The 53,512-nt window shown below is 65.4% G+C and carries 57 protein-coding genes, 2 tRNA genes and 1 pseudogene (2 of these 60 running past the window's edge); 27 read left to right on the forward strand and 33 right to left on the reverse strand.

Translation table 11 applies throughout. The annotated features are described in order from the left end of the window. Positions 1–1,660 carry the 5' portion of an ATP-binding protein gene (locus AC27GT_RS05995; protein WP_487223706.1) on the reverse strand. It extends 503 nt beyond the left edge of the window, so only the first 1,660 of its 2,163 coding nucleotides appear in the window; its start codon is at positions 1,658–1,660; its stop codon lies beyond the left edge, outside the window. A gap of 42 nt (positions 1,661–1,702) precedes the next feature. Then, a complete protein-coding gene (locus tag AC27GT_RS06000) occupies positions 1,703–2,020 on the reverse strand; it encodes a cupin domain-containing protein (RefSeq protein WP_487223707.1) in 318 nt (105 codons plus the stop codon). Between the two features lie 56 nt (positions 2,021–2,076). On the opposite strand from AC27GT_RS06000, the gene AC27GT_RS06005 reads away from it, so the two are divergent. Beyond that, positions 2,077–2,153: transfer RNA gene (locus tag AC27GT_RS06005), tRNA-Pro, on the forward strand. An 87-nt stretch (positions 2,154–2,240) separates the two neighbouring features. Here AC27GT_RS06005 and fba read toward each other — a convergent pair. From fba to glpX, 7 genes are read right to left on the reverse strand one after another with little or no spacing between them, the layout of a single operon-like run. After that, a complete protein-coding gene (gene fba, locus AC27GT_RS06010) occupies positions 2,241–3,164 on the reverse strand; it encodes a class II fructose-1,6-bisphosphate aldolase (RefSeq protein WP_243029894.1) in 924 nt (307 codons plus the stop codon). Beyond that, on the reverse strand, positions 3,145–3,813 hold the full coding sequence (rpe, locus tag AC27GT_RS06015; RefSeq protein ID WP_460361872.1) for a ribulose-phosphate 3-epimerase: 669 nt from the start codon (positions 3,811–3,813) through the stop codon (positions 3,145–3,147). Before rpe ends, fba begins: the two co-directional genes overlap by 20 nt. Positions 3,814–3,822: 9 nt before the next feature. Then, complete coding sequence (locus tag AC27GT_RS06020; RefSeq protein ID WP_487223708.1) at positions 3,823–4,770, reverse strand: phosphoribulokinase; 948 nt, start codon at positions 4,768–4,770, stop codon at positions 3,823–3,825. Between the two features lie 7 nt (positions 4,771–4,777). Then, positions 4,778–5,674 carry a CbbX protein gene (gene cbbX, locus AC27GT_RS06025; protein ID WP_219759062.1) on the reverse strand — a complete coding sequence of 299 codons (897 nt, stop codon included), beginning with the start codon at positions 5,672–5,674 and terminating at the stop codon, positions 4,778–4,780. A 60-nt stretch (positions 5,675–5,734) separates the two neighbouring features. Continuing rightward, on the reverse strand, positions 5,735–6,160 hold the full coding sequence (locus AC27GT_RS06030; RefSeq protein ID WP_038032481.1) for a ribulose bisphosphate carboxylase small subunit: 426 nt from the start codon (positions 6,158–6,160) through the stop codon (positions 5,735–5,737). 21 nt (positions 6,161–6,181) lie between these two features. Further along, complete coding sequence (locus AC27GT_RS06035; RefSeq protein WP_487223709.1) at positions 6,182–7,630, reverse strand: form I ribulose bisphosphate carboxylase large subunit; 1,449 nt, start codon at positions 7,628–7,630, stop codon at positions 6,182–6,184. A 12-nt stretch (positions 7,631–7,642) separates the two neighbouring features. Beyond that, positions 7,643–8,617, reverse strand: a complete 975-nt coding sequence (gene glpX, locus AC27GT_RS06040; RefSeq protein ID WP_038032483.1) for a class II fructose-bisphosphatase — start codon at positions 8,615–8,617, stop codon at positions 7,643–7,645. A 70-nt stretch (positions 8,618–8,687) separates the two neighbouring features. On the opposite strand from glpX, the gene AC27GT_RS06045 reads away from it, so the two are divergent. Then, positions 8,688–9,593, forward strand: a complete 906-nt coding sequence (locus tag AC27GT_RS06045; protein ID WP_487223710.1) for a LysR family transcriptional regulator — start codon at positions 8,688–8,690, stop codon at positions 9,591–9,593. Here AC27GT_RS06045 and AC27GT_RS06050 read toward each other — a convergent pair. From AC27GT_RS06050 to tkt, 8 genes are read right to left on the reverse strand one after another with little or no spacing between them, the layout of a single operon-like run. Next, a complete protein-coding gene (locus AC27GT_RS06050) occupies positions 9,571–10,011 on the reverse strand; it encodes a phosphate-starvation-inducible PsiE family protein (RefSeq protein WP_487223711.1) in 441 nt (146 codons plus the stop codon). The two genes, AC27GT_RS06045 and AC27GT_RS06050, sit on opposite strands and share 23 nt — an antisense overlap. 4 nt (positions 10,012–10,015) lie before the next feature. Then, positions 10,016–10,285, reverse strand: coding sequence for a hypothetical protein (locus AC27GT_RS06055; protein ID WP_054391935.1), 270 nt, complete (start codon positions 10,283–10,285; stop codon positions 10,016–10,018). Between the two features lie 9 nt (positions 10,286–10,294). Further along, a complete protein-coding gene (locus AC27GT_RS06060; protein ID WP_054391934.1) occupies positions 10,295–10,567 on the reverse strand; it encodes a hypothetical protein in 273 nt (90 codons plus the stop codon). Then, entirely contained in the window at positions 10,555–10,863 is a 309-nt protein-coding gene (locus AC27GT_RS06065; RefSeq protein WP_038032493.1) for a Dabb family protein, read from the reverse strand. Before AC27GT_RS06065 ends, AC27GT_RS06060 begins: the two co-directional genes overlap by 13 nt. Then, positions 10,848–11,603, reverse strand: a complete 756-nt coding sequence (locus AC27GT_RS06070) for an HAD-IA family hydrolase (protein WP_038032495.1) — start codon at positions 11,601–11,603, stop codon at positions 10,848–10,850. The genes AC27GT_RS06065 and AC27GT_RS06070 overlap by 16 nt, the downstream gene beginning before the upstream one ends. Further along, positions 11,588–12,397 (reverse strand): class II fructose-bisphosphate aldolase, encoded by an 810-nt coding sequence (locus AC27GT_RS06075; protein WP_038032497.1) that lies wholly within the window; start codon positions 12,395–12,397, stop codon positions 11,588–11,590. Before AC27GT_RS06075 ends, AC27GT_RS06070 begins: the two co-directional genes overlap by 16 nt. 8 nt (positions 12,398–12,405) lie before the next feature. Further along, positions 12,406–13,095: a 2-phosphosulfolactate phosphatase gene (locus AC27GT_RS06080; protein WP_038032498.1), complete on the reverse strand. Its 690-nt coding sequence runs from the start codon at positions 13,093–13,095 to the stop codon at positions 12,406–12,408. Beyond that, the gene (tkt, locus tag AC27GT_RS06085; protein ID WP_487223712.1) at positions 13,092–15,047 is read right to left on the reverse strand and encodes a transketolase; all 1,956 of its coding nucleotides are present in this window, start codon (positions 15,045–15,047) and stop codon (positions 13,092–13,094) included. The genes AC27GT_RS06080 and tkt overlap by 4 nt, the downstream gene beginning before the upstream one ends. Before the next feature lie 194 nt (positions 15,048–15,241). Between tkt and AC27GT_RS06090 the strand changes: the two genes are divergently transcribed. After that, a tRNA-Arg gene (locus tag AC27GT_RS06090) sits at positions 15,242–15,318 on the forward strand. A 78-nt stretch (positions 15,319–15,396) separates the two neighbouring features. Here the strand turns inward: AC27GT_RS06090 and AC27GT_RS06095 are convergent. From AC27GT_RS06095 to nth, 4 genes are all read right to left on the reverse strand, one after another. Further along, entirely contained in the window at positions 15,397–16,962 is a 1,566-nt protein-coding gene (locus AC27GT_RS06095) for a DEAD/DEAH box helicase (RefSeq protein WP_487223713.1), read from the reverse strand. Between the two features lie 75 nt (positions 16,963–17,037). After that, the gene (locus AC27GT_RS06100; RefSeq protein ID WP_038032507.1) at positions 17,038–18,252 is read right to left on the reverse strand and encodes a molybdopterin molybdotransferase MoeA; all 1,215 of its coding nucleotides are present in this window, start codon (positions 18,250–18,252) and stop codon (positions 17,038–17,040) included. A 29-nt stretch (positions 18,253–18,281) separates the two neighbouring features. Next, positions 18,282–19,436 carry an MFS transporter gene (locus AC27GT_RS06105; RefSeq protein ID WP_052037996.1) on the reverse strand — a complete coding sequence of 385 codons (1,155 nt, stop codon included), beginning with the start codon at positions 19,434–19,436 and terminating at the stop codon, positions 18,282–18,284. A gap of 40 nt (positions 19,437–19,476) precedes the next feature. Then, complete coding sequence (gene nth, locus AC27GT_RS06110) at positions 19,477–20,130, reverse strand: endonuclease III (protein WP_038032508.1); 654 nt, start codon at positions 20,128–20,130, stop codon at positions 19,477–19,479. A 23-nt stretch (positions 20,131–20,153) separates the two neighbouring features. Between nth and AC27GT_RS06115 the strand changes: the two genes are divergently transcribed. Next, a complete protein-coding gene (locus tag AC27GT_RS06115) occupies positions 20,154–20,519 on the forward strand; it encodes an ASCH domain-containing protein (RefSeq protein ID WP_028493351.1) in 366 nt (121 codons plus the stop codon). Here the strand turns inward: AC27GT_RS06115 and AC27GT_RS06120 are convergent. Both AC27GT_RS06120 and proS read right to left on the reverse strand, forming a co-directional pair. Continuing rightward, entirely contained in the window at positions 20,485–22,221 is a 1,737-nt protein-coding gene (locus tag AC27GT_RS06120; RefSeq protein ID WP_487223714.1) for a GNAT family N-acetyltransferase, read from the reverse strand. The genes AC27GT_RS06115 and AC27GT_RS06120 overlap by 35 nt on opposite strands. Before the next feature lie 5 nt (positions 22,222–22,226). Further along, positions 22,227–23,660 carry a proline--tRNA ligase gene (proS, locus tag AC27GT_RS06125; protein WP_219759077.1) on the reverse strand — a complete coding sequence of 478 codons (1,434 nt, stop codon included), beginning with the start codon at positions 23,658–23,660 and terminating at the stop codon, positions 22,227–22,229. A gap of 69 nt (positions 23,661–23,729) precedes the next feature. On the opposite strand from proS, the gene AC27GT_RS06130 reads away from it, so the two are divergent. The 3 genes from AC27GT_RS06130 to AC27GT_RS06140 are packed head-to-tail and all read left to right on the forward strand — an operon-like array spanning position 23,730 to position 27,085. Then, positions 23,730–25,244 (forward strand): S8 family serine peptidase, encoded by a 1,515-nt coding sequence (locus tag AC27GT_RS06130; RefSeq protein WP_487223715.1) that lies wholly within the window; start codon positions 23,730–23,732, stop codon positions 25,242–25,244. A gap of 59 nt (positions 25,245–25,303) precedes the next feature. Next, on the forward strand, positions 25,304–26,524 hold the full coding sequence (locus AC27GT_RS06135) for a 2,3-bisphosphoglycerate-independent phosphoglycerate mutase (RefSeq protein ID WP_487223716.1): 1,221 nt from the start codon (positions 25,304–25,306) through the stop codon (positions 26,522–26,524). A 21-nt stretch (positions 26,525–26,545) separates the two neighbouring features. Continuing rightward, entirely contained in the window at positions 26,546–27,085 is a 540-nt protein-coding gene (locus tag AC27GT_RS06140) for a Uma2 family endonuclease (protein WP_487223717.1), read from the forward strand. On the opposite strand, the gene AC27GT_RS06145 is transcribed toward AC27GT_RS06140, so the two are convergent. The 8 genes and pseudogenes from AC27GT_RS06145 to aroA form a co-directional block, all read right to left on the reverse strand. Then, on the reverse strand, positions 27,082–28,059 hold the full coding sequence (locus AC27GT_RS06145) for a DHH family phosphoesterase (protein WP_487223718.1): 978 nt from the start codon (positions 28,057–28,059) through the stop codon (positions 27,082–27,084). The two genes, AC27GT_RS06140 and AC27GT_RS06145, sit on opposite strands and share 4 nt — an antisense overlap. Before the next feature lie 13 nt (positions 28,060–28,072). Further along, entirely contained in the window at positions 28,073–28,492 is a 420-nt protein-coding gene (locus AC27GT_RS06150; protein ID WP_487223719.1) for a PIN domain-containing protein, read from the reverse strand. Next, positions 28,476–28,697: pseudogene (locus AC27GT_RS06155) on the reverse strand (toxin-antitoxin system HicB family antitoxin); the annotation flags it as partial. The gene AC27GT_RS06150 and the pseudogene AC27GT_RS06155, both read right to left, overlap by 17 nt. 123 nt (positions 28,698–28,820) lie before the next feature. Then, a complete protein-coding gene (gene tmpR / locus AC27GT_RS06160; RefSeq protein WP_487223720.1) occupies positions 28,821–29,525 on the reverse strand; it encodes a bifunctional dihydropteridine reductase/dihydrofolate reductase TmpR in 705 nt (234 codons plus the stop codon). Continuing rightward, positions 29,522–29,941 carry an NUDIX domain-containing protein gene (locus tag AC27GT_RS06165; RefSeq protein ID WP_015717886.1) on the reverse strand — a complete coding sequence of 140 codons (420 nt, stop codon included), beginning with the start codon at positions 29,939–29,941 and terminating at the stop codon, positions 29,522–29,524. Before AC27GT_RS06165 ends, tmpR begins: the two co-directional genes overlap by 4 nt. Continuing rightward, the gene (locus tag AC27GT_RS06170) at positions 29,905–30,678 is read right to left on the reverse strand and encodes a CDP-alcohol phosphatidyltransferase family protein (protein ID WP_487223721.1); all 774 of its coding nucleotides are present in this window, start codon (positions 30,676–30,678) and stop codon (positions 29,905–29,907) included. Before AC27GT_RS06170 ends, AC27GT_RS06165 begins: the two co-directional genes overlap by 37 nt. A gap of 2 nt (positions 30,679–30,680) precedes the next feature. Continuing rightward, positions 30,681–31,319: a (d)CMP kinase gene (cmk, locus tag AC27GT_RS06175; protein ID WP_487223722.1), complete on the reverse strand. Its 639-nt coding sequence runs from the start codon at positions 31,317–31,319 to the stop codon at positions 30,681–30,683. Further along, on the reverse strand, positions 31,304–32,629 hold the full coding sequence (aroA, locus tag AC27GT_RS06180) for a 3-phosphoshikimate 1-carboxyvinyltransferase (protein ID WP_487223723.1): 1,326 nt from the start codon (positions 32,627–32,629) through the stop codon (positions 31,304–31,306). The genes cmk and aroA overlap by 16 nt, the downstream gene beginning before the upstream one ends. A 68-nt stretch (positions 32,630–32,697) precedes the next feature. On the opposite strand from aroA, the gene AC27GT_RS06185 reads away from it, so the two are divergent. Continuing rightward, a complete protein-coding gene (locus tag AC27GT_RS06185; RefSeq protein ID WP_487223724.1) occupies positions 32,698–35,316 on the forward strand; it encodes an AfsR/SARP family transcriptional regulator in 2,619 nt (872 codons plus the stop codon). On the opposite strand, the gene AC27GT_RS06190 is transcribed toward AC27GT_RS06185, so the two are convergent. Next, the gene (locus AC27GT_RS06190) at positions 35,303–36,076 is read right to left on the reverse strand and encodes a class I mannose-6-phosphate isomerase (RefSeq protein ID WP_487223725.1); all 774 of its coding nucleotides are present in this window, start codon (positions 36,074–36,076) and stop codon (positions 35,303–35,305) included. The two genes, AC27GT_RS06185 and AC27GT_RS06190, sit on opposite strands and share 14 nt — an antisense overlap. 7 nt (positions 36,077–36,083) lie before the next feature. Between AC27GT_RS06190 and AC27GT_RS06195 the strand changes: the two genes are divergently transcribed. The 4 genes from AC27GT_RS06195 (at position 36,084) to AC27GT_RS06210 (ending at position 38,711) form a co-directional block, all read left to right on the forward strand. Beyond that, positions 36,084–36,956, forward strand: coding sequence for an SIS domain-containing protein (locus tag AC27GT_RS06195; RefSeq protein WP_487223726.1), 873 nt, complete (start codon positions 36,084–36,086; stop codon positions 36,954–36,956). Between the two features lie 15 nt (positions 36,957–36,971). Next, positions 36,972–37,649 carry an endonuclease V gene (locus tag AC27GT_RS06200; protein WP_487223727.1) on the forward strand — a complete coding sequence of 226 codons (678 nt, stop codon included), beginning with the start codon at positions 36,972–36,974 and terminating at the stop codon, positions 37,647–37,649. A gap of 10 nt (positions 37,650–37,659) precedes the next feature. Next, positions 37,660–38,295 carry a lysophospholipid acyltransferase family protein gene (locus AC27GT_RS06205; RefSeq protein WP_038070322.1) on the forward strand — a complete coding sequence of 212 codons (636 nt, stop codon included), beginning with the start codon at positions 37,660–37,662 and terminating at the stop codon, positions 38,293–38,295. Positions 38,296–38,417: 122 nt separating this feature from the next. Continuing rightward, entirely contained in the window at positions 38,418–38,711 is a 294-nt protein-coding gene (locus AC27GT_RS06210; protein WP_038031078.1) for an HU family DNA-binding protein, read from the forward strand. Between the two features lie 150 nt (positions 38,712–38,861). Here the strand turns inward: AC27GT_RS06210 and ftsH are convergent, their stop codons facing one another. Then, entirely contained in the window at positions 38,862–40,745 is a 1,884-nt protein-coding gene (gene ftsH, locus AC27GT_RS06215; RefSeq protein ID WP_487223728.1) for an ATP-dependent zinc metalloprotease FtsH, read from the reverse strand. 125 nt (positions 40,746–40,870) lie between these two features. On the opposite strand from ftsH, the gene dnaK reads away from it, so the two are divergent. The 15 genes from dnaK to AC27GT_RS06290 form a co-directional block, all read left to right on the forward strand. Next, the gene (dnaK, locus tag AC27GT_RS06220; protein WP_487223729.1) at positions 40,871–42,730 is read left to right on the forward strand and encodes a molecular chaperone DnaK; all 1,860 of its coding nucleotides are present in this window, start codon (positions 40,871–40,873) and stop codon (positions 42,728–42,730) included. A gap of 62 nt (positions 42,731–42,792) precedes the next feature. Further along, positions 42,793–43,347 (forward strand): nucleotide exchange factor GrpE, encoded by a 555-nt coding sequence (gene gprE / locus AC27GT_RS06225; RefSeq protein WP_015717898.1) that lies wholly within the window; start codon positions 42,793–42,795, stop codon positions 43,345–43,347. 3 nt (positions 43,348–43,350) lie between these two features. After that, positions 43,351–44,187, forward strand: a complete 837-nt coding sequence (locus AC27GT_RS06230; protein ID WP_015717899.1) for a DnaJ C-terminal domain-containing protein — start codon at positions 43,351–43,353, stop codon at positions 44,185–44,187. Further along, on the forward strand, positions 44,174–44,410 hold the full coding sequence (locus AC27GT_RS06235; protein WP_015717900.1) for a chaperone modulator CbpM: 237 nt from the start codon (positions 44,174–44,176) through the stop codon (positions 44,408–44,410). The genes AC27GT_RS06230 and AC27GT_RS06235 overlap by 14 nt, the downstream gene beginning before the upstream one ends. A 227-nt stretch (positions 44,411–44,637) precedes the next feature. Next, positions 44,638–47,223, forward strand: coding sequence for an ATP-dependent chaperone ClpB (gene clpB / locus AC27GT_RS06240; RefSeq protein WP_487223730.1), 2,586 nt, complete (start codon positions 44,638–44,640; stop codon positions 47,221–47,223). A gap of 13 nt (positions 47,224–47,236) precedes the next feature. Further along, positions 47,237–47,626, forward strand: coding sequence for a ferritin-like domain-containing protein (locus AC27GT_RS06245; RefSeq protein WP_015717902.1), 390 nt, complete (start codon positions 47,237–47,239; stop codon positions 47,624–47,626). Further along, positions 47,623–48,807 (forward strand): VLRF1 family aeRF1-type release factor, encoded by a 1,185-nt coding sequence (locus tag AC27GT_RS06250; protein WP_487223731.1) that lies wholly within the window; start codon positions 47,623–47,625, stop codon positions 48,805–48,807. Before AC27GT_RS06245 ends, AC27GT_RS06250 begins: the two co-directional genes overlap by 4 nt. A 15-nt stretch (positions 48,808–48,822) precedes the next feature. Next, positions 48,823–49,239, forward strand: a complete 417-nt coding sequence (locus AC27GT_RS06255) for an Hsp20/alpha crystallin family protein (RefSeq protein WP_038031100.1) — start codon at positions 48,823–48,825, stop codon at positions 49,237–49,239. 10 nt (positions 49,240–49,249) lie between these two features. Beyond that, positions 49,250–49,936: a metallophosphoesterase family protein gene (locus AC27GT_RS06260; protein WP_015717905.1), complete on the forward strand. Its 687-nt coding sequence runs from the start codon at positions 49,250–49,252 to the stop codon at positions 49,934–49,936. A gap of 55 nt (positions 49,937–49,991) precedes the next feature. Next, complete coding sequence (locus AC27GT_RS06265; protein WP_487223732.1) at positions 49,992–50,405, forward strand: Hsp20/alpha crystallin family protein; 414 nt, start codon at positions 49,992–49,994, stop codon at positions 50,403–50,405. Between the two features lie 106 nt (positions 50,406–50,511). Further along, on the forward strand, positions 50,512–50,958 hold the full coding sequence (locus tag AC27GT_RS06270) for a DUF1931 family protein (protein WP_487223733.1): 447 nt from the start codon (positions 50,512–50,514) through the stop codon (positions 50,956–50,958). A gap of 2 nt (positions 50,959–50,960) precedes the next feature. After that, entirely contained in the window at positions 50,961–51,380 is a 420-nt protein-coding gene (locus AC27GT_RS06275; protein WP_487223734.1) for a phosphate-starvation-inducible PsiE family protein, read from the forward strand. Further along, on the forward strand, positions 51,377–51,850 hold the full coding sequence (locus tag AC27GT_RS06280) for a cation:proton antiporter regulatory subunit (protein ID WP_487223735.1): 474 nt from the start codon (positions 51,377–51,379) through the stop codon (positions 51,848–51,850). Before AC27GT_RS06275 ends, AC27GT_RS06280 begins: the two co-directional genes overlap by 4 nt. Continuing rightward, the gene (locus tag AC27GT_RS06285) at positions 51,850–52,983 is read left to right on the forward strand and encodes a cation:proton antiporter (RefSeq protein WP_487223736.1); all 1,134 of its coding nucleotides are present in this window, start codon (positions 51,850–51,852) and stop codon (positions 52,981–52,983) included. The genes AC27GT_RS06280 and AC27GT_RS06285 overlap by 1 nt, the downstream gene beginning before the upstream one ends. Positions 52,984–53,000: 17 nt before the next feature. Next, positions 53,001–53,512: the 5' portion of an SDH family Clp fold serine proteinase gene (locus AC27GT_RS06290; protein WP_219759103.1), read on the forward strand. Its footprint extends 322 nt past the window's final position; 512 of the gene's 834 nt are visible here — the first part of the coding sequence; it begins with the start codon at positions 53,001–53,003; its stop codon lies off the right edge, out of view.

The raw sequence follows: 53,512 nt of genomic DNA on the forward strand, positions 1-53,512 counted from the left end.
GCCGCTTCCTGCCCTCGTAGAAGCTTTTCCGCTCCCGGAAGGGCACCGGGTCCGAGGGGTAGCCCTCGAGGCCCACTTCATCCAAGGCCATGGCCCGCACCTGGCTCAGGCGGTCCGCCTGGGGCAGGTAGCGGAACAGGTTGCCCTCCACCTTGGCGGAAAGGACCACCTTTTCCCCGCTCCGCACCTCCACCCGGAAAGCCCGGGTCCCCTCAGGGCCCAGGAGGCGGAAGACCACCTCCCCCTCAGGACCCGGCACCGGGCGCACCAAGGGGGCAGCAAGAAGCTTCCGCCTCACCCCCTTGCCCAAGACCGCCCCTTCCCCAGCAGGAAGGGTCTCCTGCCCCAAGGCCACCTTCCCCCGGTACAGGGAAAGCCGGGCCCCGCCTTCCCGGGAAAGACGGAGGTGGGTCCCGGTGGGCCGCACCTGGCCCTCCGGGGTGGAAAGGGTCAGGGGCAGGGGTTTTTCCCGCACGGCCTCCACCCCTCCTCCTTCCAGGCTCACCTGCACCCTATTCCCCCCACCCCAAAGGCTCCGCCAGCGCCGGGCTTCCCCTTTAGCCTCGGGGCTAAAGGCCAGCTCCAGCCCGGGAAGCCGCACCACCTCCCCCGCCGGCACCTCCCCGAAGGCCTTGGAACCCAAGGGAGCAGGGAAGATGGGCAGCCGGGCCAAGGCGATCAGGGCCACCATGAGGAGAAGAAGCCTTCCCACCGGGGCCCTCTGGCCCGGGCGGGGCCTGGGCAAGAGGAGAAGGAAGGTGCTTCCCTGGCCGAGACGGCTTCTCAGGCGCACCTCGCCCCCGTGGGCCTCGAGGACCCGCTTCACCAGGGCAAGCCCAAGCCCCGTCCCCTCCACCTCCCCCCGGGTGGAGGCCCGGTAGAAGGGTTCAAAGACCCTTTCCTGCTCCTCCTTGGGGATGCCGGGGCCCGTGTCGGAAACCGCAATGCCGTACTGCTCCGGGCCCACCAGAAGGCGCACCGCCACCCGCCCCCCTTCCGGGGTGTACTTGACGGCGTTGTTGACCACGTTGAGCACCGCCTGGTACAGCCACTCCCGGTCCCCGTAGACCCAGGCCTCCCGCTTGGGCAGGATCAGGCGCAGGGCGATGCCCTTCCTTCGGGCCAGGGGACGCATCTCCTCCGCCACCTGGAGAAGGAGGGCCTTCAGGTCCACCCGCTCGCTTTTCAGCCGAACCCCCTGGCCCAGGCGCAGGTACTCCCGGGCCTTGTTGAGGAGATCCTGGATGCGCCGGGCACTCTTCTCGGCGATGGAAAGAAGCTCCTTGGCCTCCTCCGGCAGGCCCTCCACCTCCAGGGTGAGCTCGAGGGCCCCGAGAACGCTCATGAGGGGGTTTTTGATCTCGTGGAGGAGAAGGCCGAGGAGCCTCGAGGTTTCCTCCTGGCTTTTCAGGAGGGCCAGTTCCCTCTCCCTAAGCTCCAAAACCTCCCGGAAGACCTTAAGGAGAAGCCGAAGCGCCTCCCTGACCTCTTGCGAGGGGGGTGGCCCCTCCCAGTAGAGGGCGATCTCGCCCTCCTCCCAAAGCTTCTCCCCCCTCAAGGGGCCTTCGGGAAGGATCTCCCCCCGGAATAGGACCCGCACCGGGTAGCGGCGGAGGACCTCCGCCAAAAACCCCAGGTCCGCGGGCAGGGCTTTGAGCATCTGGATAAGCCTACTCCAGGGCCTTGAAAACCCTGTGAAAGGTTAGGGCCTTGGGGCCATCACCACCAGGAGAAGGGCGGGGTTCGCCGACTCGTTCCGCACCCCGTGGGCCTCCCCCGAACGGGCCAAAGCCGCCATCCCCGGGACCAAAAGGGCCTCCTCATCCCCGATGCGCACCACCACCTCGCCCTCCAGAACGTAGTACACCTTATCGGAGCCCTCGTGGGCGTGCACCTTCTGGGCCTGGCCCGGAAGAAGGGCGTAGAGGTCAAAAAACATCTTGTCCGAGGAAAAGACGGGGATTTTCGCCATCTTTTCCGGGTTGTACTCAACCAGACTCTTCAGGTCCTTGATCTCCATGCCCTCAAGTCTACTTGACGGGAACGAGGCGGCGCACTAGACTAACCTTTGCGCGCCGGGGAGTAGCGCAGCCTGGTAGCGCACACGCTTGGGGTGCGTGTGGTCGTCGGTTCAAATCCGGCCTCCCCGACCAAAACCCCCGCCCACACGGGCGGGGTTTTGCCTTTGACGTCCCTGGCGGTCCGGGGTCCCCACCCTGGCACAGCCAGGGTGGGGTGGCTTAGGCCCGGCCCACGGTCCCCATCAGCTCAAACTTCTCCCGGATCACCTGCTTGAGGTAGTCCCGGCCCTTCCCGATGATCTTGCGGGGGTCGAACTCCTTGGGGTTCCCCACCACCACCTCGCGGATCCCCAGGGTCATGGCCAGGCGCAGGTCGGTGTCGATGTTGATCTTGGCGATGCCGTTGGGAATGGCCTTTTTGATGTCCTCGTCGTGGATGCCCGTGGCCTCCTTGAGCTCGGCCCCCGTGGCCAAGAGCTTCTCCTTAAGCCAGGTGGGAACCCCGCTCGCCCCGTGGAGCACCAGGGGGATGGAAACCCGTTTGCTGATCTCCTCGAGGCGCTTGTGGTCGATGTAGGGCCGGCCCTTCCCCTTGTAGGCCCCGTGGCTGGTGCCGATGGCGATGGCCAGGTAGTCGATCCCCGTTTCCGCCACGAAGCGCTCCGCCTCCTCGGGGTCGGTGAGGAAGGCCTCCGCCTCCGACACCTGGATGTTGTCCTCTATGCCCTGAAGCCGGCCTAGCTCCGCCTCCACGCTCACCCCCACCGCATGGGCCGCCTCCACCACCTTCTTGGTCTCGGCCACGTTCTCCTCAAAGGGATGGTGGCTGGCATCGATCATCACGCTGGTAAAGCCCGCCCTCAGGGCCTGCATCACCATCTTGAAGTCGGCCCCGTGGTCCAGGTGGAGGACCACGGGCACCTTGGTGCGGCTGGCCATGTCCTTCACCAGGTTGGCCAGGTTCTCCATCCCAGCGTACTTCCTGGCCCCGTCGGAAACCTGGATGAAGACCGGGGCCCTTAGCTCGTCGGCCACCTCGAGGATGGCCTGGGTGATCTCCAGGTTGTTGGTGTTGAAGCTGGGAACCGCATAGCCTTCGCGCCGCGCCTTGTCCAAAACCTCCTTACCTATCGCCAAGGGCATAAAGCACCTCCTTTAGCTCCTTAAGGTTATCAGCCACAGGCCGCCCATTGAAAAGAGCGCTTCCCGCCACGGCCACGTCCGCACCCGCCCGGTACACCTCGGCCACGGTATCCCGGTTCACGCCCCCATCCACCTCAATGAGGCAGGAGGGGTTCAGCCTATCCCGCATCTCTTTAAGGCGGCGAAGCCTTCCCGTGGAGGTGGGAATGTATTTCTGCCCTCCAAACCCCGGGTTCACGCTCATGAGGAGGGCCAGGTCCAGCTCGGGCAACAGGGGCTCAAAGGCCTCGAGGGGCGTGGCGGGGTTGATGGCAAGCCCCGCCTTCTTCCCCAGCTCCTTCACCTTCTGCACCGCCCGGTGGGCGTGCGGGGTGGCCTCGAAGTGGACGGTGATCACATCAGCCCCGGCACGGGCGAAGTCCTCCAGGTACCTCTCCGGCTGCACGATCATCAGGTGCACGTCCAGGGGCAGGGAGGTCACCCGCCGCACCGCCTCCACCAAAAGGGGCCCGAAGGTAAGGTTGGGAACGAACACCCCATCCATCACGTCCAGGTGGATCCAGTCCACCCCTGCCGCCTCGGCTTCCTCGATCTGGTCCTTCAGCCTCGCCAGGTCCGCCGTGAGGATGGAGGGCGCAAACTTGAGCATCCTTTCCCCCTAGGCCACCCGCAGGTGCCCCCGCTCGATGGCCAGCTCCCGCATCTTAACCAGATAGTAGGCGATGATGAGCTGGGTCAGGGCCAGGGGATAGCTCTGCCCCGCCTTATCCCAGAAGGTACCCACCAGGCTGGGGTCGAAGTGCTGGGCGTGGTGGCCCAGATGGTCCCAGATGATGCGCTCAAAGGCCTGGGCCTGCTCGGGGGTCACGTTGCCCGTGATGTCCAGGATGTCCGCCTCCTTCCGGGTTTCCAGGCGGATCAGGGCCTCGTCCTCGTAGGCGGAGTGGAGCACCTCGGAAAGATCCAGGCGGGGCAGGGTGTGCTTGAGGGTGATCCTCACGTTCAGGGTGCTGGGGTTTTCCGGATCGTAGCCAGCGGGCCGGTAGAAGCGCACGATGATGTCCGCATGCTCCTTCTGCGGCCAGATAAAGGCCCGGGAGTCGGGCATGCGCCTTTCGATGTCGGCGATGACCTCCTCCGGGGTGTAGCCCCGCTTGGCCACATCCCGCTTCACCTTCCACTCCCGCCTGAGTTCCTCCTCGGGGTCCAGGTAAACGGTGAGGTGGTAGCGGCTCCTCAAGGCCGGGGAAAAAAGGGTAAGGAGCCCTTCCAGGACCACCACCCGGGGGATGAGCCGGCCCTCCTCCTCCACCGCCCGGGGGGCAGGGATGTATACCGGCGGGTCAAAGGTACCCGTGGAGTGGTTGTACACCGGCTTCAGGATGGGTTCCCCCTCGGCAAGAAGCCTCACGTGCTGCTCCATGATGTCCATGTAGTTGCACTCCGGGTTCAAGGGGGTGATGCCCAGCTCCTTGCGCTGCTTGCGGTCGTACTTGTGGTAGTCGTCCACGCAGATGTTCGTGGTGCGCTCCACCCCCAAGAGCCGGGCGATCCCCGCAGAGATGGTGGTCTTCCCCGCCCCGGAGTCTCCGGCAATCCCTAACATGAAAGGCCTATGGGGCATCTTCCTCCTCCTTTTCCTCCTCCCTAAAAACCGAGCTGGCGTAGATGTCGTCGGCGGTGATGGTCATGAGTTCCTCTGGGGTCACCGGCCCCGCCTTCTGGTAAAGCCGGTAAGCCTGCCTGAGCTTGAAGCGGTCCAGGGCGTTGCGCACGCTCCGGGCGTAGGCGAAGTTGGGAAGGCGCATGCGGCGTTCCAGATACTCCAAAAAGGCCTTTTCCGCCTCCTCGGTGAAGCGGTAACCCTGCTTTTCCAGCATGAGCTTGCCGATCTGGAAGAGCTCCTCGGCGCTATAGGGGGGAAACTCAATGTGGTGGGCGATGCGGGAGCGCATCCCCGGGTTCAAGGCGAAGAACTCCTCCATGCGGTCCTTGTAGCCCGCCAGGATCACCACCAGGTCTTCCCGCTGGTTCTCCATGACCTGGAGGAGGATCTCAATGGTTTCCTGGCCGTAGTCCCGCTCGTTTTCCGCCCGGTAGAGGCTGTAGGCCTCGTCGATGAAGAGAACGCCCCCCATGGCCCGCTTCAGGACCTCCTTGGTCTTGGGGGCGGTGTGGCCGATGTACTGGCCCACTAGGTCATCACGGCTCGCCACCACCAGGTGGTCGCGGCGGATGTAGCCCAGCTTGTGCAGGATGGTGGCCATCCTCAAGGCCACCGTGGTCTTGCCCGTGCCCGGGGGGCCCACAAAGGCCATGTGCAGGGTGGGGCGATCGGCGGTAAGCCCCAGCTCCCGGCGGAGCTTGTCCACGGAGAGGTAAGCGGCGATCTCCCGGATCCTCTGCTTAACCGGCCTAAGACCCACCAGCTCCCGCTCCAGGGTTTCCAGCACCGCCTCGATCTCGGGATTCTTGACCACCGCCAGGTTTTGGCCTTGGGTTTCCTGCATAACCCTCCTTGATTTAGCTAAGGGGCCCCGGGCACGGCCGGGACCCCCAGACCCTTGGGACTACTCCTGGTAACGCTCGCCTTCCGGCCTCATGGTGGCGTAGGCCTCGAGGGTGTACTTGAGCCTGCGCCCATCGCTCCAAAGCTGCCGGTGCAGGCGGAAGCCAGGCTCCTTCTTGGGCCGGTGGGCGATGAAGGAGACCCTTTGCGCCTGCCACATGGGGGAGGGGTCGTAGCCGTTGATCTTGATGTAGTGGTTGGGGAAGGCCTCGCGGCACTTCTGGAACTCGTACATGGCCGCCGCCGCATCCTCCAGGTCAAACATGGGGAGGCCCCACATGTTCCAGTACACGTTGTAGGGGCTGGGGTCGTCGGTGTACTCGATGGAAACCGCCCAACCGTTTCGGATGATGTACTCGATCTGGGCCCGGATCTCCTCGTCCGTCAGGTCCGGCAGATAGGAGAAGGTACCTTGGGTAATCCGCATCCTCACACGCTCCTTTCCTCGTTAGTTGCTGGGGGTGGGCAGGACATCCGGGGTGTCGGTGGAGGCGAAGTCAAAGGTCACGCTGCCCCAGGTGTCCAGGGCCGCCGCCAAGGCCGGGGAGTGCTGGGCCGCCTTCTTGAGGATCTCGGGGCCTTCCGCCAGGATGTCCCGGCCCTCGTTGCGAGCCTTCACCATGGCCTCGAGGGCCACACGGTTGGCGGTGGCACCCGCCTGGATGCCCATGGGGTGGCCGATGGTGCCCCCGCCGAACTGAAGCACCACATCGTCCCCGAAGAGGGAGAGGAGGAGGTGCATCTGGCCGGCGTGGATCCCCCCGGAGGCCACGGGCATCACCGCGGGCAGGTAAGCCCAGTCCTGGTCAAAGTAGATGCCCTTCACGGGATCCGCCTTCACGTACTGCTCCCGGAGGATGTCGTAGTAGCCCCGCACCAGGTTGGGGTCGCCTTCCAGCTTGCCCACGGCGGTGCCGGCATGGATGTGGTCCACCCCCAGCATCCGCATCCACTTGGCCAGGACCCGGAAGTTGATGCCGTGGTTCTTCTGGCGGGTGAAGGTGGCGTGGCTGGCCCGGTGGAGGTGGAGGATCATGCCGTTTCTGTGGCACCAGTTGGAAACGGACTGCAAGGCGGTGTAGCCCATGGTGAGGTCCACCATGACGATGATGGAGCCGATTTCCTTGGCGAACTCCAGGCGCTCGTAGACATCCTCCATGGTGGCGGCGGTCACGTTCATGTAGTGGCCCTTGCGCTCCCCCGTGACCTGCTCCGCCTTCATCACCGCCTCCTGGGCGTAGAGGAAGCGGTCCCGCCAGCGCATGAAGGGCTGGGAGTTGATGTTCTCGTCGTCCTTGGTGAAGTCAAGGCCTCCCGCCAACGCCTCGTAGACCACCCGGCCGTAGTTCTTCCCGGAAAGCCCCAGCTTGGGCTTCACTGTGGCCCCGAGGAGCGGGCGGCCGTACTTGTTCAGCATGTCCCGCTCCACGGGAATCCCATGGGGGGCACCCTTGAAGGTCTTGAGGTAGGCCACGGGGATGCGGAGGTCCTCGAGGCGGAGGGCCCTCAATGCCTTGAAGCCGAACACGTTCCCGATGATGGAGGAGGTCATGTTGGCGATGGATCCCTCCTCAAAAAGCGCCAGGTCGTAAGCAATCCAAGCAAAGTACTGCTCGGGGTTCCCCGGCACCGGCTCCACCCGAAAGGCCTTGGCCCGGTAGCGGTCCAGGTAGGTGAGACGGTCCGTCCAGACCACCGTCCAGGTGGCGGTGGAGGACTCCCCGGCCACCGCCGCCGCCGCCTCCTCGGGCTCCACCCCGGGCTGCGGCGTCACCCGAAAAAGGGCGATGGTATCCGTATCCTTGGGCTCGTAGTCAGGGTCCCAGTAACCCATCTGCTTGTACTCCAGGACCCCGGCTTTGCTGTACTTGCCTTTTCCCGCGTATCCCTGTGCCATCGTCGTACCTCCCTAATAGGCCACGGGGCTGATGCCCCGAAGCTTTTCAAGCTGGTGCCAGGCTTCCACCTTCCTCAGGGTGCGGGTGGCCCCGCGGATCACCAGGCTTTCCGTCCAGGCCCGGCTTTCCCCGTAGCGCACGCCCCTCAGGAAGGGGCCGTCAGTGATGCCGGTGGCGGCGAAGTGGGTGTCCTCGGCCGAGCAAAGTTCGTCCAAGGTGTACACCCGGTCCAGGTCATACCCGGCATGCACCACGTTCCAGCGCTCCTCCTCGCTTTGCGGGTCCAGGCGCATCTGCATCCCACCCCCCAAAGCCCGCACCGCCACCGCGGCGATCACCCCTTCCGGGGTGCCCCCGGTGCCCATGAGGACATCAATGCCCGTGTCGGGCAAAACGGCGGCCAAGGCCCCGCCCACATCCCCATCCGTCTGCAGGCTGATGCGAGCCCCCGCCAGGCGGATCTCCTCAATCAGGCGCTGGTGCCGGGGTTTGTCCAGGACGAACACCGTGAGCTCCCGCACCTCCTTCTTCAGGGCGCGGGCGATCTCCTTCAGGTTGTCGGCCACAGAGGCCTTTAGATCTATGGCCTCCTTGGCCTCGGGTCCCACCACCAGCTTGGCGGCATAGAAGGCTGGACCCGGGTTGAAGAGGGTGCCTTCCGGGGCAGCGGCGATCACGCTGATGGCCCCAGGGCGGCCTAGGGCGAGAAGCCTCGTGCCCTCCACTGGGTCCACGGCTAAGTCCCAGAGGGGACCTTCCCCCTGGCCCAGAACCTCCCCGTTATAGAGCATGGGGGCTTTGTCCTTCTCCCCTTCCCCGATCACCACCCGGCCGCGGAAGTCCAGGCTGTTGAGGAGAAGGCGCATGGCCTCCACCGCCGCCCGGTCGCCCCCTTCCTTATCCCCCCGGCCCACATAGCGGGCGGAGGCCAAAGCAGCCGCCTCCGTGGCCCGCATCAGGTCCAGGCCCAGGTTGCGCGTGGGCATAGCCATGCGCTTACCTTAGAGGGGGGGTTTTATTATTGCAATCATATGTTTTCGGGCATACCATAAGCCCATGCTCATATCTAGAAACGCTAAACTGCCCAACCCCGCCGCATTACGGGTCTTCGTCACGGTGGTAGAGGAAGGAGGAGTGGGCCGGGCAGCCCTGGCCCTGGGCATTACCCAGCCGGCGGTGAGCCAGTACCTGAGGGCTTTGGAGGAGCAGGTGGGACATCCCCTCTTTGAACGCCAGGGGCGGCACCTGGTGCTTTCCCGGGTAGGGCAGGCCCTTCTGCCCGAGGCAAGGCGGGTGGTGCAGGCCCTGGAGGAGTTCCAGCGGGTTTCCCAGGCCATGGGCCGGCTGGAACTGGGGGAGGTTACCCTGGGAGCCGCCACCACCATGGCCACCTACGTGCTTCCCCTTTTCCTGAAGAACTTCCACGACGCCCATCCCGGGGTAAGGGTGCACGTGGAAAGCGGCTCTTCCGAGCGCCTGGCGGAGCGCCTGCTCATAGGGGAAGTGGAGTTCGCTGTGCTGGAGGGTGTGGAGCACTGGGAAGGCTACGAGCGCCACCTCTTTTACGAGGACGAGCTGGTCCTCATCGTGCCCCCCGACCACCCCTGGGCCGGGCGGGAAACCATCCCCCCCGAGTGGTTAAAGGAGGAAACCCTCATCGTGCGCAAGCCCGGCTCCATGACCTGGCGGGCCCTGGAAAGGGCTTTTGAGCAGGCGGGCTTGGAGCTTAACCCCATCTTCTACACCGACAACAACGAGGTCACCAAGCGCCTGGTGCTGGCGGGAGCTGGGGTCGGGATCGTAAGCCGGGTGGTGGTCCAGCCCAACCTGAAGGTGGGGAACCTCCGGGCCTTAAGGCTGGCTGCGCCCGTGGGGGAGATCCGCCGCTACTTCTGGCTGGTGCACCCCAAGAACGTGGCCAATCCGGCAGCCCGGACGCTCATCTCCCTGCTTCGCTCCTAGTGAGGCGCATGGCTAGGGCCAGGGCCACCACCATGAGGGAAAGGAGCCCAAGCTCCGCCAGAACCGCCATGAAGGCGGGGTCTGCCAGGTCAAACTTCTCCACCGCCTCTGCGGTCAGGACCAGGATACGGCGGATGGCGGCGATGAGCCCGATGACCAGAAAGGGAGTGGCCTCGAGGGTCCCTTCCTTGGCGAAGCGCAGCAGGGTGTAGAGGATTTCCGCCAACATCAAGGCGAGAAGCACGCGGTCCAAAAGGCCCAGGGCCACCTCCCCGTAATCCCCCCTCATCAAGTGGTGCATCCCCTCCACCAGGGTGGAAAGAAGCAACACCGCCGCCCCGCCGGCGATGAGAAAGCCAGCGAAGAGGTAGATTACCGTTTCCGTTACCTGGAGAATCCGGTAAGCGTCCCGCTTCACCGCTTTAGTCTACATCGTTGAGGTAGGTGAAATCCCCCTGCTCCTCCAAAAACTTCTGCATCTCGTAGGGGGAGCGGATCCCCTCCTCCCCTGGGAAAGGACCTTCCATCCAGTGAGGCGGGGCCTCCGGCGGTGGAACCTGGAAGCCGTAGAGGTAGTAAAGGGCCCAGTACCCATGGGCATCCTTCAGGATCACCGCATCCCCATACCCGTCCTCCAGCACCTTCACCGCCTGCTTCCTGGCCTCCTGGTAGGGCATTTCTGAGTAGTCCATGCGCACCTCCTACTTGGACTCGTTGATGAAGAGGGTATAACCATTGTCCTCCAGCCAACGGGCCTGGTCGTAAGGATCCAGGAACTCCTCAGGGGAAGCCTTGGGTCCTTCCACCCAGTCCGGGGTTTCGTCCGGGTCTGGGGCCTTGCGCCCGTACCAGCTGTAGAAGTAGTAGAGGGCGTAGTATCCTCCCTCCCCCTCGAGGACCAAACCCTCCCCCAGCCCATCCACCAGAATCTTCAGCGCCTTGGCCTCCGCCTCCCGGTGGGTCAGCTGCCGCATAACACCTCCGTCATCACCAGGTAGTCGGTGGTGATCCGGTCCTTGGCCATGGGGCGGAACACCCGGTTGGCGAACTCCACGTGCAGGGGATGGTCCCGGTAGAAGGAAACCACCTCCGGCCCCTCAAAGAGGACGGAAAGCCAGTAGCGGTAGCGGGCCTCTTCGGAAAGGGCCTCCCCGTATCGGAGACCACAGACCCCGGGAATCTGTAGCAGAACCTCCTCGGCCTTCCTGACCATCTCCCGCACCTCCTCGGGGCTTACCTCGGCGTTGAACACGATCAGGTGCTCCACCATCCTCTCACCTCCTCCAGGTAGGAAAGGTCCACCACCACCCTCTCCCCGGCCCTTGGCCCCTGGAGCACAGGGGCAGGGTTCCCGGGCTCCCCCAGGTGGGGAAGAAGGGCGCGGGCTTCTTGGTAGTCCTGGTCCAGGGTGTAAAGGCTTGGGGTGATGAGCACGGGGAAACCCGCCCCCAGGGCGCTCAGGAGGCCATTGCGGGAATCCTCCACCACCACCCCCTCCTCCGGGGCCAGGCCCAGGCGCTCCTGGGCCAGGAGGTAGATGCCGGGATCCGGCTTCTTCCTGGCCACCACATCCCCGGCCAAAACCAGGGAAAACCAGCCCAATAGACCCGTGCCTTCCAGAAAGGCCTCGGCGTTTTCCGGGCTGGTGGTGGTGCAAAGGGCGAGGGCCACCCCCGCCTCCCGGGCTTCCGCAAGAACCCGGCGAACCCCTGGCCGCAAGGCAACCCCTTCCTCCCGCAGAAGCCTCAGGTAAAGGTCCGTCTTGTACCGGTGGACCTCGGCGATCTCCTCCCAGGAAAGCCCGGGCGCCCCGGGGGTTTCCTCCAGGGCCCGCTTCAGGCGCTCCTTCCCCCCGGTGGTCCAAAGCAGGCGGGCGTAGGTTTCCTGGTCCCAGTAAAGGGGAAGGCCAAAGTGGGCGAAGGCCCGGTTGAAGGCCTCCCGGTGGAGTTCCTCGGTTTCCGCCAGGGTGCCGTCCAAATCCCAAAGAAGGGCCTTCAGCTTCCCCACCATAGGCGCATCCGGGCCATGGCCAAGTCCTTGAGGCCTTCCGTCATGGCCGCCATCAAGCTGAGGTAGTCTTCCGCCTCCACCTTCTTCAGAACCGAGGCCGCCTCGAGGGCCAGATCCGCATACAGGTTGATCTTGCGAATCCCCCTCGCCACCAAGGCCCGGTACTCCTCCGGGCTCAACCCCGAGGCCCCGTGGAGGACCAGGGGCACGGGAAGCTGGCCCAGCTCCTCCAAAAGGGGCAGGTTCAAGCGCACCGGCCCCTTGTGCAGGCCGTGGCGGGTGCCGATGCTTACCGCCAAAGCATCCACCCCGGTTTCCTCCAGGTAGCGCCTGGCCTCCACGGGATCCGTGTAGGCCACCGGTTCCTGGGAAACCTCCCCCCCGTAGCCTCCCGGCACCGCCCCCACCTCCCCTTCCACCGTGGCCCCGTAGGCCCGGGCCACCTCCACCGCCAGGCGGGTCAGGTGGATGTTCTCCTCGAGGGGCAGGTGGCTTCCATCCAGCATCACGCTGGTAAACCCGAACCTTAAGGCTTCCACCACCTCCCTCAGGTTTTCCCCGTGGTCCAGGTGCAGGGCCACGGGGACCCTGGCCTCTTCCGCCAAAACCCTAAGCCCAGGTGCCAGGGCCCTTAAAGGCGGCCCCCCCAAATGGGGAGCCACACTGAGGATGACGGGAAGGCCCAGGGTTTCCGCTCCCTCCAGGATGGCCTCCGCCCACTCCAGGCCCACCACGTCAAAGGCCCCCACCGCCCGGCCCTTCTCCGGCAGAACCTCCCGCAAGGTGGCCAGCATCCCTCCCCCTAAGCTCCAAAGACCATGCCCTCACCCCGCATCCCCAAGAAGCGCGGGACAACCCCATGGACGTCCACCCGGGCGCACTCGGCCACATCCTCCCCCAAACCCACCCCCACCAGGGCCTTGGCGGCCTCGCTGCTGGAAAGGACAGGGAACGAAGGATTCTCCGCCAGGAAAAGGGCCAGATGGGCCATCTCCCCTTCCGGGGAAAACCCCAGGGCCTTCAGGCGCTTTCCGATGACCCCGGCAGTATAGAGATCGTCCAAGGCCATCTGGCCCTCCTTCCCCGCGCAGACCAGGTGCACCTCCTCCCCTGTTTCCCTGGCTTTCTCCGCCACCGCCCGGGCATTTTGCAAGGAACCGAGAAGGATGTGCCTGGCTCCCAGGGCGGCATGGGCGGCCCGGGTGCCGTTGGTGGTGGCCATGGCCACGGCCTTCCCCGCCACCCTTTCCACCTCCCGGGGGGAGTTGCCCAGGTCAAACCCCTCCGGGGGAAGCCCTCCCACCTCCCCGGCCAGGATTTCCCCCTCCTGGCGCAAGGCCCGGGCCGCCTCCACCCCTGGGGCCAGGATCAAAGCCTTGGCCCCCGCCCTTAAGTACAAGCCCGCGGTGGTGGTGGCCCGGATCACATCCACCACGATGGCCGTGCCCCGGTAGGTGCCGGGAAGGGGCAAGGGATCCACCCTAAACCTCATAGGAGTTCTTCCAAGGTCCCCGCCACCCTTTCCGGGGTGAAGCCCAGCTTCTCGTAGACCTCAGGGTAAGGGGCGCTGGCTCCGAAGCGGTCCAGACCCACCACCTTGTGGGCGTACCGCTCCCAGCCCAGGGTAGCCCCCGCCTCCACCGCCACGGTGGGGAGGCCTGGAGGAAGCACCTCCCGCCTATACTCCTCCGGCTGGGCGGCAAAGAGTTCAAAGGAAGGCAGGCTCACCACCCGCACCCGGCGGCCCTTCTCCGCCAAAAGGGCCCTGGCCTTCAAGGCCAGGTGCACCTCGCTTCCCGTGGCCACCAGGATCCCCTCAGGATTCTCCGCATCCTCGAGGATGTAGCCTCCCTTTAGGGCTCCCTTGGCCTTTTCCGGGGAAAGGAGGGGAACTGCCTGCCGGGTGAGGATGAGGGCCGTGGGACCCTCCTTGCGCTTTAAGGCCACCTGCCAGGCGTAGAAGGTCTCGTAGGCGTCGGCGGGACGGATGACCCAGAGGTTGGGCATGGCCCTCAGGCTCATGAGGTGCTCCACGGGCTGGTGGGTGGGGCCATCCTCCCCCAGGGCGATGGTGTCGTGGGTGAAGACGAAGACCGTGGGGGTGCCCATGAGGGCCGCCAGGCGGATGGCCGGGCGCATGTAATCGGAGAAGACCAGGAAGGTGCCTCCGTAGGCCCGGTAGCCCCCGTGCAGGTTCAAGCCGTTCAGAATGGCCCCCATCCCATGCTCCCGCACCCCGTAGTGGATATAGCGCCCGGTGGGGTTTTGGGGGGAGAAGTCCGCCATGCCCTGGGCCTGGGTGTTGTTGGAGGGAGTGAGGTCGGCGCTCCCACCAAGAAGCTCGGGCATCCTGGGGGCGATGGCATCCAGGGCCTTACCGCTGGCTGCCCGGGTGGCCACGGGCTTGTCAAAGGCTGGGGGCTCCTCGGGAAGGGAGGGAAGGTCGCCCTTTAAGCGGCGCAGAAGCTCCTGGTGCAGGTCGGGATAGGCCCGGGCATAGGCCTCCATGAGTTGTTCCCAGGCTTCCTGCCAAGCCCTTCCCTTCTCCCGCATGTCCATGTGCCGGTAGACTTCCTCGGGCACCTCAAAGGGAGGATAGGGCCAGCCCAGGTTTTGGCGGGTGGCCTCCACCGCCTCCGGACCCAAGGGCTCCCCGTGGGCCTTGTGGGAGTCCTGCTTGGGGGAGCCGTAGCCAATGTGGCTCCGCACGGCGATGAGGGAAGGCCTTTCGTCCAGCTGGGCCAGGTGGATGGCGTGGCGGAGGGCCTCGAGGTCATTGGCATCCTCCACCCTGAGGGTGTGCCATCCATAGGCCCGGTAGCGCGCCAGGACATCCTCGGTGAAGGCCAGGTCGGTGGAGCCGTCAATGGAGATGTGGTTGTTATCCCAAAACACGATGAGCTTGGAAAGCTTCCAGTGGCCCGCCAAGGAGCTGGCCTCCCCGGAAACCCCCTCCATCAGGTCCCCATCCGAGGCCAGCACGTAGGTGTAATGGTTCACCACCTCGTAGCCCGGGCGGTTGAACTCCGCGGCGAGCTTCCTCTCCGCCAGGGCCATGCCCACGGCGGTGGATATACCCTGGCCCAGGGGGCCGGTGGTCACCTCCACCCCTGGGGTGTGGCCGTACTCGGGGTGGCCCGGGGTCTTGGAGCCCCACTGGCGAAAGCGCTTGAGCTCCTCGAGGGGAAGGTTATAGCCCGTGAGATGGAGGATGGCGTAGAGAAGCATGGACCCATGCCCTGCAGAAAGGACAAAGCGGTCGCGATCCGGCCAGTTCGGGTCCAGGGGATTGTGGCGCATGACCTCCCGATACAGAAGATAGGCCAGGGGAGCCATGGCCATGGGCATGCCGGGGTGGCCGCTTTTGGCCTTTTCCACGGCATCTATGGCCAAAAACCGTATGGCGTTCACCGAAAGGCGGGTGAGGTCCTTGGTCTCGGTCATGTTGCCTCCAGGGTACGCCCCCGTGAAGGAGGGCACAAGCGGAGCCAGGGAGCCCTACTATAAGCCGAGGCTTATGTAGAACCCCGTTTCCCCCGGTGAAAGACTATACCCAACCCCCACCCCCACGCGCATGAAGACCACGGACTCACCGCTTGCCTTGGCCCCCCAGGGCTGCTAGAATCCTCTAGGTGTGGGCGCCCGTAGCTCAGCAGGATAGAGCGGGGGCTTCCTAAGCCCTAGGCCGGGGGTTCGAATCCCTCCGGGCGCACCAAGAAAGCCCGCCCCCCTGGGGGCGGGCCCTTGATTTTTGCCGGGGCCCCCACCCTGGCTTCGCCAGGGTGGGGTGGTATTAGAAGCGGCTGGTGCGGCGACCTCGAGGCGATCCCCCCCGGGAGGCAGCACCCGCATAGGCTTCCGGGAGAACCTCCACCCGCTTAGCCCTTTCCAGCTTCACCCCCTGCACCTCGGAAAGCCTCGGCAGGTCCTGGGGGCGGAGGTCCACGTAAAAGCCCTCCTCTCCCTGGGCGATCTTGCCCACCTCGAGGCCCGCTTCCTTCAAGAGGGCCACCAGCCGGGGCAGGGTGAGCCTGGGCCCCGTGGCCTTGAAGGTAAGCCAGCCCTCCTCGCCGGTAAGAAGGCTTTTCTCCTTGGGTGCCCCGCCCAGGAGAAGGGCCATGAGGGCCGCCACCACCTCCACCCGCCCCTCAGCGAACAGACGGCTGGCGAAATCCTGGTACAGCTTGTAGTCCCTCTCGGGTACCCGGGCCAGACGGGCCAGGAGATGGTGCCACTTGGCCTCGAGGACTTCCTCGGGCGTGGGGGGATTCACCCGCTTGAGGGTGCGGCCCACGGCCCTTTCCAGCTCGGAAAGCTCCCGCCTTTCCCGGGGGCCGTAGAGGATCACCACCTCACCCCCCCGCCCGGCCCTGCCCGTGCGCCCCGAACGGTGCTGGTAGGTCTCCGGCTTGTCGGGGAAGCGGTAGTGCACCACCAGGTCCACCTCCGGGATATCCAGGCCCCGGGCGGCCACATCCGTGGCCACCAGAACCCTTACTTCCCCTTCCCGAAAGGCCCTCATGACCCTTTCCCGGTCCGTCTGGGAAAGATCCCCGTGGATGGCCCGCGCCGGGTGCCCGAGGCGAAGAAGCCCCGTGGCCACCTCCTCGGTTTCCGCCTTGGTACGGGTGAAGACGATGGCCCGCTTGGGGGCTTTGACAAAAAGGACATCGGACAGGAGGGAAAGGCGGTCCCCAGGGGCGGGAATAGCCTCCTCCTGGTAGGTGATGCTCTCCTCCCGCACCACGTTGATGACCACCGGGCTTTTCATGTAGCGCTCCGCCAGCTTCTTGGCCCAAGAGGGCAGGGTGGCGGAGAAGAGAAGGGTCTGGCGCTCCTTGGGGGTGGCGGAGAGGATGGCCTCCACCTCCTCCTCAAAGCCCATGGAGAGCATCTCGTCGGCCTCGTCCAAGACGGCGATCCGCACCTGGGAAAGGTCCAAGGCCCCTTGCCGCAAGTAGTCCAGGGCCCGCCCAGGGGTGGCCACCACCACATCGCACCCCCGGGTAAGCTCCTCCTTCTGCTTGCCGTAGCCCGTGCCCCCGTACACCGTGACCACCTTGAGGTGGGGGGCCACCGCCTGCAACTCCCCGGAAACCTGGAGGGCCAGCTCCCGGGTGGGGGTCAGCACCAAGGCCCTGGGGAGGCGGCCCCGCTCCTTGGAGGCCTCGAGGCCTTGCGCGATGGGCAGGGCAAAGGCCAGGGTCTTGCCGGTGCCCGTGCGGGCCTGGCCGATGAGGTCCTTGCCCTCGAGGGCCAGGGGCAAGGCCGCCGCCTGGATGGGGGTGGGGGCGGTGATACCCCGGCGCAAAAGGGCTTCCTTAATCTCGTCCTTCAGGGGAAAGTCTTTGAACTCCATTCTCTCTCGCTTCCCGGGCCCCACCCGCGCCCGAAAAGGAGGGGCAAAGCCCGTAAACCTTTCAAGTTTAGTGAACTAGAGCACGAATGTCAAGGGAATGACCTCCACCCTTTCCCCTTCCCTGGCATCCCGGTCGGGGGGGAGGACCACCAGGGCGTTGCCCAGGGCCATGGAGCGCAAGACCCCGCTGGACTGGCTCCCGGTGGTGCGCACCACAAGCTCCCCTTCAAAGGAGAGCACCCCGCGGCGGAAGACCTTTTTGCCCTGGGCGCCCTTAAAGGGGGTAAGGACCCTGGCCTCGAGGGAGCGGTAAGGGGAGTCGGTGCGGCGCTGGAGCCGGAAGAGGAAGGGTCTGCCGTAGAGGAAGAAGGTAACCATGCTGGAAACCGGGTTTCCCGGAAGCCCAAGGATGGGAAGCCCACCCAAACGGGCCAGGAGCAGGGGCCCCCCAGGCTGCTGCTTCACCTTCCAGAAGACCACTTCCCCCGCTGTCTCCAAAACCTTACGCACCACATCGTACTCCCCCATGGATACCCCCCCGGAGGTAAGGAGGAGGTCCAGGGGCCCTGCCGCCTCCAGCTTCTCCAACACGGTTTCCGGCCTGTCCTCCACCTTGCCCAAAAGGACGGGCTCACCCCCCGCCTCCTTCACCAATCCCAGAAGGCTGTAGGCGTTGGAGTTATAAACCCCCCCAAAGGGCAGGGGCTCCCCTGGCTCCACCACCTCATCCCCCGTGGAAAGGATGCCCACCCGGGGGCGCCGGAAGACCTTAAGGCGCGGGTAGCCCATGGCCGCCGCCAGGCCCAGCCTTCCCGGGGTGAGGAGGTCCCCCCGGCGCAGGTACACCTCCCCCTTTCTTAGGTCATCCCCCTGGGGCCGGATGTCCTTGGGGCTCGCCGGGGCGAAGAGGAGCACGTAATCCCCTTCCCGCCGGGTGTCCTCCACCCGGATAACGGCATCCGCGCCCTCCGGGATGGGAGCTCCGGTGTAAACGGCCACCGCCTCCCCCTTCCCCACCCGTCCGGCAAAGGGCCTTCCCGCCGGCGACTCCCCGATGACCCTGAGGCGCACCGGGTTCTCCCGGCTCGCCCCCAGGGTGTCCTCCTCTCGGCAGGCGTAGCCATCTATGGCGGTGTCGTCCTGGTCGGGGTGGTTCACCAAGGAAACCAGGTCCTCCGCCAGGACGCGGCCATAGGCTTCCTTCAGGGGTACCTCCTCCACGGGAAGCTCCCCTTTGGCCTCCGCCAGGACCAGCTCCAACGCTTCCTCCACGCTGATGCCCGTGCGCATAGGCCCAGTCTAGGGCAAAGGCCAAGGCCTCAGGAAGAAGATTCCCGGTAGGCGGCCCGCAAGCGGCCAAAGGTCCAGGACCAAAGGGCGATCCCCACGGCGTAAAGGCCCAGGGTAAGGGCAAAGAGGTAGTTGAAGGCGACAAGGCCCCAGGCCTCCTGCACCATGCCGGACAAGGCACTCCCCAAGGCGAAGAGAAGGCTCCAGAGGGCGGACTCCATCAGGAAGAAGCCCGGGCGCTCGTCTTCCCCCAGGTAGTCCATCACCAAGGCGGCGTACACAGGCCCGGCAGCGTTCATGAGGGCTCCCCGGATGAGGAGGGCCACGGTAACCAGGGGTAGCCAAGGCACCCAGGCCAGGATGGCCATAAAGGGCAGGGACAAGGCCTGCACGAACACGATGGCCCCCAGTTTCCCAAGCCGGCGCACCAGAAGGGGCTGGAGCAACATGGCTACCCCAGTAGCCAAGGCGGAAAGGGCGAAGACCAGCCCCGTGGTTCCGTAGCTGAGGCCAAACTTTTCCCGAAGGTACAGGTTCAAGAAGGGGATGACCAGCCCGGCCCCAAACCCGATCACCGCCTGGGGCAAAAAGAGGCGCAGCCAAATCCCAAACCGCCCCCTCAGCCTGGGGGGTGTTCCCTGCCCTTCGGGAAGGCCAACCAGAAAGGGAAGCGTCAGGAGGAAAAAGGGAAGGGCGAAGAGGATCACCCACCTGGCCCCCACCCATTCGGAAAGGGCACCGGCCAAAAGGGTGGAGAAAAAGCCCGAGGCAGTGGTCAAGGCCGCCTGCAGGCTGAAAAGGGAAACCCGCCTCTCGGCAGGGATCAACCGGGCCATGAGAGGTGCCCCCGCCCCCTGCACCAAGGCTCCCGCCAGCCCGTACCCCGCCAACGAGGGGAACACCAGCAGACCAAACCCCAAAAGAAGCCCGCTTCCCACCGCCAGGGCCAAAGCCAGGAGAAAGCTCTTCCGGTAGCCCAGGCGGGGGATGAGGTAGGCCAGAGGGAGGGCAGAAACCACGCCCACCAGAAGAAGCAGGGCCTGGGCAAGCCCTATGGCCTGGCGGCCATAGCCTAGGCCCTCGAGGTGAAAGTTCAGGAAAAAGTAGATGAGGTTAGCCCCGAAGGACCAGAGGAAGCTGGCCGCGAGGAAGCGATAAGCTGGTAAACCGAGTATATACTTCACGAAACCCTTCTCCAAGGAAACAAGCCCGGATCCAGGGCCCCTACCCCTGCCGGCTTGGGCAGTGAGGCGCCAGGGAACAGGCCCCGCACCGGGGCCTACGGGCCAGGCACACGTACCGCCCGTGAAGGACCAGGGCGTGGTGGACGAACACCCACTCCTCCTTGGGGAAAAGGGCCTCCAGTTCGGCCCCGATCCTTTCGGGAGCCTTGGCCAGGGAAAGGCAAAGCCTCCGCGCCAGGCGGGCCACATGGGTGTCCACGGCGATACCCGGCACGCCGAAGGCCGCTCCCAGGACCACGGTGGCCGTCTTCCAACCCACCCCGGGCAACTTCATCAGGGCCTTTTTATCCCTCGGCACCTCCCCCCCATGCTCCTCCACCAGCCTCCGGGCCAGGGCCACCAGGTTTTTGGCCTTGGTGCGGTAAAGGCCGATGCGCCGGATATAGGGCTCCACCTCCTCGGGAGTCGCCTTGGCCAGGGCCTGGGGGTCGGGGAAACGGGCAAAGAGGGCCGGGGTGGCCTCATTTACGCTTTTGTCCGTGGCCTGGGCGGAAAGCACCGTGGCCACCAAAAGCTGGAAGGGGTTATTGTGCTTTAGCTCCGTTTTAGCCCCCGGATACGCCGCCTTCAGGGCCTTAAGGATGGCCAAGGCCCGCGCTTTCTTCTCCTTTTGCCCTTCCTTAGGGCAACCCACGGGGTCTACTCTACAATGAGGGCGTGGAAAAGCCCAAGCTGGGCCTCATCGTGCGGGAGCCTTACGCCAGCTTCATCGTGGACGGAAGGAAGACCTGGGAGATCCGCAAACGCCAGACCCGACACCGGGGTCCCTTGGGGATCATCACCGGGGGGTATCTCATCGGCCAGGCGGACCTGCTGGACGTGCAGGGACCCTTCACCGTGGAGGAGCTTCTGGCCCACCCGGAAAAGCACCTGGCGGAGGAAGCCTTTCTCAGGGCCTATGCCGGGGAACAGCCCCTTTACGCCTGGGTTTTGCACAACGCCTTCCGCTACGAAAAACCCCTCTTCGTACCCAAAAAGCCCGGCAGGGTCATGTTCGTGGATCTTTCCGAGGTATGGCCATAAGCCCCCCGTACCCCACGAAGACCAGGAGGTCGGGATCCAAGGAAGCGATCACCTCCTGGCGGTGGGTGGCCACCACCAGGGTGATCCCCGCCTGGCGCACCAGCTTCCCAAGACCCAGGGCCACCCGCCTGGCGGTGGGCACGTCCAGGTGAGCGGCAAACTCGTCGATCAGGAGGAGGTCGGGGCGCTGGGCCAGGAGGAGGGCCAAGCGGTAGCGCTCCCGCTGGCCCGTGGAAAGCTCCTTCGGCCTGGCCCGGTAGAGCACGGCGTCGGAAAGCCCCACCCGGTTTAACACCTCAATAGCCGCCCCCACATCCTGAAGCTGGCGGTAAAGCCGCTCCAAGATGGGCTCCTGGCCCAGGTCCACCTCCCGCTCCCCGGGGATATAGGCCACCCGCCTGCCCTCGGGTACCTCCACCTCTCCCCCCTCCGGGGGCTCCCCCAGGAGGAGGCGAAGGAGGGTGGTCTTCCCCGCCCCGCTGGCCCCGGTCAGGGCCACCACGCTGCCCGGGGGAACCTCGAGGTCTGCCTCCCTAAGGATCGCCCGCTCCAGCACCCGGGCCTTGACCCCGAAGGCCGCAAGGGTTTCCTGCACCTCTGGGGAAAGGTCGGAAAGGTCCAGGTGGCTCCGGTAGCCTTTACGAACCCCCACCAGCCGGATGGACCCCGGAAGCCCCCGCACCCTCCCGAAACGGGAAACGAAAAGCCTTCCCCCATGAGCCCTGGCGTAAGGGTCTTCCTTCAAAAACCGATCCAGGTAGTGCTCCGCCTCCTCCGTAAGAGGGTAGGCCAGCACGGGCCTTCCCGAGGCGGTGTCGAAGAGGTAGCGGAAGCCCACCTTCTCAAAAAAGGGGTGGTAGCGAGCCATCTGGGCCACGGTGTACACCAGGTGTTTCTCCCGCCTTCCCTCGGGCACAGCCCGCTCCTTCACCCAGGCCAAAGCCAGCTCTACCAAAAGAGCCCCCAGGCCCTCCGAGCGGTAGTCGGGGTGCACCACCACCCGGGCGATGCGGCTGGCGGCGGTGTGCACCCGGTCCAGAGCGCTTTCCCAGTCCTTCCCGCCCTCAAAGGTCGGGTGGAACCAGTCCTTGGGAAAGATGCGCTCCCGGATGTTCCGCTCCACGCCCCCAGGAATCCTGCGGTGCATTCGGGGAATGGGGGGGTCCAAACGCACATAGCCCAGGATCCTGGGCTCAAAGGGTAAGCGCTCCACCAGCTCCAGGATGAGAAAGCGGCTGGCCGGGGTAGAGCCCCTGATCTCCTTTAGCCGGGCCTCCCCCCCGCATTCGCAAAGGGGTTTGGTGTTGGCGAAGAGGGTCTCACCACTGCGGGGGCAGACCCATAGGGCCACCACCTCCTTCTCCGAGGCATAGTGGTACTGCTCCAGCTCGGCAATGGCCTCGAAATCGGCCTCATACATGGCCTCCCGCGCACGGAGGCGGTAACGGTACACCTCCCCCCCTAAGGGGCTTTCCCTCACGTGGTCCAGCGTCCTGGAAAATAAGGGCCACACGGGGAAAGCCCCCTCGAGGGCATACTCGTCAAAGTCCAGAAGGGGTTTGCGGTATTCCGTGGCCAGCCTGACACGGTCCCCGGGGCGAAGCCATTTGGCCGCATCCCCGGTCATGCGAAGCCTCAAGTTCCCCTCGAGGAAAACCTCCCCGAACCAGCGCCAGTAAACCCTCCGTTCCAGGACCCTCATGGGCGCTAATAAGCCTTGGCGAAGAACACCCGCTTGCCGTAGGCGCTCTTCCGCCCACAGTGCACGCACACCCCTTCTTCCGCCTCCCCCTCAAAGGGCACGCACCGGGTAGTGGCGGTGGTTTCCTCCTGGATGGCCTTCTCGCAGGCCCGATCCCCGCAGTGGAAGGCCAGGGCAAAACCCTCCTGCACCGCCTCCTTGAACTCCTCGTAGGTGTCCACCTTGCGGGTGTGGGCCTCCCGGAAATCCAGGGCCCGTTGGTAAAGGGCCTGGTGGAAGGCATCCAGCTTCTTGGGTAGCACGGTGGGGAGGGCTTCTAGAGTCAGGCGCTCCTTCCCCCCCAGGCGGCTGGCCAGCACGGCCTCGCCCGCCTCGAGGTCCTTGGGTCCAAGCTCGATGCGGAAGGGAACCCCTTTAAGCTCCCACTCGTGGAACTTGTACCCGGGGGTGTGCTGGTCCCGGTCGTCCAGGTGCACGCGAAGCCCCGCCTGGAGAAGGCGCCGCTTCAGGTCAAAGGCCGCCTCCAGGACCTTCTCCCGGCTTTCCTCCCGGTAGATGGGCACGATCACCACCTGGATGGGAGCCAGGCGGGGAGGCAGGATAAGCCCTTGGTCGTCCCCGTGGGTCATGATGATGGCCCCAATGAAGCGCCAGGAAAGCCCCCAGCTGGTGGTGTGCACGTACTTCACCTGGAGGTCCTTGTCCTGGAACTTGATGTCAAAGGCCCGGGCGAAGTTCTCCCCCAGGTAGTGGCTGGTACCCGACTGCAGGGCCTTACCATCCCGCATCAGGGCCTCGATGGTGGTGGTGTAGACGGCCCCGGCGAACTTCTCCTTTTCCGTCTTCATGCCCTCCACCACAGGGATAGCCCCGTACTCCCGGGCCAGCCTGGCATAGATGGAAAGCATCCTGCGCACCTCCTCCTCCGCCTCCTCCCGGGTGGCGTGGGCGGTGTGCCCCTCCTGCCACAAAAACTCGCTGGTGCGCAGGAAGGGCCGGGTGCGAAGCTCCCAGCGCACCACGTTGCCCCACTGGTTTAAAAGCTGGGGCAGGTCCCTATAGCTTTTGATCCACTTGGACCACATGTAACCGATCACGGTTTCCGAGGTGGGGCGCACCGCCAGAGGCTCCTCCAGCTCCTCACCCCCGGCATGGGTCACCACGGCCAGCTCGGGAGAAAACCCCTCCACGTGCTCGGCTTCCTTCTTCAGGAAGCTCATGGGGATGAAGAGGGGGAAGTAGGCGTTTTGGTGGCCGGTTTCCTTGAACATGCGGTCCAAAACCCCCTGGATGTTTTCCCAAAGGGCATAGCCATAGGGGCGCACCACGATGGTGCCCCGGACCGGTCCGTAGTCGGCAAGCTCTGCCTTCTGGATGACCTCGAGGTACCATTCGCTGAAATCTTGGCTTTGCGGGGTTAGGCCCTTCTCCTTCGCCATACCCGCCCATCTTACTTGCCAAAGGCAGCCCGGAGGAATAGACTGTGGGGGCACGATTAGGAGGTGCGTATGCGTAGGATTGGGTACGCGTTTTTAGCCAGTTTGGCCCTAGGACTATTCGCCTGCCAGCAGCAAGCCCCAAGCGGAACCACCAGCCTTTCCGTGCAAAGCGCCTCGCCCCAGGGGCGCTACCTGGTGGTCTTCCGGTCGGAAACCCTCCCCTCTAACGCCCAGGCCTTGGTCCAAGGCGCAGGGGCCCGGGTGCTCAAGATCCTGGAGCCCATCGGTGCCCTCACGGTGGTGGCGGACCGGGCCACCGTAAGCCGCCTGGCCCGGAACCCCCAGGTGCTGGCGGTGGGCCCCGAACGGTACTACTCCCTGCCCAAGACGGAGCGCATCCTCTTTCAGGAGGAAACCTATGGCGCGCCCTTGCCAGCCGACAGCCTCTACAAGTACCAGTGGGACATCCGGCGGATCGGCGCCCCGAAGGCTTGGGAGAGGGTGCCCCTCGAGGTCCAGGCCCGGGCCACGGTGGCGGTGCTGGACACCGGGGTCATGGACAACCACCCCGACCTGGTAGGCCAGATCGTGGACTTCCAGGCCACCAACTACTGCTACGAAACCGCAGGCCCCAACAACACCCCCAGCTACCCCAAGTACACCCTCTGGATTGACTTTGACCACTTTGACCCCGATAACCTTTGCACTCCTGCCCCCACAGTTCTCTACGAGGCCCACGGCACCCACGTATCCGGCACCGTGGCCGCCGCCTTTGGAGGTGGCCGGGTGGTGGGGGTGGCCCCAGGGCTGAGGATCGCCGCCTACAAGGTCTTTGACCGCATCCACTTTACCGAAGGCGACGAGGAGTACGACGACGTGGGCGCCTTTGACGGCCCCATCTTTGCGGCCATCATCGACGCCGCCAAAAAGGGCTACGACGTCATCAACATGAGCCTGGGCGGCACCCTGGACACCCGCAACAAGGACGACGTGGCCGCCATGGTGGCCTGGGACCGGGTGATGAAGTACGCCAACCGCATGGGCACCGTGATCGTGGCCTCGGCGGGTAACAGCGCCCAGAATGCCAATGGCTACGTCGTTCACATTCCCTCCGACCTGCCCACGGTGATCTCGGTTTCCGCCACGGGCACCGCCACGCCCCTTTGGCAGTACCCTTACCCCACCAACACGACCCTAAACGCCGTACCCGGCCAGGACATCCTGGCCTTCTACTCCAACTACGGGGCCGCCGTGGATCTTTCCGCCCCCGGGGGTGACTGCGGCCTGGACGAGAATGGCCAAAGCTGGTGCTACCGGCCTTCCAACCAGCGCCCCTCTGGCTGGCGCTACCATCTGATCCTTTCCACCATCATCGTCAACGAAAACCTCCCTGCCTACGCCTGGTACATGGGCACCTCCATGGCCAGCCCCCATGTGGCCGCGGTGGCGGGGTTGGTGAAGGCCCTCCACAAGGACTGGACCCCGGGTGAGGTGCGGGCCCATTTGAAGGCCACCGCCGAGGATATCGGTAGCCGGCAGCTCTTCGGCCACGGCCTGGTGGACGCGGACCGGGCAACCCAGTAGTTGCCAAAGGCCCCTGGCCCCCGGGCAAGCCGGGGGCCTTTTGCCCATAAAATGGCGACATGGACCTCTTCGCCGTGTTCAGGGAACTTCAGCAAAAAAGCGACACCAGGATCCTCCTGGTGGTCCTGGACGGGGTGGGGGGGCTTCCCCTCGAGCCCGGGGGGCCCACGGAGCTGGAGGCCGCCAGAACCCCGAACCTAGACCGGTTGGCGAGGGAAAGCGCCCTCGGCCTCCTCACCCCGGTCTACCCCGGCCTTACCCCGGGCTCCGGCCCCGGGCACCTGGCCCTTTTCGGCTACGACCCCTTCCGCTACCTGGTGGGCCGGGGGGCCCTAAGCGCCCTGGGCCTCGGCGTGGACTTCCGGGATGGGGACGTGGCCTTAAGGGGGAACTTCGCCACCTTGGGCCCAGATGGACAGGTTCTGGACCGCCGGGCGGGCCGCCCCAGCACGGAGGAGAACCAACGGGTGGTGGCCAAACTCCAGGAGGCCATCCCCCGCATTGAGGACGTGGAGGTCTACTTCTACACGGAAAGCGAACACCGCTTCCTGGTGGTCCTCCGGGGCGAGGGCCTGGGGGATGGCCTCACGGACACCGACCCCCAGAAGACCGGCCTCCCTCCCCTCGAGGCCCAGGCCCTGGACGAAGCCTCCAGGAAAACCGCCCGGGTGGTGAACCTCCTTTCGGCGCGCATCCGGGAGGTGCTCAGGGACGAGCCCAAGATCAACGGGGCGCTTTTCCGAGGCGCCTCAAGAAGGCCTTCCTTTCCCAGCATGACGGAGGTCTACGGGGTCAGGGCGGCCGCCATCGCCAGCTACCCCATGTACAAGGGTCTGGCCAGCCTGGTGGGCATGGAGGTCCTGCCCGTGGAAGGGGAAGGCGATGCCCACGAGGGGAAGCTTAAGGCCCTAAGGGAAAACTGGGAGAGCTACGACTTTTTCTACCTCCACTTCAAGAAGACCGACGCCAAGGGGGAAGATGGGGATTTCCCGGGCAAGGTGGCGGAGATCGAGCGCTTCGACGCCCTTCTTCCGGAAATCCTTGCCCTAAAGCCGGATGTCCTGGCCATCACCGGGGACCACTCCACCCCCGCCCTCCTGAGGGCCCATTCCTGGCACCCTGTGCCCCTCCTCCTCAAGGCCCCTTACCTGCGAAGGGATGCCGCCCAGCGCTTCACGGAAAGCGAGGCCGCCAAGGGAAGCCTGGGCCACCTGAGAGGGATGGAGCTCATGCCCCTCCTCCTTGCCCATGCGGGAAAACTTCTCAAGTACGGGGCCTAGATCCTGGTAAACTGGGAGAACATGGTTCGCCACCGCATCCGCAAGGAGGAGTTTGAAGCCCTCCTTAAGGAGGTACCGGAAGGGGTGCGGCTTGAACTCCTGGACGGGGAGGTTTACGAGATGGCCCCCATCGGTAGCGGACACGCGGGGCTGGTTTCCTACCTGGCCAAGGCCTTGGAAAGGCTCTACGGGGACCGGGCCATCGTCTCGGTACAAAACCCCATCCTCCTAAATCCCTTTTCCCTGCCTCAACCGGACATTGCCCTGCTAAAGCCCCGAGAGGACTTCTACATCCAGTCCTTCCCCGAGCCAACGGACATCCTCCTGGTGGTGGAGGTGGCGTATACCACCAAGGACATGGACGGAAAGAAGTTGGCCCTTTACGCCCAAGCGGGCATCCCGGAAAGCTGGCTGGTGGACGGGGAAACCAGCCTCCTGGAGGTCTACCGGGAGCCCCGGGGAGGCCTTTACCGTCTAAAGCGCCTGGTGGAACCGGGAGAGGAGGTGGCACCCGAGGGCCTAGGGGCCCCCTCGCTCGTCTGGCGCCCCCCCAGGCCCTAGAGGTACCCTGCTCGCCGAAGCTCTTCCGCCACCGCCTCGAGGACCAGCTCGTAGGCCCAGTCCAGGTCAACGTCCTTTAAGGTGGCCCCGGCAGCGGGCACATGCCCCCCACCCCCAAGCTTCACGGCGATGTTCTGAGCGGAAACCCCACCCCGGGAGCGGATGGACACCTTCACCCCCTCCTCCCGCTTGCGCAGGAAGACGGAAACCACGCTCCCCTCCACGTAGCGGATGAGCCCCACGAAGTCGTCGGAGTCCTCCTCCTCCCGCTTGGCATCCTCGGGAAGGTGGGCGGTGACGAGAAGCCCCCCAAAGTGGAAGGCCACGGTGGAAAGCACCTGCCCCATGAGGCGGAAGTAGGAGGGGGGGCGGAACTGAAGCCGATCCGTAAGCTCGGCCAGCTTCACCCCGTACCCCACCAACTCCGCCGCCACCCGCAGGACCTCGGGGGTGGTGTTGGCGAAGCGGAAGTTGCCGGTGTCGGTGAGGATGCCGGTGAGGACGGGGGTCGCGATCTCCGCCGTCCACTCCACCCCCAGGAGATCAATGAGGTCCTTCACCATCTGGGCGGTGGCCGCCTTGGAGGGATCCACCACGGCGATATGCCCGAAACGGGGATTGGTGCCGTGGTGGTCAATGTTGATCACAAAACCCTCCACCGGCACCCCCACCACCCGGCTAGGCTCGGCGCTATCCAGGGCCACCAGGGTGGCCCCCACGGGAAGCTTGTCCACGGGATCCGAGTACTCCTCCTCCTTCGGCAAAAAGCGCAGGAACCTAGGGGGCTCGGCCACCCAGTAGGCCTCTTTGCCCAGGGCCTTAAGGGCCCGGTATAAGCCTAAGGAGCTTCCTATAGCATCCCCATCGGGGTCCACGTGGGTGGCGATGTAGATGGGGCCTTCCACCGCCTTCAAGACCTCGGCCACCAGGCGCATCTTTTCCCAGTACCTGGGATCGGGAGCGTTCCCGTCCATAGGCTATACCCTATCACGCAAAGGGGTTTCTCACCTCTAGCCCTCCATAGACCCCAGGGTGCAGGTCCTCGCTCCATACCACCTGGGCCTTTAGGGCCCGGGCGCTTTGCAGGATGAGGGCATCCCAGAAGGAGATCCGGTGGCGCTCTGCCAGGTGGGTGGCCTTAAGAACATCTCCTAGGGTGGGCTCGTGCACCCAGGCCTTACCGAGGTCGGTCAAGATCTGGCGGACCACCTCCGGGGAAAGGGGGGCTTGGAGCTTACGGGTGGTGACCACGTAAAACTCCTGGAGCACTTGAAGGGATAACGCCAAGCGCCTTTCCACCATAAGGTGCTCCAGGAGCGCAAGGGCCCGCTCCCGTTTGGCCGGGGAGGAGCGGTCGTAGGCGTAGACCAAAACAGTGGTATCCACGAACTCAGGGGGCTCTATCATGCACCTCCTCCCGGGAGGGCAAGGGTATGCCCCCGGTATCCAGGATTCCCTGACGCATCCAGGAAAGTTGACGGCTAAAGGCCTCTTCTAGACCCTCCTCCCGCTCCACCTCCTTCTCCAAAAGCTCCGCCACCCAGGCGTTTAGGCTCAAGCCCCGCTTCAGGGCCAAGGCCCGGGCCCGGCGCACCAGCTCTGGGGAAAGCCTTAAGGTTAAGTTTCGGCCCTTGCCCTCAGGTTAGCACAACATGATGTGCATTTGGGTAGGCTAGACCCAAACAAGAGGTTCTTCCGGGACCCCCACCCTGGCAAAGGCCAGGGTGGGGTAGCCCTAGAGGTTCCACCCCCCCGCCACCTCGAGGACCTGCCCGGTCACGTAGGGCTCCCGCACGAAGAAGAGCACCGCCCGGGCGATCTCCTCGAGCAGGGCCAGACGGGCCATGGGGATCTCCTGAAGGGGTTTGGACACGGAGTTCTCCGCCACCCCCGGGGCCACCACGTTGGCGGTGATCCCCGCCTGGGCAAACCGCTTGGCGATGGCCTTGGTGTAGAGGATCACCCCGGTCTTGGCGATGGCGTAGGGGGTGATGTGGGTCCGGGCGAGGAGGTTCTGGGCCCCGGCGTAGCCCAGGTTCACGATGCGCCCATACCCCTGGGCCACCATGAGGGGAAGGACCTTCTGGGTGAGGAGGAAGGTGCTGGTGAGGTTGGAGTCCAGGATCCACCGCCACTCCTCCAGGGAAACCTCCTCTATGGGCTTATAGAGGTAATCCCCCACGTTGTTCACCAAAACGCCAATCCCCCCCAGGTGGTAGCGCACCTCCTCCACCAGGGCCAAGGCCTCCTCCTCCCGGGTGAGGTCAGCCCGCACCTTGATGGCCTTAACTCCCAGGGCCTCCGCCTCGAGGCGGGTGGCCTCCGCCAGGCCCTCCGAGGTGCGGTAGTGCACCGCCACGTGAAAACCCTCCTTGGCCAGGGCCAGGAGGATGGCCCGGCCAATGCCCTTGGCGCTTCCCGTAACCAAGGCAACCCTCATCTCCCCCCTTTTACCACCAAGTAGGTTTCCAGCAAAACCCGGGTGAAGCTATTCAGCGGAAAGGAAAAGCCCTCTTCCGGCCTTACCCAGGCCCACTCCAGAATCTCCTCGCCCGGCCGCACCTCCCCTTCCCCTTGGGCAAAGTAGTTGAAGAGGAGCATGTGGGTGGGCTTGTAGAACTCCGGGCTGAAGATGGCCTCCTGCACCAGGGCGAAGCGCGCCTCCCTAAGGTCAAGGCCCACCTCCTCCCGGAACTCCCGCCTTAAGGCCTCCTCGAGGCTTTCCCCCCACTCCACCTTTCCCCCGGGCACCCCCCATAGCCCCCGCCACTTCGGGGTGCGCACGAGAAGCACCCGGCCCCCCTGTTCCACCAGGGCCCCTACCGTGGGGATGGGATGGCGCGGAGGATTCTCCATAGATACCAAAGGACAAGATACAGGGCCTGAAGGAGCACGAAGGTGAGGTAGGCCTCAGGGCTTTGGAAAAGCAAAAAGACCCCCAGGAAGAAAAACTGGGTGGTGAGGCCCAGGTTCACCACCCCCGCCAAAGCCCATTCGTCCCAGAAGCGCTCGGGAACAAGGCGAAAACGCCGAAGCACAAAGCCCTCCAGGGCCCTTATGCCCCGGTCCTGGGGGAGGAAGAGGAAGCGGTACACCCCCCGCAGGAAGGCGAGAAGCAGAGTGGGGGGATCCCGGTCCTCAGTGGGCAGGGGAAGACCCCGGGCTTCCCGGTAAAGCCTCTCCAGGTTGAAGTCGTAGGACTGGACCACGGTGAAAACCAAGAAGGCTGCAAAGGCCAGCTCCCAGGCCCCGGTGCGCGCCCCCAGGGCCAGGAAGAGGAAGAAGTTCCCCAAAAGATCCAGCTCCGTGTCCAGGTACCGCCCGTGCTCCGTGACCTCCCCCTTTAGGCGCGCCAGCTGGCCATCGGCGTTGTCCAAAACGGTTTTTAGCTGGAGAAGAAAGGCTGCGGGCACATCCTGGCCCAGATGGATCAACCTGGCGGCGAGCAGGACCAAGAGCGTGTGGAAGAGGACCAGGTGGTGAGGCCTAACGCGGGTGCGGTACAGCAAGAGGACCACCAGGTGGGCCAAGGGGCGGAAGAGAAGGACGTTAAGGAACTCCTGTACCGGCCTTTCCTTGGCTCCCGGCACCATGGTCAGTCCTGGATGTGGGAGAGCACCCGGGCCACCACCTCCTCGAGGGTCATCCCGCTGGTATCGATCACGATGGCTTCGGGAGCAGGGGCGCTTTGGGCCCGGTCCAGCTCGTCCCGCCGGATCAGCTCCTGCAGCACCTCCTGGTAATCCTGTGGCCGCTCCAGGGTGCGCCGCCTGGCCCGCACCTCCGGCGTGGCCGTGAGGTAGAACTTGTGGGGCGCCTGGGGAAAGACCGCCGTCCCCATGTCCCGCCCCTCGGCCACGAAGGGAGGCGGCACTTCCCTAAGCCTCTCGTTCACCCAGGCCCGCACCCCAGGATGGCGCGCCACCTGGGAAACCACGCGATCCACCTCCGGGGTGTGGAGGTAAGGGGTCAGGTCCTCCAAGGTGGAAGCCTTCTCGACCACCACCCGGTTGCCCCGAGCCTCGGGGAGCAAACGCACCCGGTAAGTTTCCAAAAGAGCCAGGATACCCGGCTCATCCCCGGGGTCCACCCCCACCCTCCGGGCCAGGTAGGCGGCGGCGCGGTAGAGGAGGCCGCTACTCAGGTAGGGTACCCCCAAGGCCTCCGCCACCTTCTTGGCCACGGAGCTTTTTCCCGAGGCGGAAGGTCCGTCAATGGTCACGATGCCCCGCATAGCCGCTTCAGGTCCTGGAAGAACCCAGGGTAGGAGATCTCCGCCCAATGGGGCTCCCAAACCCTAACCCCCACGGGAAGCGCCGCCACGGCAAAGGCCATGGCGATGCGGTGGTCGTGGAAGGGTTCCACCTCCCCCGGCTTCACCCCACCGCCTTGGATCCTAAGCCAGTCCGGCCCCTCCTCCACCCCCACCCCCAAAGCCCTGAGGTTATGGGCGATGGCGGCGACGCGGTCCGACTCCTTCACCCTTAGCTCGGAAAGACCTGGAATATAGGTCTCCCCCTCCGCCCAGGCGGCGGCGGCGGCCAGGACGGGCACCTCGTCCACCATGAGGGGAATCAACCCTGGGTCCACGGAAACCCCCTTTAGGGGGCTATAGCGAGCCCGTATCCAACCCACGGGCTCCCCCGCCTCCCCTTCCACCACCTGCCACTCCAGATCCGCCCCCATCTCCCGGAGCACCTTGAGAAGGCCAGTGCGGGTGGGGTTCAAGCCCACGCCCTCCACGGTGACCTCGGAACCCGGGGTGAGGAGAGCTGCCACCAGGAAAAAGGCGGCAGAGGAGAAATCCCCGGGCACGGTGAGGTCCCTGGCAGGGAAGGGCTCGGCCCTGCGGGTGCGGATGCGCGGGCCCTCGGCTTCCAAGGGAAGCCCGAAGTGACGGAAAAGCCTTTCCGTGTGGTCCCGGGTGGGAACAGGCTCCACCACCTCCGTGACGCCCTCGGCAAAAAGCCCGGCCAGGAGAAGGGCGCTTTTCACCTGGGCGCTGGGCACGGGAAGGGTGTAGGAAACTCCCTTTAAGCCCCTGCCCCGCACCGCCAGGGGAGCCTTCTTACCCCCTTCCCTCCCATCTATGGAAGCCCCCATGGCCCTTAGGGGCTCCACCACCCGGCCCATGGGACGGCGGCGCAGGGAAGCGTCCCCCGTAAGGACCGCAAAAAGCCCCTCCTGCCCCGCAAGGATGCCCAGGATGAGGCGCATCAGGGTCCCGGCGTTGCCGCAGTCCAGCACATCCTCGGGCTCCTTCAAGCGCAGCCCCTGCCCCCGCACCCGGAAGTGGGGGCCCTCCTCCCTAGCCAACCTAGCCCCTTTGGGGCCCTTTTCCTCGAGGATCTCCGCTCCCAAGGCCCTCAGGACCCGGGCGGTGGAAAGGGTATCCCCAGCCTTTAGGGGATAGAAGAGCCTGCCCTCCCCCTCGCTTAAGGCCAGGAGCATGAGCCCCCGGTGGGTAACGGACTTGTCCCCGGGAACGCGCAGCACCCCCCGCAAGGGGCCGCAAGGGCCTAGGTCCAGGTAAGGCCGGTCCATGCCCCCCAGTCTCGGGGGAGCGGGGGGCTTTGGTCAAGGGCGGCCAGCCCTTAAAATGGTACACAAGCATGGCCCTGGCGTGGCAAAGCCCGGTTTATCTGGAACGGAAAAGGCTCCTGGAACGGCTACCCGAAGAACCGGGCTTTGCCATCCACCTCGAGGCCCCAGCTGGCTTCGGAAAAAGCGTCCTGGCCGGACAGCTTGCCGCCCAACTGGGCCTTCGCACCCTCTGGGCCAGCAGCCTTCTGGGCGAGCCCCGCAGCCTTCTCGCCAAGGCCCTGGACCTGCCCCAGGAGGTGCCCTGGGGAGGGGTGGTGGAGGCCCTTCGGGCTGAACCCACCCTGGTCGTCCTGGAGGACCTGACGGGGACGGAGGATCTCTCCCCCCTCCTCCGCACCCTCCCCTGCCTCCTGGTGCTGGCCAGCCGAAAACCCCTCCCCTACCCCGAGCTTCCCAAGCTCCTGGCAGAGGGAAGGCTCGTGCACCTGAAGGCGGTGGACCTGGCCTTCACCCTCGAGGAAGCCAGGCTCCTCTTCGCCGGCAAGGAGGGGTATGAGGAAGCCCACCGGGCCACGGGGGGCTGGCCCCTTCCCCTTTTCCTCTCCGCCCTCACGGGAAGCCCTCCCGAGCCCATGGCCCTCATCCAGGGCCTGAAGGAGAGCCTATCCCCGGAGGAGTTCCAAGAAGGCCTTCTCTTGGCTGCTTTGCCTCATCTGCCCCTTGCCCTTGCCCGGCCGGAAACGGAAAACCTGTTCCAAAAAGGGCTTCTAAGGCGCCTATCTGAGGGCTACGCCCTTCATCCCCTCCTGAAGGAGATGGCCAAGCGTAGCCTGCGCAGGGAAGTGCAGGAGGCCGTACGCCAAAGTGCCACCCGCCTTCCCCCTCTTCTTCTGGCCGAGGCTTACTGGGAAGCGGGCCTCGAGGGGGAACTTTTGGACCTGCTGGAGCGCCCCATCACCCTCCCCATCCCCGCAGAAAGGCTTCTGGAGTGGGAAAACCTCCTGCGCCGCGGGGGCCCCAGGGCCCATCTGCGGCTCGGGGAGGCTTTGGCCCAGTGCGGGAGGAAGGAAGGGCTATCCCTTCTGGAAAAGCTGGCGGAATCCGAGGCGGATAAGGACCCGGCTCTTGCCCTCACTGCCTTAGGGCACCTGGCCTACTACTTTTCCGAAACCCTTTTGGGGAAGGATCTTTCCCGGGCCCGGGCCTACCTGGAAAAAGGTCTGGAGCTGGTTCCAAGGGTGAAGCCGGAACTGGCTGGCCGCTTCCTGAACGACGTGGCCCAGGTGCCCTTTGCCGAGGGCAAGCTGGAGGAGGCCGCCCGCCTCCTGGAGAAAGCCCTCAGGTACCTCCCCCCGGAAAGCCCCTACCGCATCGCCCCCCTTGTCAACCTGGCCCTGCTTCGCTTTGAGCTTCGGGGTAGCCTCGGGGAAAGGATCCAGGCCCTGGAGGAAGCCTTAAGGCTCATGGAGGGGCACATGCCCCAGAACATCCCGGGGCACCTCCGGGACCTGGGCTGGCTCCACCTCCTTCTGGGGCAAAGGGAGAAGGCCCGCACCTACCTGGAAAGGGCCGCCCAAGCCCCCGGAAGCCCCCTGGATTCCCTCGAGGCCAAGATGCTCCTCGCCCACCTGGAAGAGGATGCCGAGGCCCTTACCCGCCACGTGGCCCAGGCGGAGCTTTGGGAAACCCCCTACCTGGTGGAAAGGGGACGGGCCCTTCTGGCGGAGCTGAAGAAGGACCCAGGGATCCTCGAGGGGCTTTCCGGCTTGTTCCCAAGCCTCACCCGGGCCCTCCTGCAAAAAGACCCAGGCCTCCTTCCCCCCTACCCCGAAAGCCGGGAGGAAAGGCTTCTATGGCACGCCGCCCGCTACCGCCTCCTACGGGAAGAAGGGGATTTGGAAGCCCTCCTCGCCCTCACCGATGCCAGGGAAGGGATCCTCCCCGGCCTCCTTCCCCTGGAAACCCTGCCCCGTAAGCGGCCCGAGCTTGCCCGGGCCTATCCCCTTTTGGAGGTCCTGCGCCTGGGCTGGAAGGAAGCCATCGCCCTGAGGCTTCCGGAGATACCTCCCTTGAAGGTCCAGGTGGTGGGGCGTTTCCATGTGGAAAACCCCCTGGGGCCTGTGGAGCTGAGGGGCAAGGCCAAGGAGGTCTTCGCCCTCTTGCTTCTCGGCCTTCCCCGGGAGGAGGTGGCCTTTGCCCTTTGGCCGGACCTCTCCGAGGAGGCTGCCCTCAACAACCTCTACGTGTGGCTTGCCCGCATCCGGAAGCTCCTGGAGCCCTGGGGGGTTCCCACCTACCTGGGGGAGGAGGGGTTGGCACGGGTAACCTCCGACCTGGAGGCTCTGGAAGAAGCCCTTGTGCAGGAGGATGCGGAAGAAGTCCTTCGCCTTTACCATGAACCCCTGTTCCCTGGCCTGGACCACCCCCATCTGGACCGCAAGCGGGAGGAGGTCTTCCACCGGGTGCGGACTCTTTTCCTGAAGAGGAGGGAACCCCGCTTCCTGGAGCGCCTCCTGGAGCTGGACCCCCTGGACGAGGAAGCCCTCATCCCCCTGGTGGAATCCTGCCTATCCCAGGGGCAACGGGCCCGGGCTCGAAAGCTTTTGGAGCATTACCGGAAAAGGCTTTGGGAAGAGCTGGGGGAACGACCCTCCCCCAGGGTGGAAGCCCTTTTCAGGACCCTGTAGGGCTCGCCCCGAGGAAAAACCCCTCCCCTTCCACCCGGATCCCTTCCCCCGGCTCCAGAAGGAAGGTGGCCGGGGGGGCCAAGGAAGTGCCCTCCACCTGGGCCTCGCCCTCCAGGAGGGTGAGGAGAAGGGGAGCCTGGGGCTTAAGATGAAGGACCCCCCGCAAGGGATAGCGATAGAGGTGAAAATAGGGCGTCTTGAGGAGGCACTCTCCCCCTTCCACTGGCTCGGGCCGGACTGGGGGTAACGGGATGGGCTCCAGAATGGCCACCTCGAGGGCCTTGTCCAGATGTAGCTCCCGGGGGCGGCCGTAATCGTAAAGCCGGTAGGTGAGGTCCGAGGGCGTCTGCACCTCGTAGACCCTCACCCCCGGGCCCAAGGCATGCACCACCCCGGCGGGCAGGTAGAGCACCTGGCCCGGGGCCACGGGAATCCGGTTCAGGATAGGGTCCAGGTTCCCGCTGGCCACCGCATCCCTAAGCTCCTCGAGGCCCACCCGCCGGGAGAAGCCGTAAACCACCTCCCCCGGGGTGAGCACGTACCAGGCCTCGTATTTGCCGGGCCTCCCTTCCTTCTCTAGGGCATAGGCATGGGGTGGGTGTACCTGCACGGAAAGCCATTCCGCTGGGTCCAGGACCTTCACCAGGAGGGGCTCCTCCGAAAGCCACACCTCTCCCACCCCTGGGCCGAACCCCAGGCCACCTCCCCCCCAGGGACGCCGCACCGGCTTGGGACGGAAAAGCCTCACGAGGGTTAGCATAAGGGGTATGCGCGACCTGGACCGCGAGGAAACCTATCTCTCGGACCGCCGGGGCCTGGCCCTGGAGCTTCGCGACCTGGTAGGCACGGGACCCGTGCCCACCAGGTCCTACCCCGCACCCCACGCCGCCTTGGGCTATGGGGAGGGTCACTTCGCCGCCCGGCTGTCCGGCCTCCCCGACTGGACGGAGGAGGGAACCCTGTTCGTGCTGGAAGGAGGGTACGACCTGGGAGAGGCCGCTGCCCTTTCCCTTCTGGCAGAAACGGAGCGGGTGCAGGTGGTCAAGGTGGGCCTCCGCCCCGGGGTGGAGGTCTACCTGTCCCCTAGCCCCCTGAACCCTTACCGCTACCTGCGCTTCCTCCTTCTGGCCACAGGACAGGAGGAAGCCCTCTCGGAGGTGGACAGGGCTTTGCTGGAGGAACGAAAACGCCTCACCCCGGAAATCCCCCTCGAGGAGAACCCCGCCAAGTTCCTGGCCTACACCCTGGTGGAGCGAATCCCCCTCCTCTACGCTCCCTTTTTCCGCCCCTTGGAGGAAGCGGCGCAAAGCCTTTTTGCCCGCATCGGGAAAAGCCTGGCCCTCACCCCACCCGATAGCGCCCTAGAGTTTTTCCTCACGGGCCTCGAGGCCCGCCACGAGCAGGGAGACCCCCTGGCCGCCCTCCTTTTGGGAGAAGGGGAAGCGGTACGTCTGGCCAAGGAAATCCTGGAAACCCGGGTGGACGCCATCGCCGAGGTGCCCGCTCCCGCGGGAAGCCGCCTGGCCCAGGCCCTGGCCCTCTGGTACCGGTTGGCCTGGACCGCCTACTACCTGGCCCTCCTCTACGGGGTGGATCCCTCCGACCCCGAGGTGCTGGAGCGCCTGCGGGAGGCCACCTAACCCCCCGGAAAGCCCATGACGCCCTTCCCCAAGCCGGAGGACCTCCAAACGGCCATGGCCCTGCAGAGGAGCCTGACGGCAAGGGTGATCCTGGAGGGAAGCCTTAAAGGCGTCAAGCGGATCGCCGCCCTGGACGCCTCCCATAAAAGGGGGAAGCCCCTGGTGGCGGTGGCGGTGCTTTACCACCTGGAGAAGGGCCCCCTGGCCGTGGGGGTGGGGGTGGTGCCCGAGGAAGCCCTTTTCCCCTACATCCCCGGCTTCCTCTCCTTCCGCGAGGCTCCTGCCTATCTCCAGGCTTTAGAGGCGCTTCCCGAGCCACCCGAGGCCCTTTTGGTGGATGGCCAAGGCATCGCCCATCCCCGAGGCCTGGGCATCGCCAGCCACCTGGGGGTGCACCTGGACCTCCCCAGCATCGGGGTGGCCAAGAGTTTGCTCTACGGTCGCCTCGAGGCTCCCTTGCCCCTGGAGGCGGGAAGTGCGGTAAGGATTCTCTCCCCGGAAGGCCGCCCCCTGGGCTACGCCTACCGCAGCCGAAAGGGGGTCAAGCCCCTTTTCATCTCCCCGGGGCACCGGGTGGGCCTGGAGGAAGCCTTGGCCTTCGTGAAGCATCTTCCCACCCGCTTCCGCCTGCCGGAACCCTTGCGCCTGGCCCACCTCGAGGCGGGCAAGGCCCTCCGCCGGCTGGACCCGTAAACTGGAACCCGTGGAGGCACACCGGCCGAATCCCGTCTACCGGGCCGCCTGGTATCTGGCCCGGTTTCTCCTGCACCTTCTTTTCGGCTACCGGGTGGAGGGAGCGGAAAACATTCCCCGGGAAGGTCCTGTGATCCTGGCGGCCAACCACCTTTCCATCCTGGATCCCATCGCCGTGGGGGCCGGGGTGCGACGTCCCGTGAGCTTCCTGGCCCGGGCCGACGTCTTCCGCCTGCCCTTCCTCTCCTGGCTTTTGCCCCGGCTCTACGCCATCCCCGTGGAGCGTGGGCAAAGCGACCTTTCCGCCATCAAGGGCGCCATCCGCGCCCTGGAACGGGGCATGGCCTTCGGCATCTTCCCGGAAGGCACCCGAAGCCGCACGGGCAAGCTCCAGCCCTTCAAGACCGGGGTGGCAGCCATCGCCCTGCGCACCGGAAGCCCGGTGGTACCCGTGGCCGTGGTGGGCACCGACCAGGCCTGGCCCGTGGGCCGAAAGCTCTTCCGTCTGCGCAAGGCCATCCGGGTGATCTACGGCAAACCTATACCCGTTCCGAGGCTCTCCCGCTTTACCCACCAGGAGCTGGAAAGCCTGACCCGGGAGATAGAGGCCCGGGTACGGGAACTCCTGCCACCCCAGTACCGCTAGAGCCAATACTTCCGTTATCACACATTGCTATACACAGGTATACAAATAGGTCAGAGTATTGCGTGGTTGCATTCAGGCGTGCTATAGTCCTTGCGGAAGGGAAAAGAGGAAGGAGGTGAAGAATGGCAGCAAAGAAAACGGTCACCAAAGCGGATCTGGTGGATCAGGTGGCTGCCGCCACGGGCCTCAAGAAGAAGGACGTGAAGGCGGCGGTGGATGCGTTCCTCTCCAAGGTGGAAGAGGCCCTCTCGGGGGGGAACAAGGTCCAGCTCACCGGCTTCGGCACCTTTGAGGTGCGCAAGCGCAAGGCCCGCACCGGCGTGAAGCCCGGCACCAAGGAGAAGATCAAGATCCCCGCCACCCAGTATCCCGCCTTCAAGCCGGGCAAGGCCCTCAAGGAAAAGGTCAAGAAGTAAGGTATTCCCTTCCCCCGGGGGGCTAAAGCCCCCCGGGTTTATTTCGCCTCCTACCCTCACTCTCTGCCGTGCCCCTAGGTATCCCAGAACACCGTGGGGGCAAGGATTTTCCGGGGTCCCCACCTGGGCTTTCGCCGAGGCGAGTGGGTATCAAGCTCCACCCAGGGCTCCCCCTGGTTTGACCTTGGGCACCACCCGGGGGGTTTCCTTTTCCGGGCGCTCCTGGGGGGTGCTTTCCTCCTCCTCCAGGGGCAGGCCCTCCACCACCTTCTGGAACTCCTCGGCGGTGAGGGTTTCCCGTTCCAAGAGGGTTTCCGCCACCCGCTCCAGGATCTCCCGCTTCTCCTGAAGAAGGTGCTTCACCCGCTGGTACTGCTCCTCGATGAGGCGGCGCACCGCCTCGTCGATGCGCTTGGCGGTTTCCTCAGAGTACTGGCGCACGTCGTACCCGCCCAGGTAGGTATCCTCCCGCACGGCGTAGGCCACCGGCCCGAACTCAGGGTGCATGCCCCACTCGGTGATCATGCGCCGGGCCAGCTCCGTGGCCTGGCGGAAGTCGTTTTCTGCCCCCGTGGTCACGTCCTCAAAGATGAGCTCCTCCGCCGCCCGCCCAGCCAAGGCCACGGCGATCTGGTCCAGGAGGCGGTTTCGGCTCCAGTGGAGCATATCCTCCCGCCTGGGCATCATGAAGCCCAAAGCCCGGCCCCTGGGCACGATGGTCACCTTGTGCACCCCATCGGCGTGCTCCAGGAAGTGGGCGGCCAGGGCATGCCCCGCCTCATGGTAGGCGGTGATCTTGCGGTCGCGGGGGGTGAGGACCAGGCTCTTCTTGGCCGGCCCCATCATCACCCGGTCGGCGGCCTCCTCGAGGTCCTTCATGGTGATCTTCTTCCGGCCTTCCCGGGCCGCCAGGAGGGCTGCCTCGTTCAAGAGGTTCTCCAGGTCCGCGCCCACGAAGCCCGGGGTGCGCTTGGCCAAAAGGGCCAGGTCCACATCCTCCGCCAGGGGCTTACCCCGGGCGTGGATGCGGAGGATCTGCTCCCTGCCCCTCACGTCAGGGGCATCTATGGCCACCTGGCGGTCAAAGCGCCCCGGGCGCAGAAGGGCCGGGTCCAGGACATCGGGCCGGTTGGTGGCGGCCATGACGATGATGGTGGAGTCCTTTTCAAACCCGTCCATCTCCACCAGAAGCTGGTTCAGAGTCTGTTCCCGTTCGTCGTTGCCACCCCCAACCCCTGCCCCGCGCCTGCGGCCCACGGCGTCGATCTCGTCGATGAATACGATGCAGGGGGCGTGGCGCTTGGCGGTTTCAAAGAGGTCCCTGACCCTGGCCGCCCCCACCCCCACGAACATCTCCACGAAGTCGGAACCGCTTGCGGTGATGAAGGGCACCTTGGCCTCCCCGGCCACCGCCCGGGCGATGTGGGTCTTCCCCACCCCAGGGGGGCCCACCAGCAGGACCCCCTTGGGAATCCTGGCCCCCATCTCGTGGAAGCGGGCGGGGTTCTTCAGGAACTCCACAATCTCCTTGAGTTCCTCCTTGGCCTCCTCGGCCCCGGCCACGTCCTTGAAGGTCACCTTGGGGGCCTCGGTGAGTACCTTGGCCCGGCTCTTGGTGAAGCTGAAGGCGGAGTCCGAGGGCCCGGCGCGCCCGCTGCGGGAAAAGTAGAAGAGGGCGCCCACCAAAAGGCCCACCAGGAGAAGGGGCCACAGGAAGCCCAAAGGGCTTTGGCCCTGGGGGGGCTCCACCCGCACGTTGACCCCCTTGCGCATCCAGGCCTCGAGGGTCTGGTTGTCCGGGGGGCTGGCGGCGTAGGTGGTGAAGGTGGAGCCATCGGTGAGGGTACCCTGGATGCGGGTATCCCCGGCCCGCACCACCACCTCCTTCACCCGGCCCGCCTGCAGGTCCTCCAGGAAGGTGGTGTAGTTCACCCCACCCCCGGGGTTCCCCGCCGTGCCCGCTAGGCTGAAGGCCCAGGCCAAAAGGAGCAGGCCCAACACGAAGACCAAGAAGTTCAAGGGAAGCCGGGACATGTCTTCTCTTAGGGTACACGCCCCCGGGGAAATCCGGGTAGCCCAGGGCACCATGATATGAGCATGCTCAAGTCTCTTGACTTATCTATGTGGCATGGTCTATGCTTGAAATGAGAGGTGTAGCTATGGCTAAGGCAGTGGGCATTGACCTGGGCACCACCAACAGCGTGATCGCCATCATGGAGGGCGGTAAGCCCGTGGTCTTGGAGAACGCGGAGGGCGAAAGGACCACCCCCAGCGTGGTGGCCTTCCGGGATGGCGAAACCCTGGTGGGCCGCATGGCCAAGCGCCAGGCGGTCCTGAACCCCGAGGGCACCGTCTTTGAGATCAAGCGGTTTATCGGCCGCCGCTGGGAGGAGGTCCAGGAGGAGGCCAAGCGGGTCCCCTACAAGGTGGTCCCCGGGCCCGATGGCGGGGTGCGGGTGGAGATCAAGGGCAAGCTCTACACCCCCGAGGAGATCAGCGCCATGGTCCTCCGCAAGCTGGTGGAGGACGCCTCCAAGAAGCTCGGGGAGAAGATCACCAAAGCGGTGATCACCGTGCCCGCCTACTTCAACAACGCCCAGCGGGAGGCCACGGCCAACGCCGGGCGGATTGCGGGCCTCGAGGTCTTGCGCATCATCAACGAGCCCACCGCTGCCGCTTTGGCCTACGGCCTGGACAAGAAGGGAAACGAAACCGTCTTGGTCTTCGACCTGGGGGGCGGCACCTTTGACGTGACGGTGCTGGAGATCGGCGAGGGGGTCTTTGAGGTGAAGTCCACCTCCGGGGACACCCACCTGGGCGGCAGCGACATGGACCACGCCATCGTGAACTGGCTGGCCGAGGAGTTCAAGCGGGAGTACGGGGTGGACCTCAAGGCGGACCGCCAGGCCCTCCAGCGCCTCATCGAGGCGGCGGAGAAGGCCAAGATCGAGCTTTCCAGCACCGTGGAGACCACCATCAGCCTGCCCTTCATCGCCCTGGATCCCGCCAGCAAGACCCCCTTGCACCTGGAGAAGAAGCTTACCCGGGCCAAGTTTGAGGAGCTCATCGAGCCCCTCCTGAAGCGCCTCAGGGGCCCGGTGGAGCAGGCCCTGAAGGACGCCGGCCTGACCCCGGCCCAGATCGACGAGGTGATCCTGGTGGGCGGGGCCACCCGGGTGCCCGCGGTGCAGAGGGTGGTGAAGGAACTCTTGGGCAAGGAGCCCAACCGCTCCGTGAACCCCGACGAGGTGGTGGCCATGGGCGCGGCCATCCAGGCGGGGGTTCTTATGGGAGAGGTGCGGGATGTGGTACTCCTGGACGTCACTCCCCTCTCCCTGGGCGTGGAGACCAAGGGCGGGGTGATGACCGTGCTCATCCCCAGGAACACCACCATCCCCACCCGCAAGTGTGAGATCTTCACCACCGCCGAGCACAACCAGACCGCGGTGGAGATCCACGTCCTCCAGGGCGAGCGCCCCATGGCCGCGGACAACAAGAGCCTGGGCCGGTTCCGCCTCGAGGGTATCCCCCCCATGCCCGCCGGGGTTCCCCAGATCGAGGTCTGCTTTGACATCGACGCCAACGGCATCCTCCACGTGACCGCCAAGGAGAAGTCCACGGGCAAGGAGGCCTCCATCACCATCCAGAACACCACCACCCTCTCCGAGGAGGAGATAAAGCGGATGATCGAGGAGGCCCAGCGCCATGCGGAGGAAGACCGGCGCCGCCGGGAGCACGCCGAGCTCAAGAACACCCTGGACTCCACCCGCGTCCAGGCGGAGAGGATCCTCCAGGAGAAGCAAAGCACCCCCGAGGCCAAGGCGCGCCTCGAGGCGGCCATCGCCAGGGCCAAGGAGCTTTCGGAGAAGGATGCCTCCGACCTCGAGCTGAAGACCGCCACGGAGGAGCTTCTGAAGGCAGTGGAGGCCTACGAGAAGGCCGCCACCGCCGGGACCACCGGGGCATCCAGCCGTGGCCCTGACGACGTGATCGACGCCGACTACAAGCCCGCCGACTAAAGCCCCCCTGCCCTGGCCCCTGCCGGGGCAGGGGCTTCCCCTTACCCCCTCTTGGAGGAAGCATGGAGAAGGAACGTGAGGAAACCCAACCGGAGCAGGCCGCCCAGGTGGAGCAAGACCTTAAGGCGGTGGGCGAGGAGGCCCTGGCCCTGGAACAACGCCTCCTGGCCCTGGAGGAGGAGCTCCGAGCCCTGAAGGATCGGTACGTGCGCCTCCTTGCCGACTTTGACAACTACCGCAAGCGCATGGAGGAGGAGCTTAGGCTTAGGGAACGGGAAGGGATCCTCAGGGCGGTCAGGGCCCTTCTCCCCGTTCTGGACGACCTGGAGCGGGCCTTGGAGTTCGCCGAGGCCAACCCGGACAGCATCCTCAAAGGGGTTAAGGCGGTGCGGGAAGGCTTCTTCCGCATCCTGGCGGGGCTTGGGATCGAGGAGGTGCCCGGGGAGGGGGAGGCCTTTGACCCCCGCTACCACGAGGCCATCGGCCTCCTTCCCGGGGAGCCGGGTCGGGTGGCCAAGGTCTTCCAGCGGGGCTTCCGCCTGGGGGAGGCCCTGGTGCGCCCGGCCCGGGTGGCGGTGGGCGAGGAGAAAAGCCCCGAAGAAGAGGGCGTGGAGTAGGCCATGAAGGACTACTACGCCATCCTGGGGGTACCGAGAAACGCCACGCAGGAGGAGATCAAGCGGGCCTACAAGCGCCTGGCCCGCCAGTACCACCCCGATGTGAACAAAAGCCCCGAGGCCGAGGAGCGCTTCAAGGAGATCAACGAGGCCTACGCCGTCCTCTCCGACCCGGAAAAGCGCAAAGTCTACGACACCTACGGCACCGCCACTCCTCCCCCACCCCCGCCCCCTGGGGGGTACGACTTCTCCGGGTTTGACGTGGAGGACTTCTCCGACTTCTTCCAGGAGCTCTTCGGCGGCGGGCTCTTCGGGGGCATGGGGCGGAGGAGGCCAAGGAAAGGCCGCGACCTCAGGGCCGAGCTTCCCCTCACCCTCGAGGAAGCCTTCCATGGAGGCGAACGGGTAGTGGAGGTGGGGGGAAGGCGGGTTTCCGTGAGGATTCCCCCAGGGGTGCAGGAGGGAAGCCTCATCCGCCTGGCGGGCCTGGGAGGTCCTGGGGAACCCCCAGGGGACCTGCTCCTTTCCGTGCGCCTTCTGCCCCACCCGGTCTTCCGCCTCGAGGGCCAGGACCTCTACGCCACCCTGGACGTTCCTGCCCCCATCGCCGTGGTGGGCGGCAAGGTGCGGGCCCCCACCTTAGAAGGCCCCGTGGAGGTCACCATCCCCCCCAGAACCCAGGCGGGCAAAAAGCTCCGGCTTAAGGGGAAGGGCTTTCCCGGACCCCATGGCCGGGGGGACCTCTACCTGGAGGTGCGGGTGGTGATCCCCGAGCACCTGACGCCTGAGGAGGAGGAGCTTTGGCGGAAGCTCAAGGAGGTGCGCCATGCTCGCGCGTAGCTCCTACCTATCCCTGGAAGCCCTGGCGGACTACGGCCTCTCCCTGGGGGTGGTGCGGGCCTACGTGGAGATCGGCTTCGTGGAGCCCCTCGAGGTGGGGGGTGCCTGGTACTTCCGGGAGGAAGACCTTCTGCGCATGGCCAAGGCGGAACGCATCCGCCGCGACCTGGGGGCCAACCTGGTGGGGGCAGCCTTGGTGGTGGAGATCCTGGAGCGCCGCTAAGCCCTGCCAGGGGCTTTGGCTTTCCCAAGCCACCTCCAAGGCAGGCTGAAAGCCGGGACATCCCTCCCATCCCTTTCCCCTATAATCAAGACAAAGAGCGTTTTCACCGCCCCCGTTTAGCGAACCTCTCCTGGACGTGAGGTTTTGGTTGGGTATTTGTTCTGCGCAGCTTACTTGACATGATCTTTGTCAAGTGATATGATTTGGGCAGTGGGAGAAAAGGGGGTATGAACCTGGAACGCTGGACCCAAGCCGCCCGCGAGGCCCTGGCCCAGGCCCAGGTCCTGGCCCGGGAGATGAAGCACCAGGCCATCGACCTGCCCCATCTATGGGCGGTCCTCCTGAAAGACCCCACGGGCCTGGCCTGGCGGCTTCTGGAGAGGGCAGGGGGTAACCCCAAGGCCCTCAAGGAAAGCGCCGAGCGGGAACTGGGCCGCCTGCCCAAGGTGGAGGGGGCCGAGGTGGGCCAGTACCTTTCCCAAAGGCTTGCCCGGGCCCTGGACCGGGCCGAGGCCCTAATGGGGGAGCTTAAGGACCGGTTCGTGGCCCTGGATACCCTGGTCCTGGCCTTGGCGGAGGCCTCGAGGGCCGAGCCCTCCTTCCAGGTGGGTATCCCCGAAGAAGGCTCCTTAAGAAAAGCCCTACAGGAACTAAGAGGAGGTAAAACCGTGCAGACGGAACATGCGGAAAACACCTACAACGCCCTGGAGCAGTACGGCATCGACCTCACCAAGCTGGCTGCCGAGGGCAAGCTGGACCCGGTGATCGGCCGGGACGAGGAGATAAGGCGCACCATCCAGATCCTCCTCCGGCGCACCAAGAACAACCCGGTGCTCATCGGCGAACCAGGGGTGGGTAAGACCGCCATCGTGGAGGGGCTGGCCCAGCGCATCGTGAAGGGGGATGTGCCGGAAGGCCTCAAGGGCAAGCGCATCATCTCCTTGCAGATGGGCTCCCTCCTGGCCGGGGCCAAGTACCGGGGCGAGTTTGAGGAGCGCCTGAAGGCGGTGATCCAGGAGGTGGTGCAAAGCCAGGGGGAAATCATCCTCTTCATCGACGAGCTCCACACCGTGGTGGGGGCGGGCAAGGCCGAGGGGGCCGTGGACGCCGGCAACATGCTGAAGCCCGCCCTGGCCCGGGGGGAGCTTCGGCTTATCGGCGCCACCACCCTGGACGAGTACCGGGAGATCGAGAAGGACCCCGCCCTGGAAAGGCGCTTCCAGCCCGTCTTCGTGGACGAGCCCAGCGTGGAGGAGACCATCTCCATCCTCCGGGGCATCAAGGAGAAGTACGAGGTGCACCATGGGGTCAGGATCTCCGACCCCGCCCTGGTGGCGGCGGCGGTCCTCTCCCACCGCTACATCACGGAAAGGCGCCTTCCCGACAAGGCCATCGACCTCATCGACGAGGCAGCAGCCCGCCTGCGCATGGCCTTGGAAAGCGCCCCTGAGGAGATCGACACCTTGGAGCGGAAGAAGCTCCAGCTGGAGATCGAACGGGAGGCCCTAAAGAAGGAGAAGGACCCGGACTCCCAGGAAAGGCTCAAGGCCATCGAAGAGGAGATCGCCCACCTCAACCAGGAGATCCAGAAGCTCAAGGCCGAGTGGGAGGCGGAGCGGGAGGTCCTGAAGAGGCTCCACGAAGCCCAGCAACGCCTGGACGAGGTCCGGCGGCAGATTGAGCTGGCGGAGCGCCAGTACGACCTGAACCGGGCCGCCGAGCTCCGCTACGGGGAGCTTCCCCGCCTCGAGGCCGAGGTGGAGGCCCTCTCCGAGAAGCTCAAAAACGCCCGCTTCGTGCGCCTGGAGGTGACCGAGGAGGACATCGCCGAGATCGTCTCCCGCTGGACGGGCATCCCGGTTTCCAAGCTCCTGGAAGGGGAAAGGGAGAAGCTCTTACGGCTTGAGGACGAGCTCCACAAGCGGGTGGTGGGCCAGGAGGAGGCCATCCGGGCCGTGGCCGACGCCATAAGGCGGGCCCGGGCCGGCCTCAAGGACCCGAACCGCCCCATCGGAAGCTTCCTCTTCCTGGGCCCCACGGGGGTGGGCAAGACGGAGCTGGCCAAGACCCTGGCCGCCACCCTCTTCGACACCGAGGAGGCCATGGTGCGCATCGACATGACGGAGTACATGGAGAAGCACGCGGTGAGCCGGCTCATCGGGGCCCCACCCGGCTACGTGGGCTACGAGGAAGGTGGGCAGCTCACCGAGGCGGTGAGGCGCCGCCCCTACACGGTCATCCTCTTCGACGAGATCGAGAAGGCCCACCCCGATGTCTTCAACATCCTCCTGCAGATCCTGGACGACGGCCGCCTCACCGACTCCCACGGGCGCACCGTGGACTTCCGCAACACGGTGATCATCCTCACCTCCAACCTGGGAAGCCCCCTGATCCTCGAGGGCATCCAGAAGGGCCTGCCCTACGAGCGCATCCGGGAGGAGGTCTTCGCCGTGTTGCAAAAGCACTTCCGCCCCGAGTTCCTGAACCGCCTGGACGAGATCGTGGTCTTCAGGCCCCTCACCCGGGAGCAGCTTCGGGAGATCGTGGAGATCCAGCTCCAAAGCCTCAGGGCCCGCCTGGCGGAAAAGCGCATCACCCTCACCCTCACCGAGGCCGCCAAGGACTACCTGGCCGAGCGGGGCTACGACCCCGTCTTCGGGGCCAGGCCCCTGAAGCGGGTGATCGCCCGGGAGCTGGAAACCCCCCTGGCGGTGAAGATCCTGGCCGGGGAGATCAAGGAGGGGGATGCCGTGGTGGTGGACGCTGGCCCCACGGGGCTGGTCTTCCGCACCCCCGAGCGGGTAGAGGCCTGAGAAAGGAGGCGGCATGAGCGTGGTGGAAGTCCTGCAAAAGGCCTACCAGGATGAGCTCCTGGATGCTCTGCGGGCGGAGCGGGCGGCGGAAAGGGTACCCTACCCCCACCTCCGGGCCCTCCTGGAGGAGGTGGCGCGTAGGGAGCGGGCCCATGCCGAGGCCATCGCCGAGGCCCTCCGCCGCCAAGGCGCCTCCCTCCCCCCGATGCCCAAGGTGGAGGAGGAAGGCTGGGAGGCGCTCCTCCGCCTTCTTTCCGAGGAAGGCTTTGATCGGGCCTACTATCTGGAAAGTACCTTTCCCGAGCCGGACCTCGAGGCCCTCTTCACCCGGCTGGGCCAGGAGGAAAGGCTCAACCAAGAAGCCGTGCGCAAAGCCGTGGCCCTTTTAGGAGGTGGCCTATGATCGGAAAGGAAGAAATCCGGCGCATCAAGGAAACCCTGGCTATCGCAGAGGGGCCCATCCTCTCCCTCTACCTGGACATCAACCCCGCCAAGCCGGAAAACGCCAACCGGGCCTATGCCCTAAGGGCCAAGGACGCCATGAAGGCCCTGGGGGTGCCCCAGGACCTGCAGGATAGGGTCCTGGAAGTGTTGAAAAACCAAGTTCTGGAGGCCAAGACCGCCGTCTTCTTCGCCAAGGACAAGCTCTTTGAAACCCTCCTGCTCCAGGTGGAGCTGCCCCTGGTCTCCAGCCTCAAGACCACCTTCCTGGGGGAAAAGGAAAGCCGTTTCCTCACGGACGGGGCCTTAGCCCACTACGGCGAACCCTTCCTCCTCCCCCTCATCTACGCCCTGGACGAGTACGAGCGCTACGGGGTGGTCTACCTGGACCAGGAGCGCTGGCGGGTGTTTGAAATCTTCCTGGGCGAAATCCAGGAAGTGGGGGATGCCTTCCTCGCCCTGGATACCGAGGCCTGGCGGCGGCTTTCCCTGGACGCCCCGGGGCGCCGCTTCAACCTGGCGGGGATCTCCCGGGGCGGGGCGGGGCAGGACCTCTTCGCCAAGCGCCTGGCCGCTTGGGAGGAGCGCTTTTACAAGACCCTGAGCCACGAGCTGGAGAAGCTGGTGGAGGAACGGGGGTTCACCCGCCTGATCCTCATGGGCCCCGAGGAGCACACCAAGCTCTTCCTGGGTTACCTGCCCAAGCGCCTTAAGGAGAAGCTGGTGGCCCTGCTTCCCTCCCTGCCCCACCCCGGGGCCAGTCCCGGCCAGGTGCTCAAGCGGCTGGAGCCCGTCCTGGAGGAGATCGAACGGAAGGGGGAGGTGGAGCTTCTCAAGAAGCTGGAGGAAGCCTACCCCAAAGCGGTCTTCGGCCCCGAGGTGCTGGAAAGGGTGCAGGAGGGACGGGTGGAGCTCTGGGTGCTTCCCTGGCACCTGGACCAGACCACCTACGCCTGTGACGGGATCTTCTTCCCCGATGAGGCCCGGGCCTTGGCCCAGTGCCAAAACCCCGAGGCCAAGCCCCTGGCCGTGGTCCTGCCCGAGCTGGCCGCGGGGTATGCCGCCAAGCTGGAGTTCGTGCGGGGCGAAGCGGAAAAAGAACTTCTGGAGCGCGGGGGCATGGCCGCGCTCCTGAGGTGGTGAAAGGAGGTGAGGAGGATGGTTCGGTTTGATCCTTTCAGGGAGCTGGAGGAGTTGCAGGAGCGTCTGGCAAGGGCCTTCGGCGCCACCCCCCAGCAGGGGCCCAGGGTGTACGCCCCTCCGGTGGACGTGATGGAGGATGAGGCTGGGCTTCACGTGCTGGTCTACCTTCCCGGGGTGGACCCGGAGAAGGTGGAGGTGGTGGCCGAGGAAGGCGTGCTTTCCGTGAAGGCGGAGCGGCCCTTCGAGAAGCGGGAGAACGTGGCCTACCACCGCCTCGAGGGCCCCTACGGCACCTTCGCCCGGAGCTTCAACGTGCCCAGCACCTTTGACCTCTCCCGGGTCCAGGCCCGTTTCCGCCACGGGGTGCTCCACCTTCTGGTGCCCAAGGCCGAGGAAAGCAGGCCCAAGAGGATCCAGGTGCAGGTGGAATAGGAGGTGAGGTATGCGGCGGACCACGCGGTACATCCTGGCCACTTCCAACCCCATGGGCGACCTCGAGGCCCTGGAGAAGCTGGTGAAGCTGGCCCCGGAAACGGGGGCAGACGCCCTCGCCCTGGTGGGCAACCTCATGCCCAAGACGGCGAAAAGCCGCGACTACGCCGCCTTCTTCCGCATCCTTTCCGAGGCTCATCTCCCCACCGCCTACATCCCCGGGCCCCAGGACGCCCCCATCTGGGAATACCTCCGGGAGGCCGCCAACATCGAGCTGGTGCGGCCCGAGATGCGCAACGTCCACGAGACCTTCACCTTCTGGAAGGGCCCCTACCTGGTGGCGGGCATCGGCGGGGAGATCACCGATGACGGCGAGCCCGAGGAGGGCGAGGCCCTGCGCTACCCTGCCTGGGTGGCGGAGTACCACCTGAAGACCCTCTGGGACCTCAAGGACTACCCCAAGATCTTCCTCTTCTACACCAACCCCTACCACAAGGGCCTTGGGGAAGGGGGGTCCCATGAGGTGGCCCACCTGGTCAAGACCCATAACCCCCTCCTGGTGATCACCGCCGGCAGGGGCCAGAAGCACGAGATGCTGGGGGCAAGCTGGGTGGTGGTGCCGGGCGACCTCTCCGAGGGTGAGTACAGCCTCCTGGACCTGAGGGCGAGGAAGCTGGAAACCGGAAACGTGCGCTAAGGCCCCGGGGGCCCCGCCTGGGGGCGGGGCCCTATGCCCTTAAAAGGAGGTCAAGATGCTGGAGAAGCTTTGGCCCTTCGGCCGGAACCGGGTGCGCAAGGCCTTTGAGGAAGCGCTAGAGAAGGTTTTTAAGGAGGAGGGCGAAACCCTGGAGCCCCTTTCGGAGCTTTCCGAGCACGAGGACCACTACCTGTTGCGGGTGGAGGTTCCGGGCCTGGGCCCCGAGAACCTGGAGGTGCGCCTCGAGGGGGACCAGCTGGTGGTGGAAGGGGAGAAAAAGGAGGAAAAGCGCACCAAGCACCTCTCGGAGATCGTCTACGGGCGCATCTACCGCGCCTACCTCCTCCCCAAGGACGCCAAGAAGGAAGGCATTGAGGCCAAGCTCCACAAGGGCGTGCTGGAGGTGAGGATCCCCCGGGAGAAGCGCCCGCCCGAGCCCCCCGTGAGGATCCCCGTGCAGGAGGGGTAAAGACCCCACCAACCCTTGGCCTTCCGCCTTGGGTTGGTGTGTTTTTATCAGGTCTCTTGACAATAGTATTGTCAAGTCTTACCCTGGTGTGAGGAGGTGAGCGGGTATGCTGATGAAAATAGCCGAGTTTGAGAAGCTCTTCCGCCTGGCTGCGGGCCTGGATGTGGACAAGAACGACCTTAAACGCCTTTCCGATTTCCTCAGGAACAAGATCTATGACCTTTTGGTGGTGGCGGAGCGCCAGGCCAAGTACAACGGCCGGGACATCATCCTCGAGCCCGACCTGCCCCTCACCAAGGGGCTTCAGGAAACCCTAAAGGAGTTCCGGGCCATGGAAACCACCCTGGAGCTCAAGCCCGTGCTGGACGCCCTGGCCTCCTTGCCCCCTTTGGACCTGGAGATCTCCGAGGACGTGCGCAACCTGCTTCCCGAGATCGCCGGGGCCCTGGTGGTGGCCTACGCCCGGGTACTGAAGGAGCTGGACCCCAGGCTTAAGAACCCGCAAACCGAACACCACGAACGTGCTGAGCGGGTCTTTAACCTTCTTCTCTAGGCATGAGCCAGGACCTGCTTCTTTCCCTGTACCGCCGGGCCACCCGCCTGGTCTTCAACCTGGTGGTGGTGGCCCTTCTCATCGGGCTTTTCGTGGGGGTGGGGCGCACCTTCATGGAGCTGGGCCTCACCCTTACCGAACCCACGGTGCGCCTGGGCCTTAAGGAACTGGTCACCAACGTCCTGAGCCTGGTCATCGTCCTGGAGCTGGTGCGGGTCTTCGTGGAGTACTTTGAGTTTGAAAGGGTGCGCCTCGAGGTCCTCCTGGAGATCGGCGTGGCCCTGGCCCTGCGGGAACTTCTTCTCCTCCTCTTCGCCGAAAAGCTCTCCGGGCTGGACCTCTTCTTCTGGACCCTGGGCATCTTGGCCCTGGTGGCCGGGCGCACCCTGGCCGTGCAGTTTTCCCCCAGGAGGCGACCATGAGGGTGGAGGAAGCGGTTCTTCCCGGCGTGGGGCGGAAGTACACCATCACGGTGCAAAGCGGCGACCGGATCGTCATCGTGGTCCACCACTCGGGGAAGCGGGAGGTCCAGTACTTCGAGGCGGGGGAGGAGGACGAGCCCACCATGGCCCTGGACCTCACCGACGAGGAAGCCCGGGAGCTTGGGGCCATCCTGGCTGGGGTGCTCTTCCACCCCGAGGCGGTGGGGGACACCCAAAGCAAGCTTGGGCAGAAGGTTATCGAGTGGATCAAGGTCCTGCCCGGCTCCAAGCTGGTGGGCAAGCGGGTGGGGGAGCTTGCCCTGCCCCCTGGAGCTCACCTCCTGGCCGTGGACCGCCCTGGGGCTCCCCTTATCCCTAACCCCAGCTCCGACACCCTTCTGGAAACAGGAGACACCCTGGTGGTGGCGGGAAGCCGCGAGGCCGTGGAAACCCTGAAGAGGACCCTCTGATGCACCCTTCCGTGGAGGCCTTTACCCTGGCGGCAGGGCTTCTGGCCCTGGGAGCCCTTCTCGTCCACAAGGCAGGGCTCCCTCCCCTGCCCGTGTACCTTCTCACGGGGCTATTTATGGGCGAGAGGCTCCCCGTGGAGGAGCTGGAACCCCTGCCCTCTTTGGGGCTTCTTCTCCTCCTTTTCTCCGTGGGGCTGGAGTTCGGTCCCGACCGGCTTAAGGGGCTATCGGGGAAGGCGATTAGGGCGGGCCTCTACGACACCCTGGCCCTGCCCCTGGGCTTTATCCTGGGACTCCTGGCCGGGCTGGACCTCCGGGGGGCTGCCCTGCTGGCCGGAGCCATCTACATTAGCTCCAGTGCGGTGATCGTCAAGCTCATCATCGACCTGCGCCGGGCGGCCAACCCCGAAAGCGAGGTGGTCCTGGGGGTCTTGGTCCTCGAGGACCTGGTGGTGGCCATCCTCCTGGCCCTCCTGGGCGGGCACGGCCCCGTGGGCTTCCTCGGAGGGATGGCCTTGGCCCTCGCCTACCTGCTCTTCGCCCGCTTCATCGGTCCCAAGCTGGTTTCCTGGATGGAGGGGCTATCCCACGAGCTCATCCTCCTTCTCGGGGCCACCTTCACCACCGGGACCGCCCTGCTCTTCCACGCCATCGGGGCCTCGGAAGGCGTGGGTGCGTTTCTCGCAGGGGTCATCGCTGCTGCTTTAGGCCTTCGGGAAAGGCTGGAGCACCTCTTCGGCCCCGTGCGGAATCTGGGCGTGGCCCTCTTCTTCCTGGTGGTGGGGGCAAAGGCCCTCAGCCTCTTCCAGGGCTTGACGCCTGCGGTTGTAGTCCTGGCCCTTATCGGGCTTCTTCTGAAGCTACCCTTAAACCATGCGGGGGGCGCCCGGGTGGGGCTTTCCCGCAAACGCCGGCTCTATAGCGCCTTGTACCTGGTACCCCGGGGGGAGTTTAACCTGGTCCTGGGAAGCCTAGCCCTGGAACAGGGATATCCCCTGGTGGCCCAGGTGGCGGTGCTCTTGGTGCTTCTTTCCATCCCCCTGGGGGCCCTCCTCATCCGGTTTGCCCCCGAGATCGGCAGGCTACTTCTGCGCGAAGCCCCAAGGCCCCGCCGCCCCGCCCGCTCCTCCTAGGCCTATATACTCTTCTCATGGAAATCTTCTTTCAGCTCTTCTGGCTCTTCTTTATCCTGTCCGCCCTCACCCCCTACCTGCAACAGCAGATGCTCCTGGGGGCCAGGGCCCGGAAGATCGCCGAGCTGGAGCGGAAGCGGAAAAGCCGGGTCATCACCCTCATCCACCGCCAGGAAGCCGTCAGCTTCCTGGGTATCCCCATCAGCCGCTTCATCAACATCGACGACTCGGAGCAGGTCCTAAGGGCTATCCGCCTCACGGACAAGAGTGTGCCCATAGACCTCATCCTCCACACCCCAGGGGGCCTGGTCCTGGCGGCGGAGCAGATCGCCGAGGCCCTGTTGCGCCACCCCGCCAAGGTCACGGTCTTCGTGCCCCACTACGCCATGTCCGGGGGTACCCTCATCGCCCTGGCCGCCGACGAGATCGTCATGGATGAAAACGCCGTCTTGGGCCCCGTGGACCCCCAGCTCGGCCAGTATCCGGCGGCCAGCATCCTCAAGGTGCTGGAGAAGAAGCCCATCCAGGA

Source organism: Thermus sp. KWY1 (assembly GCF_057547025.1).

Bases quoted from the DNA above. Each gene is read 5' to 3' on its own strand.
- AC27GT_RS06000 (WP_487223707.1), bottom strand. From the start codon at position 2,020: ATGGAGATCAAGGACCTGAAGAGTCTGGTTGAGTACAACCCGGAAAAG.
- fba (WP_243029894.1), bottom strand. From the start codon at position 3,164: ATGCCCTTGGCGATAGGTAAGGAGGTTTTGGACAAGGCGCGGCGCGAA.
- rpe (WP_460361872.1), bottom strand. From the start codon at position 3,813: ATGCTCAAGTTTGCGCCCTCCATCCTCACGGCGGACCTGGCGAGGCTG.
- AC27GT_RS06020 (WP_487223708.1), bottom strand. From the start codon at position 4,770: ATGTTAGGGATTGCCGGAGACTCCGGGGCGGGGAAGACCACCATCTCT.
- cbbX (WP_219759062.1), bottom strand. From the start codon at position 5,674: ATGCAGGAAACCCAAGGCCAAAACCTGGCGGTGGTCAAGAATCCCGAG.
- AC27GT_RS06030 (WP_038032481.1), bottom strand. From the start codon at position 6,160: ATGCGGATTACCCAAGGTACCTTCTCCTATCTGCCGGACCTGACGGAC.
- AC27GT_RS06035 (WP_487223709.1), bottom strand. From the start codon at position 7,630: ATGGCACAGGGATACGCGGGAAAAGGCAAGTACAGCAAAGCCGGGGTC.
- glpX (WP_038032483.1), bottom strand. From the start codon at position 8,617: ATGCCCACGCGCAACCTGGGCCTGGACCTGATGCGGGCCACGGAGGCG.
- AC27GT_RS06045 (WP_487223710.1), top strand. From the start codon at position 8,688: ATGCTCATATCTAGAAACGCTAAACTGCCCAACCCCGCCGCATTACGG.
- AC27GT_RS06055 (WP_054391935.1), bottom strand. From the start codon at position 10,285: ATGGACTACTCAGAAATGCCCTACCAGGAGGCCAGGAAGCAGGCGGTG.
- AC27GT_RS06060 (WP_054391934.1), bottom strand. From the start codon at position 10,567: ATGCGGCAGCTGACCCACCGGGAGGCGGAGGCCAAGGCGCTGAAGATT.
- AC27GT_RS06065 (WP_038032493.1), bottom strand. From the start codon at position 10,863: ATGGTGGAGCACCTGATCGTGTTCAACGCCGAGGTAAGCCCCGAGGAG.
- AC27GT_RS06070 (WP_038032495.1), bottom strand. From the start codon at position 11,603: ATGGTGGGGAAGCTGAAGGCCCTTCTTTGGGATTTGGACGGCACCCTG.
- AC27GT_RS06075 (WP_038032497.1), bottom strand. From the start codon at position 12,397: ATGCTGGCCACCTTGCGGGAGGTTCTGCCGGAGAAGGGCCGGGCGGTG.
- AC27GT_RS06080 (WP_038032498.1), bottom strand. From the start codon at position 13,095: ATGAGGTTTAGGGTGGATCCCTTGCCCCTTCCCGGCACCTACCGGGGC.
- tkt (WP_487223712.1), bottom strand. From the start codon at position 15,047: ATGACCGAGACCAAGGACCTCACCCGCCTTTCGGTGAACGCCATACGG.
- AC27GT_RS06095 (WP_487223713.1), bottom strand. From the start codon at position 16,962: ATGGAGTTCAAAGACTTTCCCCTGAAGGACGAGATTAAGGAAGCCCTT.
- AC27GT_RS06100 (WP_038032507.1), bottom strand. From the start codon at position 18,252: ATGCGCACGGGCATCAGCGTGGAGGAAGCGTTGGAGCTGGTCCTGGCG.
- AC27GT_RS06120 (WP_487223714.1), bottom strand. From the start codon at position 22,221: ATGAGGGTCCTGGAACGGAGGGTTTACTGGCGCTGGTTCGGGGAGGTT.
- proS (WP_219759077.1), bottom strand. From the start codon at position 23,660: ATGGCGAAGGAGAAGGGCCTAACCCCGCAAAGCCAAGATTTCAGCGAA.
- AC27GT_RS06130 (WP_487223715.1), top strand. From the start codon at position 23,730: ATGCGTAGGATTGGGTACGCGTTTTTAGCCAGTTTGGCCCTAGGACTA.
- AC27GT_RS06135 (WP_487223716.1), top strand. From the start codon at position 25,304: ATGGACCTCTTCGCCGTGTTCAGGGAACTTCAGCAAAAAAGCGACACC.
- AC27GT_RS06140 (WP_487223717.1), top strand. From the start codon at position 26,546: ATGGTTCGCCACCGCATCCGCAAGGAGGAGTTTGAAGCCCTCCTTAAG.
- AC27GT_RS06145 (WP_487223718.1), bottom strand. From the start codon at position 28,059: ATGGACGGGAACGCTCCCGATCCCAGGTACTGGGAAAAGATGCGCCTG.
- AC27GT_RS06150 (WP_487223719.1), bottom strand. From the start codon at position 28,492: ATGATAGAGCCCCCTGAGTTCGTGGATACCACTGTTTTGGTCTACGCC.
- tmpR (WP_487223720.1), bottom strand. From the start codon at position 29,525: ATGAGGGTTGCCTTGGTTACGGGAAGCGCCAAGGGCATTGGCCGGGCC.
- AC27GT_RS06165 (WP_015717886.1), bottom strand. From the start codon at position 29,941: ATGGAGAATCCTCCGCGCCATCCCATCCCCACGGTAGGGGCCCTGGTG.
- AC27GT_RS06170 (WP_487223721.1), bottom strand. From the start codon at position 30,678: ATGGTGCCGGGAGCCAAGGAAAGGCCGGTACAGGAGTTCCTTAACGTC.
- cmk (WP_487223722.1), bottom strand. From the start codon at position 31,319: ATGCGGGGCATCGTGACCATTGACGGACCTTCCGCCTCGGGAAAAAGC.
- aroA (WP_487223723.1), bottom strand. From the start codon at position 32,629: ATGGACCGGCCTTACCTGGACCTAGGCCCTTGCGGCCCCTTGCGGGGG.
- AC27GT_RS06185 (WP_487223724.1), top strand. From the start codon at position 32,698: ATGGCCCTGGCGTGGCAAAGCCCGGTTTATCTGGAACGGAAAAGGCTC.
- AC27GT_RS06190 (WP_487223725.1), bottom strand. From the start codon at position 36,076: ATGCTAACCCTCGTGAGGCTTTTCCGTCCCAAGCCGGTGCGGCGTCCC.
- AC27GT_RS06195 (WP_487223726.1), top strand. From the start codon at position 36,084: ATGCGCGACCTGGACCGCGAGGAAACCTATCTCTCGGACCGCCGGGGC.
- AC27GT_RS06200 (WP_487223727.1), top strand. From the start codon at position 36,972: ATGACGCCCTTCCCCAAGCCGGAGGACCTCCAAACGGCCATGGCCCTG.
- AC27GT_RS06210 (WP_038031078.1), top strand. From the start codon at position 38,418: ATGGCAGCAAAGAAAACGGTCACCAAAGCGGATCTGGTGGATCAGGTG.
- ftsH (WP_487223728.1), bottom strand. From the start codon at position 40,745: ATGTCCCGGCTTCCCTTGAACTTCTTGGTCTTCGTGTTGGGCCTGCTC.
- dnaK (WP_487223729.1), top strand. From the start codon at position 40,871: ATGGCTAAGGCAGTGGGCATTGACCTGGGCACCACCAACAGCGTGATC.
- gprE (WP_015717898.1), top strand. From the start codon at position 42,793: ATGGAGAAGGAACGTGAGGAAACCCAACCGGAGCAGGCCGCCCAGGTG.
- AC27GT_RS06230 (WP_015717899.1), top strand. From the start codon at position 43,351: ATGAAGGACTACTACGCCATCCTGGGGGTACCGAGAAACGCCACGCAG.
- AC27GT_RS06235 (WP_015717900.1), top strand. From the start codon at position 44,174: ATGCTCGCGCGTAGCTCCTACCTATCCCTGGAAGCCCTGGCGGACTAC.
- clpB (WP_487223730.1), top strand. From the start codon at position 44,638: ATGAACCTGGAACGCTGGACCCAAGCCGCCCGCGAGGCCCTGGCCCAG.
- AC27GT_RS06245 (WP_015717902.1), top strand. From the start codon at position 47,237: ATGAGCGTGGTGGAAGTCCTGCAAAAGGCCTACCAGGATGAGCTCCTG.
- AC27GT_RS06250 (WP_487223731.1), top strand. From the start codon at position 47,623: ATGATCGGAAAGGAAGAAATCCGGCGCATCAAGGAAACCCTGGCTATC.
- AC27GT_RS06255 (WP_038031100.1), top strand. From the start codon at position 48,823: ATGGTTCGGTTTGATCCTTTCAGGGAGCTGGAGGAGTTGCAGGAGCGT.
- AC27GT_RS06260 (WP_015717905.1), top strand. From the start codon at position 49,250: ATGCGGCGGACCACGCGGTACATCCTGGCCACTTCCAACCCCATGGGC.
- AC27GT_RS06265 (WP_487223732.1), top strand. From the start codon at position 49,992: ATGCTGGAGAAGCTTTGGCCCTTCGGCCGGAACCGGGTGCGCAAGGCC.
- AC27GT_RS06270 (WP_487223733.1), top strand. From the start codon at position 50,512: ATGCTGATGAAAATAGCCGAGTTTGAGAAGCTCTTCCGCCTGGCTGCG.
- AC27GT_RS06275 (WP_487223734.1), top strand. From the start codon at position 50,961: ATGAGCCAGGACCTGCTTCTTTCCCTGTACCGCCGGGCCACCCGCCTG.
- AC27GT_RS06280 (WP_487223735.1), top strand. From the start codon at position 51,377: ATGAGGGTGGAGGAAGCGGTTCTTCCCGGCGTGGGGCGGAAGTACACC.
- AC27GT_RS06285 (WP_487223736.1), top strand. From the start codon at position 51,850: ATGCACCCTTCCGTGGAGGCCTTTACCCTGGCGGCAGGGCTTCTGGCC.